The 56688-nt window shown below is 62.1% G+C and carries 56 protein-coding genes, 2 tRNA genes and 1 other RNA gene (2 of these 59 running past the window's edge); 23 read left to right on the forward strand and 36 right to left on the reverse strand.

The annotated features are described in order from the left end of the window. From QKW60_RS01700 to QKW60_RS01720, 5 genes are all read right to left on the reverse strand, one after another. Window positions 1-881, reverse strand: the 5' portion of a protein-coding gene (locus tag QKW60_RS01700; RefSeq protein WP_282365948.1) for an amino acid ABC transporter permease. It extends 775 nt beyond the left edge of the window; the window shows 881 of its 1656 coding nt (coding positions 1-881); the start codon lies at window positions 879-881; its stop codon lies off the left edge, out of view. Window positions 882-966: 85 nt separating this feature from the next. Then, on the reverse strand, window positions 967-1707 hold the full coding sequence (locus QKW60_RS01705) for a transporter substrate-binding domain-containing protein (protein ID WP_282365949.1): 741 nt from the start codon (window positions 1705-1707) through the stop codon (window positions 967-969). Next, window positions 1704-2798 carry a LacI family DNA-binding transcriptional regulator gene (locus tag QKW60_RS01710; RefSeq protein WP_282365950.1) on the reverse strand — a complete coding sequence of 365 codons (1095 nt, stop codon included), beginning with the start codon at window positions 2796-2798 and terminating at the stop codon, window positions 1704-1706. Before QKW60_RS01710 ends, QKW60_RS01705 begins: the two co-directional genes overlap by 4 nt. Window positions 2799-2877: 79 nt before the next feature. Then, window positions 2878-5913, reverse strand: a complete 3036-nt coding sequence (locus QKW60_RS01715; RefSeq protein ID WP_282365951.1) for an aminotransferase class III-fold pyridoxal phosphate-dependent enzyme — start codon at window positions 5911-5913, stop codon at window positions 2878-2880. A 197-nt stretch (window positions 5914-6110) separates the two neighbouring features. Then, window positions 6111-7484 (reverse strand): arylsulfotransferase family protein, encoded by a 1374-nt coding sequence (locus QKW60_RS01720; RefSeq protein ID WP_282365952.1) that lies wholly within the window; start codon window positions 7482-7484, stop codon window positions 6111-6113. Between the two features lie 239 nt (window positions 7485-7723). Between QKW60_RS01720 and ssrA the strand changes: the two genes are divergently transcribed. The 9 genes from ssrA (at window position 7724) to QKW60_RS01765 (ending at window position 13891) form a co-directional block, all read left to right on the forward strand. Then, window positions 7724-8078, forward strand: a transfer-messenger RNA (tmRNA) gene (gene ssrA, locus QKW60_RS01725). A 78-nt stretch (window positions 8079-8156) separates the two neighbouring features. Next, window positions 8157-8582, forward strand: coding sequence for an ester cyclase (locus QKW60_RS01730; RefSeq protein WP_282365953.1), 426 nt, complete (start codon window positions 8157-8159; stop codon window positions 8580-8582). Window positions 8583-8627: 45 nt separating this feature from the next. Beyond that, window positions 8628-9281: a DUF1194 domain-containing protein gene (locus QKW60_RS01735; protein ID WP_282365955.1), complete on the forward strand. Its 654-nt coding sequence runs from the start codon at window positions 8628-8630 to the stop codon at window positions 9279-9281. A 117-nt stretch (window positions 9282-9398) separates the two neighbouring features. After that, window positions 9399-10199 (forward strand): chromate resistance protein ChrB domain-containing protein, encoded by an 801-nt coding sequence (locus tag QKW60_RS01740; protein WP_282365957.1) that lies wholly within the window; start codon window positions 9399-9401, stop codon window positions 10197-10199. Then, window positions 10196-11434: a chromate efflux transporter gene (chrA, locus tag QKW60_RS01745; RefSeq protein ID WP_282365959.1), complete on the forward strand. Its 1239-nt coding sequence runs from the start codon at window positions 10196-10198 to the stop codon at window positions 11432-11434. Before QKW60_RS01740 ends, chrA begins: the two co-directional genes overlap by 4 nt. A gap of 91 nt (window positions 11435-11525) precedes the next feature. Continuing rightward, window positions 11526-11981 (forward strand): SspB family protein, encoded by a 456-nt coding sequence (locus QKW60_RS01750; RefSeq protein WP_282365961.1) that lies wholly within the window; start codon window positions 11526-11528, stop codon window positions 11979-11981. Window positions 11982-12083: 102 nt separating this feature from the next. Then, window positions 12084-13478, forward strand: a complete 1395-nt coding sequence (fumC, locus tag QKW60_RS01755) for a class II fumarate hydratase (RefSeq protein WP_282365963.1) — start codon at window positions 12084-12086, stop codon at window positions 13476-13478. A 12-nt stretch (window positions 13479-13490) separates the two neighbouring features. Beyond that, the gene (locus QKW60_RS01760; protein WP_282366847.1) at window positions 13491-13667 is read left to right on the forward strand and encodes a DUF4169 family protein; all 177 of its coding nucleotides are present in this window, start codon (window positions 13491-13493) and stop codon (window positions 13665-13667) included. Then, window positions 13664-13891 (forward strand): ribbon-helix-helix domain-containing protein, encoded by a 228-nt coding sequence (locus tag QKW60_RS01765; protein ID WP_282365965.1) that lies wholly within the window; start codon window positions 13664-13666, stop codon window positions 13889-13891. The genes QKW60_RS01760 and QKW60_RS01765 overlap by 4 nt, the downstream gene beginning before the upstream one ends. Before the next feature lie 3 nt (window positions 13892-13894). Here the strand turns inward: QKW60_RS01765 and QKW60_RS01770 are convergent, their stop codons facing one another. The 5 genes from QKW60_RS01770 to QKW60_RS01790 form a co-directional block, all read right to left on the reverse strand. Beyond that, the gene (locus QKW60_RS01770) at window positions 13895-14167 is read right to left on the reverse strand and encodes a hypothetical protein (protein ID WP_282365967.1); all 273 of its coding nucleotides are present in this window, start codon (window positions 14165-14167) and stop codon (window positions 13895-13897) included. Between the two features lie 287 nt (window positions 14168-14454). Next, window positions 14455-14640 (reverse strand): hypothetical protein, encoded by a 186-nt coding sequence (locus tag QKW60_RS01775; RefSeq protein WP_282365969.1) that lies wholly within the window; start codon window positions 14638-14640, stop codon window positions 14455-14457. A 363-nt stretch (window positions 14641-15003) separates the two neighbouring features. Next, window positions 15004-16362: a cytochrome P450 gene (locus tag QKW60_RS01780; protein ID WP_282365972.1), complete on the reverse strand. Its 1359-nt coding sequence runs from the start codon at window positions 16360-16362 to the stop codon at window positions 15004-15006. After that, the gene (locus QKW60_RS01785) at window positions 16359-17585 is read right to left on the reverse strand and encodes a hypothetical protein (RefSeq protein WP_282365974.1); all 1227 of its coding nucleotides are present in this window, start codon (window positions 17583-17585) and stop codon (window positions 16359-16361) included. The genes QKW60_RS01780 and QKW60_RS01785 overlap by 4 nt, the downstream gene beginning before the upstream one ends. Window positions 17586-17673: 88 nt before the next feature. Further along, window positions 17674-18507 carry a DUF2059 domain-containing protein gene (locus QKW60_RS01790; RefSeq protein WP_282365976.1) on the reverse strand — a complete coding sequence of 278 codons (834 nt, stop codon included), beginning with the start codon at window positions 18505-18507 and terminating at the stop codon, window positions 17674-17676. A gap of 162 nt (window positions 18508-18669) precedes the next feature. On the opposite strand from QKW60_RS01790, the gene QKW60_RS01795 reads away from it, so the two are divergent. Continuing rightward, window positions 18670-18759: transfer RNA gene (locus QKW60_RS01795), tRNA-Ser, on the forward strand. 47 nt (window positions 18760-18806) lie between these two features. Here the strand turns inward: QKW60_RS01795 and QKW60_RS01800 are convergent. The 8 genes from QKW60_RS01800 to QKW60_RS01835 form a co-directional block, all read right to left on the reverse strand. Then, a complete protein-coding gene (locus tag QKW60_RS01800; RefSeq protein WP_282365978.1) occupies window positions 18807-19949 on the reverse strand; it encodes a M56 family metallopeptidase in 1143 nt (380 codons plus the stop codon). Beyond that, entirely contained in the window at window positions 19936-20328 is a 393-nt protein-coding gene (locus tag QKW60_RS01805) for a BlaI/MecI/CopY family transcriptional regulator (RefSeq protein ID WP_282365979.1), read from the reverse strand. The genes QKW60_RS01800 and QKW60_RS01805 overlap by 14 nt, the downstream gene beginning before the upstream one ends. Before the next feature lie 78 nt (window positions 20329-20406). Next, the gene (locus QKW60_RS01810; RefSeq protein WP_318527851.1) at window positions 20407-20673 is read right to left on the reverse strand and encodes a DUF2160 domain-containing protein; all 267 of its coding nucleotides are present in this window, start codon (window positions 20671-20673) and stop codon (window positions 20407-20409) included. A gap of 131 nt (window positions 20674-20804) precedes the next feature. Further along, window positions 20805-21602, reverse strand: a complete 798-nt coding sequence (locus QKW60_RS01815) for a carbohydrate ABC transporter permease (RefSeq protein WP_263740484.1) — start codon at window positions 21600-21602, stop codon at window positions 20805-20807. Between the two features lie 9 nt (window positions 21603-21611). Beyond that, complete coding sequence (locus QKW60_RS01820; protein ID WP_282365981.1) at window positions 21612-22475, reverse strand: carbohydrate ABC transporter permease; 864 nt, start codon at window positions 22473-22475, stop codon at window positions 21612-21614. Then, window positions 22475-23554: an ABC transporter ATP-binding protein gene (locus QKW60_RS01825; protein ID WP_282365982.1), complete on the reverse strand. Its 1080-nt coding sequence runs from the start codon at window positions 23552-23554 to the stop codon at window positions 22475-22477. Before QKW60_RS01825 ends, QKW60_RS01820 begins: the two co-directional genes overlap by 1 nt. Before the next feature lie 10 nt (window positions 23555-23564). Then, complete coding sequence (locus QKW60_RS01830; protein ID WP_282365983.1) at window positions 23565-24629, reverse strand: ABC transporter ATP-binding protein; 1065 nt, start codon at window positions 24627-24629, stop codon at window positions 23565-23567. A 106-nt stretch (window positions 24630-24735) separates the two neighbouring features. Continuing rightward, complete coding sequence (locus QKW60_RS01835; RefSeq protein ID WP_282365984.1) at window positions 24736-26475, reverse strand: ABC transporter substrate-binding protein; 1740 nt, start codon at window positions 26473-26475, stop codon at window positions 24736-24738. A 358-nt stretch (window positions 26476-26833) separates the two neighbouring features. Here QKW60_RS01835 and QKW60_RS01840 point away from each other — a divergent pair, with 358 nt between their 5' ends. Beyond that, window positions 26834-27481: a transglutaminase-like cysteine peptidase gene (locus tag QKW60_RS01840; protein WP_282365985.1), complete on the forward strand. Its 648-nt coding sequence runs from the start codon at window positions 26834-26836 to the stop codon at window positions 27479-27481. 102 nt (window positions 27482-27583) lie between these two features. Here the strand turns inward: QKW60_RS01840 and QKW60_RS01845 are convergent, their stop codons facing one another. The 3 genes from QKW60_RS01845 to QKW60_RS01855 form a co-directional block, all read right to left on the reverse strand. Beyond that, window positions 27584-28630, reverse strand: coding sequence for a hypothetical protein (locus tag QKW60_RS01845; protein ID WP_282365986.1), 1047 nt, complete (start codon window positions 28628-28630; stop codon window positions 27584-27586). 596 nt (window positions 28631-29226) lie between these two features. Beyond that, on the reverse strand, window positions 29227-30147 hold the full coding sequence (locus tag QKW60_RS01850) for a glycosyltransferase (RefSeq protein ID WP_282365987.1): 921 nt from the start codon (window positions 30145-30147) through the stop codon (window positions 29227-29229). Between the two features lie 25 nt (window positions 30148-30172). Next, a complete protein-coding gene (locus QKW60_RS01855; RefSeq protein WP_282365989.1) occupies window positions 30173-31222 on the reverse strand; it encodes a Gfo/Idh/MocA family protein in 1050 nt (349 codons plus the stop codon). Between the two features lie 164 nt (window positions 31223-31386). Between QKW60_RS01855 and QKW60_RS01860 the strand changes: the two genes are divergently transcribed. Next, the gene (locus tag QKW60_RS01860; protein WP_282365991.1) at window positions 31387-32454 is read left to right on the forward strand and encodes an NAD-dependent epimerase/dehydratase family protein; all 1068 of its coding nucleotides are present in this window, start codon (window positions 31387-31389) and stop codon (window positions 32452-32454) included. Here the strand turns inward: QKW60_RS01860 and QKW60_RS01865 are convergent. After that, window positions 32451-33596, reverse strand: coding sequence for a glycosyltransferase family 4 protein (locus tag QKW60_RS01865; protein ID WP_282365992.1), 1146 nt, complete (start codon window positions 33594-33596; stop codon window positions 32451-32453). The two genes, QKW60_RS01860 and QKW60_RS01865, sit on opposite strands and share 4 nt — an antisense overlap. A gap of 239 nt (window positions 33597-33835) precedes the next feature. Here QKW60_RS01865 and QKW60_RS01870 point away from each other — a divergent pair, with 239 nt between their 5' ends. Next, on the forward strand, window positions 33836-35008 hold the full coding sequence (locus tag QKW60_RS01870; protein WP_282365993.1) for a glycosyltransferase family 4 protein: 1173 nt from the start codon (window positions 33836-33838) through the stop codon (window positions 35006-35008). A 64-nt stretch (window positions 35009-35072) separates the two neighbouring features. On the opposite strand, the gene QKW60_RS01875 is transcribed toward QKW60_RS01870, so the two are convergent. Next, complete coding sequence (locus QKW60_RS01875) at window positions 35073-35498, reverse strand: SufE family protein (RefSeq protein ID WP_282365994.1); 426 nt, start codon at window positions 35496-35498, stop codon at window positions 35073-35075. A 127-nt stretch (window positions 35499-35625) separates the two neighbouring features. Between QKW60_RS01875 and QKW60_RS01880 the strand changes: the two genes are divergently transcribed. Continuing rightward, entirely contained in the window at window positions 35626-36096 is a 471-nt protein-coding gene (locus QKW60_RS01880; protein ID WP_282365995.1) for a hypothetical protein, read from the forward strand. Window positions 36097-36118: 22 nt separating this feature from the next. Here the strand turns inward: QKW60_RS01880 and rnd are convergent, their stop codons facing one another. Further along, complete coding sequence (gene rnd, locus QKW60_RS01885) at window positions 36119-37273, reverse strand: ribonuclease D (protein ID WP_282365996.1); 1155 nt, start codon at window positions 37271-37273, stop codon at window positions 36119-36121. 215 nt (window positions 37274-37488) lie between these two features. Here rnd and QKW60_RS01890 point away from each other — a divergent pair, with 215 nt between their 5' ends. Further along, entirely contained in the window at window positions 37489-37983 is a 495-nt protein-coding gene (locus QKW60_RS01890; protein ID WP_282365997.1) for a hypothetical protein, read from the forward strand. Here the strand turns inward: QKW60_RS01890 and purN are convergent. The 3 genes from purN to QKW60_RS01905 all read right to left on the reverse strand — a co-directional run bounded on the left by purN (window position 37980) and on the right by QKW60_RS01905 (window position 40096). Beyond that, window positions 37980-38570, reverse strand: coding sequence for a phosphoribosylglycinamide formyltransferase (gene purN / locus QKW60_RS01895; protein WP_282365998.1), 591 nt, complete (start codon window positions 38568-38570; stop codon window positions 37980-37982). The genes QKW60_RS01890 and purN overlap by 4 nt on opposite strands. Next, window positions 38567-39610 (reverse strand): phosphoribosylformylglycinamidine cyclo-ligase, encoded by a 1044-nt coding sequence (gene purM / locus QKW60_RS01900; protein WP_282365999.1) that lies wholly within the window; start codon window positions 39608-39610, stop codon window positions 38567-38569. The genes purN and purM overlap by 4 nt, the downstream gene beginning before the upstream one ends. Before the next feature lie 63 nt (window positions 39611-39673). After that, window positions 39674-40096 (reverse strand): ABZJ_00895 family protein, encoded by a 423-nt coding sequence (locus QKW60_RS01905; RefSeq protein ID WP_282366001.1) that lies wholly within the window; start codon window positions 40094-40096, stop codon window positions 39674-39676. 96 nt (window positions 40097-40192) lie between these two features. On the opposite strand from QKW60_RS01905, the gene QKW60_RS01910 reads away from it, so the two are divergent. Beyond that, window positions 40193-40269 (forward strand) — tRNA-Ile (locus tag QKW60_RS01910). A gap of 209 nt (window positions 40270-40478) precedes the next feature. Here QKW60_RS01910 and QKW60_RS01915 read toward each other — a convergent pair. After that, a complete protein-coding gene (locus tag QKW60_RS01915) occupies window positions 40479-40760 on the reverse strand; it encodes an usg protein (protein WP_282366003.1) in 282 nt (93 codons plus the stop codon). 201 nt (window positions 40761-40961) lie between these two features. Here QKW60_RS01915 and gyrA point away from each other — a divergent pair, with 201 nt between their 5' ends. The 4 genes from gyrA (at window position 40962) to gluQRS (ending at window position 46313) form a co-directional block, all read left to right on the forward strand. Continuing rightward, complete coding sequence (gyrA, locus tag QKW60_RS01920; protein ID WP_282366004.1) at window positions 40962-43685, forward strand: DNA gyrase subunit A; 2724 nt, start codon at window positions 40962-40964, stop codon at window positions 43683-43685. Window positions 43686-43856: 171 nt separating this feature from the next. Continuing rightward, window positions 43857-44045 carry a hypothetical protein gene (locus QKW60_RS01925; RefSeq protein ID WP_282366005.1) on the forward strand — a complete coding sequence of 63 codons (189 nt, stop codon included), beginning with the start codon at window positions 43857-43859 and terminating at the stop codon, window positions 44043-44045. Window positions 44046-44115: 70 nt separating this feature from the next. Further along, window positions 44116-45456 (forward strand): methylenetetrahydrofolate--tRNA-(uracil(54)-C(5))-methyltransferase (FADH(2)-oxidizing) TrmFO, encoded by a 1341-nt coding sequence (gene trmFO / locus QKW60_RS01930; protein ID WP_282366006.1) that lies wholly within the window; start codon window positions 44116-44118, stop codon window positions 45454-45456. Next, window positions 45456-46313, forward strand: coding sequence for a tRNA glutamyl-Q(34) synthetase GluQRS (gluQRS, locus tag QKW60_RS01935; protein ID WP_282366007.1), 858 nt, complete (start codon window positions 45456-45458; stop codon window positions 46311-46313). Before trmFO ends, gluQRS begins: the two co-directional genes overlap by 1 nt. A 53-nt stretch (window positions 46314-46366) precedes the next feature. On the opposite strand, the gene hisI is transcribed toward gluQRS, so the two are convergent. Next, window positions 46367-46726: a phosphoribosyl-AMP cyclohydrolase gene (hisI, locus tag QKW60_RS01940; protein ID WP_282366008.1), complete on the reverse strand. Its 360-nt coding sequence runs from the start codon at window positions 46724-46726 to the stop codon at window positions 46367-46369. A gap of 65 nt (window positions 46727-46791) precedes the next feature. Here hisI and QKW60_RS01945 point away from each other — a divergent pair, with 65 nt between their 5' ends. Beyond that, window positions 46792-47235 (forward strand): iron-sulfur cluster assembly scaffold protein, encoded by a 444-nt coding sequence (locus tag QKW60_RS01945; protein WP_282366009.1) that lies wholly within the window; start codon window positions 46792-46794, stop codon window positions 47233-47235. A 230-nt stretch (window positions 47236-47465) separates the two neighbouring features. Here the strand turns inward: QKW60_RS01945 and QKW60_RS01950 are convergent, their stop codons facing one another. The 5 genes from QKW60_RS01950 to sciP form a co-directional block, all read right to left on the reverse strand. After that, window positions 47466-47588 carry a hypothetical protein gene (locus tag QKW60_RS01950; protein WP_282366011.1) on the reverse strand — a complete coding sequence of 41 codons (123 nt, stop codon included), beginning with the start codon at window positions 47586-47588 and terminating at the stop codon, window positions 47466-47468. A gap of 103 nt (window positions 47589-47691) precedes the next feature. Then, window positions 47692-49779 (reverse strand): ATP-dependent DNA helicase RecG, encoded by a 2088-nt coding sequence (gene recG, locus QKW60_RS01955; protein WP_282366013.1) that lies wholly within the window; start codon window positions 49777-49779, stop codon window positions 47692-47694. Continuing rightward, window positions 49776-51935, reverse strand: coding sequence for an NAD-dependent DNA ligase LigA (gene ligA, locus QKW60_RS01960; RefSeq protein ID WP_282366015.1), 2160 nt, complete (start codon window positions 51933-51935; stop codon window positions 49776-49778). Before ligA ends, recG begins: the two co-directional genes overlap by 4 nt. Window positions 51936-52030: 95 nt before the next feature. Then, complete coding sequence (gene ctrA / locus QKW60_RS01965; RefSeq protein WP_282366017.1) at window positions 52031-52744, reverse strand: response regulator transcription factor CtrA; 714 nt, start codon at window positions 52742-52744, stop codon at window positions 52031-52033. Window positions 52745-52838: 94 nt separating this feature from the next. Further along, entirely contained in the window at window positions 52839-53117 is a 279-nt protein-coding gene (gene sciP / locus QKW60_RS01970) for a CtrA inhibitor SciP (RefSeq protein ID WP_282366019.1), read from the reverse strand. Window positions 53118-53238: 121 nt separating this feature from the next. On the opposite strand from sciP, the gene mnmA reads away from it, so the two are divergent. Both mnmA and QKW60_RS01980 read left to right on the forward strand, forming a co-directional pair. Beyond that, a complete protein-coding gene (gene mnmA, locus QKW60_RS01975) occupies window positions 53239-54387 on the forward strand; it encodes a tRNA 2-thiouridine(34) synthase MnmA (RefSeq protein WP_282366020.1) in 1149 nt (382 codons plus the stop codon). Between the two features lie 138 nt (window positions 54388-54525). Beyond that, window positions 54526-55053, forward strand: a complete 528-nt coding sequence (locus tag QKW60_RS01980) for a peptide-methionine (R)-S-oxide reductase (protein ID WP_282366022.1) — start codon at window positions 54526-54528, stop codon at window positions 55051-55053. A 6-nt stretch (window positions 55054-55059) separates the two neighbouring features. Here the strand turns inward: QKW60_RS01980 and lpxB are convergent, their stop codons facing one another. Both lpxB and QKW60_RS01990 read right to left on the reverse strand, forming a co-directional pair. After that, complete coding sequence (gene lpxB, locus QKW60_RS01985) at window positions 55060-56211, reverse strand: lipid-A-disaccharide synthase (RefSeq protein ID WP_282366024.1); 1152 nt, start codon at window positions 56209-56211, stop codon at window positions 55060-55062. Then, window positions 56208-56688: the 3' portion of an LpxI family protein gene (locus QKW60_RS01990; protein WP_282366026.1), read on the reverse strand. It continues 344 nt past the right edge of the window; only the last 481 of its 825 coding nucleotides appear in the window; its start codon lies off the right edge, out of view; its stop codon occupies window positions 56208-56210. Before QKW60_RS01990 ends, lpxB begins: the two co-directional genes overlap by 4 nt.

Here is a 56688-nt window from a genome sequence, read left to right on the forward strand (position 1 = left end):
GCGCCTTCAAACTCACCGAACCGCACCGCATCGACGAGCGACTTCGGCGTGCCCTTGACGATGGCCACCCGCTTGTCGAGCGAGCCGGTCAGAACAAAACTTTCATGCGGCTGCATCCAGAGCACGCCCGCCAGCACCAGGGCGACGGCACAGACCGTGCCCCAGACCTTTGTCGTGCTGCGCGAAGGCGTCAGGAACAAAAGCCCGGCCCATGTCAGCCCGAGGCAACCGGCAAGCAGATAGGCGAAGATGCCGGCGCGCAGCGTGGTGAAAAGGCCCGAGGCGAAGCCGATATGGGCGGCAAGCATCATGTAGACGAGCCCAGTGCCGTTCAGAACCAGAAGTCCCAGCGGCACCCATCGGCCCAGCTTTCTGCCGGTGCCGAGTTCAACCAGCGCCGCAACAGCCAGCGCCCCGGTAAGTGCAGCATATATCCATAGCGCCGTATCGAGTTGCCCGGCAACGTAGGCCGTCCCTTCGGGTGTCAACTGGCGTGGCGTCACGGCTCTTACCACCATCTCGGACGTCACCGGATCAAGCGCGTTGGCCACGATAGACGAGGCGAGCGCCGAAAGATCCCCGAAGGCGGCCAATGCCACGGCAAGCGCGGCATTGCCGATCAGTGCGGCCAATGCCACGATCCGACCACGCCCGCCATCGGCCTTGCCCCGCCGCTGCAAGAGCGGCCAGACGATGCCCGCCACCAGCACCGCCATAACCAACAACCAGTCGCGCAAGAGCACCCCCGCCCCAGGTTCGATCCCGACGATGGCGGTGATCGAGCGGCGGTAGTTTGGCACCGTCGTGAAGAGGTAGAGGATAAAGGGCAGTACCGTCAGGATGACAAGGTTGCTGGGTCGGATACGGGCAAGCCGGTGCATCGCGGAGCCTATCGGTCAGGGAAAGAGAGGGCCGTGCGCAATCCTGCGCACGGCCAGACAGGGCTTTTCCGGCCCGGTCATGAGGTCAGTTGGACCAGTACTTCGCGACCAGCGCGTCAAGCGTACCGTCTGCCTGGATCGCGGCCAGGCCTTCGTTGAAGGCCGCCACATTCTCATCGCCCTTGCGGAAGACAAGGCCCAGCGGATCGGCCTGCAGCCCGGTGATACCGATGATCAGATCGCCCGCGAATTCCTTCTCATAGGCCGCGGCAGAGGTGCCGTCGATGATCACACCTGCGACATCCCCGTTTTGCAGCGCGACGACGGCGCCGACGAAGGTGTCGTAGAGCGCCACATTGTCCCGCCCGACGAGTTCCTCAGCGAGGTCCGCATTGGTCGTCGCCGTTTGCGCAGCCAGCTTGCGGCCCGAGGCTTTGATATCGTCGATGGTCATGCCCTCATCCTCGACCTGCATCAGCACGGCCTGGCTGACGACGAGGTACGGCTCGGTGAAGTCCATTGTCTGCTTGCGCTCGTCGGTAATCGAAACGCCCGAGGCAACGAGGTCGAATTCGCCCTGCTGAAGCGCGCCGAAGATACCATCCCAGGCGGTGGTGACAAACTCGGCGGTACAGTTGATGCGCTCGCAGATCGCGTTGACGATATCGACGTCAAAGCCGACGATCTGGCCGGTCGCGGGATCCACCGTTTCCATCGGCGGATAGGTCGTGTCGGACCCGACCATCAGATGGGCGCCGCCGAGATCGGCGGCATGGGCGGCAAGGCCCAGGGCCGCAAACGCTGTGGCAAGGAATGTGGTCTTCATGCTTTTCTCCTCTGTTGATGGGTTTGCCCCGCTGCCGCCAGCCGGTCGGGCTGGCGCGGGATCAGTCTTGGCCGGAAGACCCTGACAAGGTCGCCCGGCGCCTCCCCCGCCATGCGGCGGAGAAGGAAGTCGCCCAGGCACCGGCCGAGTTCCTCGACCGGCTGGAAATAGGTCGTGAGTGGCGGGGCGAAGTATTCGGACACGTTGAGGTCATCATAAGAAATGACCGAGACATCCTCTTCGGCACTGAGGCTGAGATCGCGCAGGCCAGCCAGAAGGCCAAGCGTCGTCGCCTCGTTCACACAGACAAAACCGGTTGGCGGATCCGTCATTGCACGCAAGCGGTGCAGGCTTTCACGCCCGAAGCGCGCGGTCAGATCGCCCTCGGCAATCAGGTCGTCGCAGGGCGCGAGCCCGGCTTGGGCAAATGCCGCGCGAAAGCCTGCGATACGGTCCTGCGCATAGGCAAAATCGGGATCGGGATTGATCAGCGCGATCCGTCGGTGCCCACCCGCGATCAAGCGGCGCGTCGCGTCCCCAGCGACCCAGCCACTGTCGATATCGACATAAGCGTGACCGCTGGTTGTGTCGCAGTGCCCCATGGCGACAAACGGAAAGTCCATGCTGCTGAGATAGACAACCCGCGGGTCGTTTCGCCGGATTCCGGAAAAGACAATCCCGTCGGCCAGCCCGCGCCGGACAATTTTTTCGGCGACATTGCGGCCGTCCTCGGCGTCGCGGATAAGATGGACCGAAAGCTGGTAAGACGAGCCTTCGAGCGCGCGGCTGATCCCGCTCAGGATCTCGGCATATTCCACGCCGTGCCATTCATGGCCTTCCGCGACCGAAATCGGCATGAGGACGGCGGCCTGAAAGCTTTTGCCGGTACGCAGGGAGGCCGCACGCGGGTTGGCCGCATAGCCAACGCTTTCTGCCGCCGCGCGGATCCGGGCCTTGGTCTCGTCCGTGACAACGGGCGAGTCGTTCAATGCCTTTGATACGGTAGCGATGGAATAGCCGGTCATCTCGGCAAGCGTCTTCACCGTCGGGCGCCGCGCGGGCGCTGAGCGATGGGCCGTTCTTGCCGTCATGATCCCCCCGTGACGGATGCCGTCGACGTGACGTCTTATAAAAACGTTTTTATAGCCTTTTCGATAGCTGTCAACGGACTCACGCACGGATCTCCGCAAACGCGGCCTCCAGCGCCGCGATCAGGATATCCGCCTCAGCCCTTCCAAAGACCATCGGCGGCTTGAACTTGAGAACATTGTCCAGGGGACCGTCGGTCGATGCCAGTACGCCCTGCTGTCGGATATGGTTGACGATCCGGCCCGCCTCTTCGGTCGCTGGTTCCAGCGTATCGCGGTCGCGCACCAGCTCGATGCCGGAAAACAGCCCCCACCCCCGGACATCGCCAACAAGCGGGTGACGACCGGCCATTTCTTCGAACTGGGCAAGCATATAGTCACCCGTTTCCAGCGCCTTCGCCTGCAATCCCTCGTTTTCGATGATGTCGAGCACGGCAAGGCCGACCGCCATCGACACCGGATTACCGCCGAAGGAATTGAAATACTCCATCCCGTTAGCGAAGCGGGCGGCCAGTTCCGGCGTCGTCACCACGGCGGCCAGAGGGTGGCCGTTGCCAATGGGCTTACCCATGACAACGATGTCCGGCACCACACCCTGCAATTCAAAGCCCCAGAAGGCGGAGCCCACGCGGCCGAAGCCGCATTGCACCTCATCGGCAATACAGACGCCACCGTGTGCGCGGACAAGTTCGTAGGCGGCCCTGAGATAGCCGTCAGGATAGACGACCTGCCCGCCGACGCCCGAAATTGACTCGGCGATGAAAGCAGACGCCCCGCTACCGGTTTTGGCCTCAATGGCATCGAGACAGCGGGCCACGTCTGCGGCATAGGCCCGTCCCGAAGCATCTGACATCCCCTTGTGCGGGCCACGATAGGGATCGGGAAAGGCTGCGATCTCCACAAAATCGGGCTGCGGATAGCCACCTTTGCGCTTGAATTTATAAGGGCTGATATCGACCATCCCGCCGGAATTGCCATGGTATGCCCAGTCGAGCACCACGGTCGACTTCTTCCCGATGGCCGTCCGCGCGATGCGGAGCGCAAGTTCGTTGGCCTCGGTCCCGGAATTGACGAAATAGGCGACCTTCAGATCACCGGGCAATTTCGCCGTCAGCCGGTCGGAGAAATCGAGCATAAGGTCGTTCAGATAGCGTGTGTTCGTGTTGAGGATGGCCGCCTGCCGCGCGACGGCCTCGACGACCTTGGGGTGACAATGGCCGACATGGGTGATGTTGTTCACCGCGTCGAGATACTTGCGCCCTGTATGGTCGATGAGCCACGGCCCCTGCCCCCGGACGATCTTCAGCTTCTCGGCGTAAGATATTGACAGTGAAGGGCCAATCGACATCGCCCGCCGTTCCAGAAGCTTAGCCGGTGGATTCGGATCGATGGTGAAACTTTCCGGCGCGAGCCGCAGGATGAGGTTCGGATCAGGGCAGATGCCCGACCACACATCCCAAAGGCTGTCATGCCCGACGCCGTAGAAATTGCCATTCTGCGACAGCATATCTGTCATCACCTGAAAATGCAGATGCGGTGCCCAGCCACCGTTTTCCGGCCAATCACCGAGATGCGCGATACACTGACCCGCCGCCACCTCCTGCCCTTCCGCCAAAAGCCCCGGCAGCGACCCGCCAAGATGGCCGTAGAGAGTATAGAAAGGCACACCCTCAGCCGTTTGATGTTCCAGGATCAGGGTGTGCCCGTAGTCAAGAGGTTCGGCATTGTAGGCCACCGTATGGACCCGCCCCGGAAAGGGGGCGTGAACTGGCGCGCCTGCGGGGGCGAAGACATCAATCCCCAGATGCCTTGTGCGACGTTCCGGACTGGCCGCGTCGGCGAATTGTGCAGCGGTATAGACAGAGCGATTTTCCCCATAGGACCCAAGCCCATAGAATCCCACATTGAGAGGAAGGTTGGTTGGCCTATGAGCGGAAAACCAATCGTCCCAGGCGCGATCCCTGATGTCCGGCATGTCCGCAGGCGGTGCGTCGGTCAGGAGCGCGAACCGGGCCGAGCGGGCAATATCAGGACAAAAAAGCGGTTCCGCCTCCGATCCGACGAGGTGGGTCCGAACCGCTTGCTCGGACCGCGTGGCGTCAAAGCCAGCGGCGCGGCGGCAAAGCGCCACCATGAATTCGGGATCGAGCCTGTCCAGCTTTTCGAGAAGCGTGAAGGCGGGTTCTTGCGAGACTGTCAGATAAGCGTTGTCGGGATGCTCCTTCGCACGCCGGGACGAAATGCATACGGACGCGACCAGCCGCATCCGCATGAGGTCGTAGAGAAGTTCAGCCTCGTCCTCGGTGATTGGAAATTCGGACACGAAGCCACCGGTAATGGCCCGTATTGCCGCATAGAGGTCGTCGACATCCAGCAGTGCGTACGCCAATGTGATCGCGAGTTCGTTGATCGTTCGACCGAAGGACATATCGCCGAAATCAATCACACCGACAATGCGATCAGGGTCACCGGCATCGACGATCACGTTGTTGTCGTTGGCATCCTGATGCAGAACCGAAGCGCGAAGCCCCGGCAAACGCGGCGCGACCCTGTCGCGATATCTGGCGAACAGACCCTCGACCATCCCGCGGCGCGCATCGGCTGCAATGTCGCCGCTCCAGGATGACAGATTGCCTACATGGTCGAGGGACCAAAGAAAATCCGGCCGGAACGCGGCCGGATGCCCGAAACCCTGAAGACCCCGGGTAAGCCTGCCCATGAATGCACCGAGGTCCCGAAGCTGGCCGAGACTGCGCGGGCTACCGCTGAGCAGTACACCATCCACCCATGTCACCAGCCTCACAATGGATTTGGCGCCGTTCACCTCGATCAACGAAATGTCATCGCCTGCGAGTGTCGGAACGATTTGGGGCAGGCCCTGGACCCCGGCGCGTGCAAGGTGCGACATCGCGGCGTTCTGCAGTGCGATCTGGTCCGGGTCCTCACCGGCATTGGCGATCTTCAGAACGAAGGTGCGCGCGCCCCCATCGATCCGGGCATTCTGATCGCGCTCTGAAATCAACGGCAAGACCTCACTCGTGAAGCCCCAGACGCGCCGCACCAAAGACTGCATCTCGGCCAATGACAGATCGGGAGGGGGCGTGGTGAAAGCAGACATTCCTTCTCCGTTCAAAGGGCGCGTTGGCGACACGAGGGTCAGTTCGGCGGCCGGATCAGGGCTCCAGGCTTCAGAAACCTAATGCCTTCAACAGCCCTGCCCCGGCAAACACCACGTATTTTGCGGAAAAGAATATAAACGTTTTTATTGAATGCAACCCGGGAGTTCACGCATCCGGACCGCGACCCGAAAACCCGTCACTGGCCCCCGCTCCCGCAATCGGGAAGACCGCCGGCAAAGAAGGTCTCCGGCACCCATTTCAGTTCGGAGATAACATAGTTGAACTTGTCATCGCCCGGTTTCGGATTGACCAACTCGAACGCGACCTGCCCGTCACGGGACACCTCAAAAGCCCTTCCCTGCTGCGGGCTGGTCACCGCAAGCGAACCGTCCGGCAGGGGTTGCACCTTTCCCCGGATCCGCGAAAAGAAATCGTTCTTGCGGCCGTCAAAAATCACACGACGATCGTTCCGCGATGCATCCAGCGTGACAATCTCGGAGAAGTCGCGCCCCATGCGATTGTTATAAACCATGATTTCGCCCGACGGCAGCCAGTCCGGATCATGCTGACGTTCGGTCAGACCGATGCGCCACCATTTAATCTTCAGGGACGAAGGGTCGAGTACAAAGACCAGATTGAGTGACCGTGCACTGATGAGCAGGTCGCCGACGGAAAAGTCCGGGAAAGCCGCAGCCAGATTCGCTGGAAGGGGTTCCACCTCGTTCATGTGAAGCGGATCCTCCATCCATTTCCCGGCCGTATTGCGGTCATTCCGCTCGGTTCCGTTGGCAAGCTTGCGGCGCATCTGGAGGATATCGACCTCGGGATTGGCCGCAACAACGTCCTCCATCGAGATCTGCCGCAAGACGGTTCCGTCGGCAACCGACACTTCCGCCAGAGCCTTGTCGTTTATAAGCGACCAAACCGTATTCGCGTCGCTGGAGAGCGACACGGTGTGATGGAACTCGCCCGCCGTCGACCAGAGCCGCTGGCCGCAGGCATCGAACCGCTGCAGAGACATGCCGTCGTCAAAAGCCACGATGAAGGACCCGTCCGGCAACAGCGCAAAGCCATGAACGAATTTCCGGCTGTTCGGAGCCGGCTCCACCCCGCCGACGGAGATTTCGTCCAGCTTCAGAGCTCTGACGATTTTCAGATCCGGCGACAAAAGCAGCAATCCATTCTCGGGTGTGCCCGACATGGAATAACCACCAAGCACGTAACGCCAGCCACGGGCCATGCGGGTCGATTCAGCGCGATACAGCAACCCCTCGACCGTGCTGTCATCGTCCCGGTCAAGCGGCACGAAACCACTGTAGTCGGCCCCCACTTCGCGTTCCACGGTCACCGAGATCTCGGCGGCCCTGCCCGTCGCGATCTGGTTCAACTCCTTGAAGACGTCTTTAACAAGTGTTGGAAACGACGCGACTTGTACCGCCGCGCGACCGACCGCCCCCGTGCGGTCGCTGCCACTGAGCTGGGATTTGACCATCCAGCCGAAGACCATCGTCAGAACCAACCAGAGTATGAGGCAGAGCAAGAAGAACCAAAGCGCTACTGAACGTGCCACGTGAACTCCGTCTTAATGGCAGAAAATCGGCGTCAGGATAGACAGTTCACCCCGCAGAGACAACATTGGCAGAGCCAGTCAACTCGTTACGGGACGTTGGCTGCACAATTGCGCCCACCCCACAGGACTTGCTGCGCCCCGGTTCACAATAGGTCAAAACCGGATCAACTTTTACTGGCAATATCATTGACTTATTGCTGCTCGGCCAGACGCTTTCCGCGACTGCCAAAAATTGATCGCCTCTTGCTGCGCCCAAGCCTCGGTCCTATATTGGCGCTGTTCGGGCTCGCCCGGACTATGGACATAAACGCGCTCGTAATAACCGGATCGGACCCGGGGGCGGTACCCGGCGGCTCCACCAATCACCCGTTATTGGCGGGACATGGGGCCGAAACAGGATCGACGAACGTCTAAAGGGGTTTGCTTTGTCCCGGTGAGGTACCACCGTTATCGGTCCGCAAAGTACAGTTGCCAATAACAACCGTGCTCCGATGGCTCTGGCTGCGTAAGCAGTTCGATCTATCGAAACTTAAGCCCTTGCGCCTAGCAGCGTAAGGCGGGGTTCGCAGGCACCTGGCAACAGAAGCCTGCACTTCCCTCTTCATGCTTCGTCAACGACGTCCGTTTAGGGTTGCGGCAATACGCGCGACGTCCCGGACCGACGGAGACATGATGACAAATCTCGAATTACTTCAGGACTGGTACAATCGTGTCTGGGTCGAAGCGGACCTCGACGCGATCGACACCTATTTCGCGCCGCGCGCCGGGGCCGATGGGATCATGCCGGATGGCCAGGTCGGGGTGGAAGATTTCAAGGCACTTGTCCCTGCATTGCTGGCCCTCGTCCGGGATCTTTCCATCGACATCGAACGCAGCCACGAAATTGGCGATTGGCTCTGGACCCAGATCGTCGTGAAGGCCTCGACCGCGCATGGCATCGATCCGATCCACGCGCGGGGACAGGTTATGGTTCGGATCGAGGATGGCAAGATCGCCGAGGCCTATAACTGCTTCGACTTCATCACCTTCTTCGAACAGGCGGGACTACTGCCGCAGGACGCTTTTATGCTTCTGCTATCGGGAGAGAAGCTCAGCTAAACCGCGGGTCTTGCCGGCCATGAGGTTCGGTCGCATGATCGGTCCATGAAACGTGCCCTTCTTCCTGCCCTTCTTCTGCTGTCGCGGCCGGTATTAGCCTGTGACGTGGCGCTTGTTCTGACGATTGACGTGTCGGGGTCGATCGACCGTGGCGAATACCGGTTGCAGGTTCAGGGATTGGCAGATGCGCTTGCCGACCCGGAAATCGCGGATGCGATGGTTTTGGGGCAGGTTGCTCTGGCGGTTGTCGAGTGGTCCGGCACCGGACAACAGGCATTGTCAATGCCCTGGCGGCGAATGCTCAGCTATGACGAAGTCGCGGACTTCTCGGCCCGCGCCCGTGACCTCAAACGCGCCTATTCGGGGTCGGATACGGCGGTGGGTGAGGCCATTGCGTTTTCGGTCCAGCAATTCGCGGCCGTCTCGGATTGCCGCCGCAAGGTCATCGACGTGTCCGGAGACGGGCCTCAGAACGCGGGCTTTCCGCTTGCGCCCGAACGCACCGGGGCGGAGGCTGCCGGGATTGAGATCAATGCCGTCGCCATCGAGGATATCGGACAGGCGACGCCGATCACCGAGTTCTACCGGCGTTTTGTCATCACCCGGAATGGTTTCGTGATGACCGCACGCGGACTGGAGGATTACCCCCGCACGATCCGCGCGAAAATTCTGCGCGAAGTGGCAAAGCCGCTCGGCTGAACCTTGACGCGCCGCGCCGTTGCGTGTCACGCTTCCCGTCATGGGGCCCGCGACCGCGCCCCGTGAGGCCACGGCCAGACGCGTCGCATCCTTCATGATCAACCGAAAGGATGCCCCATGCCCGGCTTTGCCTCCATCTCTGCAATTCAGCTTGCCCGCCTGATCGGCACGCCCGACTGCCCGGCCCTGATCGACATCCAAACGGAGGAGGATTTCGCCGCCGATCCAAGGCTGATCCCGGGGTCGTTCCGTCACCCGTTCGATCGGGTTGAGGACCTCGTCTCCGACCTGACGGCGCGGCGCGTGGTGGTCATCTGCCAGAAGGGCAGAAAACTATCCGAAGGGGCCGCGGCGGTTTTGCGCTGCCGCGGTGTGCAGGCGGAAACCCTTGACGGCGGCGCGCTTGGCTGGGCCGCCGAGGGTCTGCCGATGATCCCCGCCGCCGCCCTGCCCGTTACGCGCCTCTGGGTCACGCGGCACCGGCCCAAGATCGACCGTATTGCCTGCCCATGGCTGATCCGTCGGTTCATCGACCCCGGCGCGCGGTTCCTGTTCGTCGCCCCGGTCGAGGTTCCTGCTGTAGCCGAGAAGTTCAACGCCACCCCATTCGACATCGAAGGCGTCACCTTCTCGCATCGCGGCGAGAAATGCTCTTTCGACGCGCTTCTTGACGATTTTCAACTTCACACAGAGCCGCTCGACCGGCTGGCTTTGGTGGTGCGCGGGGCCGATACCGACCGCCATGACCTTGCCCCGCAGGCGGCCGGGCTTTTGGCGCTGTCAGTTGGCCTGTCACGGCAATACAAGGACGATCTGGAGCAGGTTGAAGCCGGAATGCTGATGTATGACGCGCTTTATCGCTGGGCCCGCGATGGGTTCGATGAAGGCCATGGCTGGCCGGCGGGGCGCAAGGCATGAGCGACCCCAACCTCTGGCAGGTCTTCGGCCGCATCGGCATCCTGTCTTTCGGCGGTCCAGCGGCACAGATTGCGCTGATGCACCGTGAACTGGTCGAGGAGCGCGACTGGCTGAGCGAGGAGGAATATCTGCGCGCCCTGTCGTTCTGCATGCTGCTGCCCGGACCCGAGGCGATGCAGCTTGCCTCCTATGCGGGCTGGAAGCTGGGCGGCATCCGGGGCGGGCTGATCGCGGGCGGGCTCTTCGTGCTGCCGGGGGCGGCGGTGATCCTTTTGCTGGCGGCACTTTATTCCGCCTTCGGGCAGGTGCCGCTGGTCTCGGCGCTCTTTCTCGGCGTCAAGGCTGCCGTCGTGGTGATCGTGATCGAGGCCCTGATCAGGGTGGCCCGGCGGGCGATGAAAGGACAAGCGGCCTACGCGATTGCGGTCCTCGCCTTCATCGCGATCTTCGCTTTCAATCTGCCCTTCCCGGTCATTGTCGTTGCGGCTGCCATCGCAGGGGCAATTCTTCTCCCGCGTCCGCCCGCCAAGGAAATACCCCTTCCCAGGCATCCCCGCCTTGCCGGAACAGTGGCCGCCGGACTTGGGTTCTGGTGGGCACCGGTCGCTGCCCTTGCACTTTGGGGACAGGACTTTCTGGTGGAAATCGGGCTCTTCTTCTCAAAGCTCGCCGTGGTCACCTTCGGCGGCGCCTATGCCGTTCTCGCTTACATGACCCAGACGGTCGTGCAGGACTATGGCTGGCTGACAACGCCGCAAATGATGGACGCGCTGGGGCTGGCGGAAACGACGCCGGGGCCGCTGATCCTTGTTACCGAGTTCGTCGGCTACCTTGCGGGCGCGCAGGAGGGCGGCGCGGGGCTCGCCGTTGCTGCGGCGGCGCTGACGCTTTGGGTCACCTTCGTGCCCTGCTTTCTCTGGGTCTTCGCCTTCGCGCCCTATATCGAATGGATCGCCGCCCGCCCACGTCTGGCCGCCGCGCTTTCCGGCGTCAGCGCCGCCGTCGTGGGCGTCATCGCCAATCTGGCCATCTGGTTCGCGCTGCACCTGTTCTTTACCCGCACGGGCAGTCTCGGCGGGTTGTCCCTGCCCGTTCCGGACCTGACATCCTTTCACTGGCAACCGGCCCTGATTGCTTTGCTGTGCGGCTGGCTTCTGTTGCGACGACACTGGAACATAATCGCTGTTCTCGGCCTCGCCGCCTCTGTCGGAGCGGCCCTGTCAGCGGGCCAATGACAATGCACCGCGCATGCGCGGCAAGAGCCCTTTCATTCCGGTTCGAATCCCTTATGCTGGCGATCACGCAGCCACGGGAAGACCGCAAAATATGAGTAAAACCATCGACTACGGCAACCTCATGCACCGCGCGATGCGCGGTCTGATTCTGGAGGTTCTGCGCGGGGTCGAACGGCATGGTCTGCCCGGCGAACACCATTTCTTCATCACCTTCGACACACGCCACCCCTCGGCCCAACTCGCCGATTGGTTGCGTGAACGGTATCCCGAGGAGATGACCGTGGTGATGCAGCATTGGTACGATGCGCTGAGCGTGAATGACGACGGCTTTGCCATCACGCTGAATTTTGGCGACAGCCCGGAACCGCTCTACATACCGTTCGACGCGATCCGCACCTTCGTTGATCCCTCCGTCGAATTCGGCCTGCGATTCGAAACGCAGGACAGCGACGACGACGACGAGGATGAAGACGAAGACGACACCGAAGAGGCCACTGCGCCGCGCAAAGAGGCCGAGGTTGTCAGCCTCGACAAATGGCGGAAGTGACGCTCTAGCGACGTTAGCGCCACCGTTAACGACATCGTCCTTGGCCCCCCGGCCGGAATCGCTTAGGCAGGGTCCGACATCTTTCAAGGACGGACCTTTGCCATGACCAAGACCCGCACCGAGACCGACAGCTTCGGCCCGCTTGAGGTTCCAACCGACAAGTATTGGGGGGCGCAGACCCAGCGCTCGATCATCAACTTCCCCATCGGCTGGGAAAAGCAGCCGGTCGCGATCATCCGCGCGCTTGGCGTGATCAAACAGGCGGCGGCTGAGGTCAATATGGCGACCGGCAAGCTCGACCCCGCCATCGGCAAGGCGATGGTGCAGGCGGCGTCCGAGGTCGTGGCGGGCAGGTTCGACGACAACTTTCCGCTGGTCGTGTGGCAGACCGGATCGGGCACCCAGTCCAACATGAACGCCAATGAGGTCGTGTCGAACCGCGCCATCGAGATCCTTGGCGGTGAGATGGGATCGAAAAAGCCGGTTCACCCGAACGATCACTGCAATATGGGCCAGTCGTCGAACGACACCTTCCCGACCGCGATGCATGTCGCCATCGGCATGATGGCGCGCGATGTGCTGTTGCCGGGCCTGCGCAAACTGCATGGGGCGCTTGCCGCCAAGTCCGAGGAATTCAAGGACATCATCAAGATCGGCCGGACGCACACGCAAGACGCCACCCCTCTGACCTTGGGCCAGGAATTCGGCGGCTATGCGCATCAGGTCAAGAAGGGGATCGAGCGGGTCGAAGGCTGCCTGCCCGACATCTATGAACTGGCGCAGGGCGGCACTGCCGTCGGGACCGGGCTCAACACGAAAAAGGGCTGGGATACCGCGATTGCCGCCAAGATCGCCGAGATCACCGACCTGCCCTTCGTCACCGCACCGAACAAGTTCGAGGCGCTGGCGGCGCATGATGCGATGGTCATGTTCTCGGGCGCGCTGAAGACGGTTGCCGCGAGCCTTTTCAAGATCGCCAACGACATGCGGCTTCTGGGCTCCGGCCCCCGTTCGGGTCTGGGCGAACTGATCCTGCCCGAGAATGAGCCCGGATCGTCGATCATGCCGGGCAAGGTCAACCCGACACAGGCCGAGGCGCTGACCATGGTCTGCGCCCATGTCATGGGCAATGACGCCGCCGTCGGTTTCGCCGGGTCGCAGGGGCATTTTGAACTGAACGTCTACAACCCGATGATGAGCTACAATGTGCTCCAGTCGATGCAGCTTCTGGGCGACGCTGCAGGCAGCTTCACCGATAACATGGTCGTCGGGACCGAAGCCAATATCGCGCGCATCGACAAGCTGATGAAGGAAAGCCTGATGCTGGTGACGGCGCTTGCCCCCACCATCGGCTATGACAATGCCACCAAGGTCGCCAAGACCGCGCACAAGAACGGCACGACGCTGCGCGAAGAGGCCATTGCACTCGGCTTCGTCGATGGCGAGACCTTTGATCGGATCGTGCGCCCCGAACTGATGGTCGGCCCGGAGGACTGAGACCTGCCCCAGATCGTCAACCTCAGGACCGAGCGCAAGCGGCGCGACAAGGCCAAAGACCGGGCGAAGGCGGCGGAAAACGCCGCCCGTTTTGGCCGGAGTAAGATTACAAAGGCCGAGGAAGAGGATGCAACCGCCCGCGCGGCCCGGCATCTCGACCAGCACCGGCGCGAGGACCCGGAGACGTGAGCCGCCCGCTCAAAAGGTCGCTGACCCTGAACGGGCACCGGACGAGCGTGTCACTGGAAGACCCATTCTGGCGCGCCTTCAGGCAAATTGCCGAAGCTAGGGATGTGCCGATCAATGCCCTTGCGGCTGAAATCGATGCCGCGCGCGATGCCGAAACCGGCCTTGCAACAGCGATACGGCTGTTCGTTCTGAACGATTTGCAGGTCCGGCTTGCGGGGCGCTGACGCCTAGCCTGCGACGGGTTGCGGATAAAGTGCGCGCCGGAGCTTACGGCTAAGCGACTTTTGATACTCTTCGTCCTCGGTCAGACCTCTGCGGCGGGATCGGGACGTCAGTTCGCCAGAAAAGAGCGCCTGGATTTCCTCACGCGATACGGTTTCGAACTCGGGTTCCGGTTCAATGTGAATTCCGACGAAGCGCCAGGACGGAATGGCGATGCGCAGCAGGCTGCTGGCGGCGTCGCGCCCCGTTTGACCGCTGTGATATTCGTGTAACGCCATGTTCCCTCCCCAGGGTCACGACACTTCCCCACGCGATCACGTCGGTCCATTATGGCCGAAGAATCGCACGCCAAACTCGAAGCTGCGATAGTTTCTCATCCCAGATCAATTCCCGGTTGCGGACATCATTGATTTCCCGCCAACAAGGTTAACGAATGTTGTCTCAACGCAACAGAATGCCAACGGGCCCAAGGCATCTACCGACAAAAAGCCACAAGTCGCAGCATTGCGTCTTCAGCCACTCTCTGACCGTTCCGGCATAGCGACCGTTGCCTTGCGTCCAAAGATTAATTCAGTTCGCGCTTCAGCAAAGCCGCAATTTCCTCACGCGAAACCGAGAGATCGACACCCCCGGTTTTGAAAGCCTGAGACGCGCGGATACCAAAGGATGGAAAGGCGATGCGGATATGCCCCTGCAGGAGTCCGGAGACAACAGGGCTCTCGCCGTGAGTGCCGCGAAACCAGTTCAACATCGTTACCCGCCCCCCGACGGATGTGTGATCCGGGCCCACTTCTGAGTGTGTCTGCGGTCCCGGCGGACGTTTCCGCCCGATGTGGTGACAAAGTCAGTTCCGGCGAGATTCTTAACAAATCCCTTATTGGTTGTATTTATTTTCGCCTGAGTAACGTTGCGTCATCCTGCCGAGTTTGCGGGAAGATTCATCTCAATCATGGCAAAACCATGGTGAATTCGCTAAAATTGCCGCTTTTTGGCCATTTTTGAGCAATTCACCGATACCAAGGTGTTCCGATCTGGAATCTGATTCGTTTTCCCAACGCGGCAAAATTCATAACACGACTTCCACCAGTGGTTGCCGTCACCTCGGATGGCACGGTTATTGCCTTACTGAAACCCGAAGTGGAATGCCCGCCTGCGAACGGACTGTGAGATGGGCCACAGGAACCGGCGGTGGCGTACCTTCTGTCGAGAATTCCAGATCGCGGACCAGAAGCGCGAGTAGTAGCGGCCCCTCGATCATTGCGAACCCCGCCCCGGGGCAAACCCGGGGTCCCGCCGAAAACGGCAGGAAGGCACGCCGCGCGCTGTCGCGCCCCTCAGGGCTTTGCCACCGGCCGGGATCGAAGTCATCGGGCCGGTCCCAGAGTCTTTCGTGCCGGTGGACATGCCAGGGGCTGATGACAATCTGCGCCCCTCGCGGCACGGCCCGGTCGCGGAACCGGGCCGGGCAGCGCGCTTCACGCACCATCATCGGCACCGGCGGATAGAGCCGCAGCACCTCGCGGAAGGTATCGCGGGCCAGCTTAAGCCGGGCGACATCGGCAAAAACAGGCGTTTCGCCCAGAACTTCCCGTGCCTCCGCGGCGACCCGTGCCTGATGGTCGGGATCGGCGGCCAGAAGATAGAGCGCCCAGGCCAGAGCCGAGGCTGAGGTTTCATGCCCGGCAAGGAAGAAAATCGCGACCTGATCAACCATTTCATCTGCATCAAAGCGGGCGCCGGTTTCGGGATCGGCGGTCGTCATGATCTTGGTGGCCAGATCGTCGGGCGCCGTACCTGCGGCAATTTCGGTCGCGCGCTCGGTCGTCAGTCGGGCGATGAGGCCCCTTATCTCGCGCGCGGCGCGGCCGATGCCGGGGCGATGAAACCGCGGCACCCAGCGCGGCAAGGGCAGGAAGGCCGCAAGGTTCAATAGTGGCTGCGCCCGCTGATAGCGGCGGAAGGCGTGGAACACGCCGGAGGCGGCTTGATGTTCTATCGGTATTGAAAAGAGCGTGCGAAAGATCACGTCCGCTGCGGCATGGCTCGCCTCTTCTTCGACCTCCACCACTGTTCCCACCCGCGCCGCCATCCGGTCGCGGGCCGAATCGGCGGCGCCAAGCATGGCAGGAAAGGTCTGATGCAGACGCCCACCGGCAAAGGCCGGGTCGATGATCCGCCTTTGCCGCGACCATTCGGCGCCATTGGTGACAAAGACCGACCGACCGAGCAAAGGTCGCAACCCCTCGCGCACACGGTCGGATTTCGGGAAGTCCGCCGGGCATTCCTTCAAGACCCGGTCGATCAGGTCGGGGTCGTTGCAAAGGTACGAACGAAAGAACGGGGTACGAAACTCGGCCATCCAGGCGCGGTAGAGCCGCGCCGGTTGAGCGGAAAGGATATCAGCCCGGAAAAGCCGCAGATATCGCAGCAGGGACACCTTGTCAGGGCGGGAGGCGGGTTTCGGCGCGATCATTCGATATCCCGGTAACGGTTTGCCACACGCTCGATCCGGCTTTGCGACGGCTTGCGGTCGCGGAACCGGGCGGCAAGCGTCTTCGGTCCGGCAGTTATGCGAAAGTAATCATAGTCGCCTGGTCGGTCGAACGCGCAAAGATACTGGAAATGCAGCCGGAAATACCGCCGCTTCAATGCCTGCCAACGTTCGGGGCTGAGGGTCTGGGTGAAGGCAGCCGAGATTACGAGGGGCCATCGTTTGTTGGGTGGCGCGACACCGGTCACGCTGACCGGATCACACAGCGCGAAAGAACAGCCGTCACCGGGGGCCGTGACATCGACCCATGCCAATTCATCACGCGCCGAAAGGAAGGCGAGATCGGCCCTCAGCCGTCGCGCGCACGGCAGGAAGGCAGCCATCGGCACCACATGGCCGAGCGACAGAAACCCCAGGGCTGGCCCCGATGCGGGCACCCTGCCCGACCGGATCAGATCGGCCAGAACCGACACGGCCAGATGCGCGCCGGAGGAATGCCCGACAACCAGCACCTCGTCCCAGTCCTCCTGCAGTGCGGCCACGACGCGGTCCGTAAACTGTGCCAGCCGCGCCTCAAGCACGGCCGGATAGGCGCCACCCTCCTGTGCCGTGAACGCGTAATCATGCATCAGGTAATAGGCATAGATCCTGCCATCGAGCGCCCGGAACCGCCAAAGGATCGCCCAGACGAGCAGCGCGGCCCCGATCCAGCCAAACCCGCCCGGCAATCCAGCCGCCGCAAGACCACGGCCCAGCAGCAGGGCGGCGCCCCAGCCCGCCGCAGCCGCGATGAGCAATTGAAGCAAAAGTACCACCACAGGATAGAGCGCCGCTATGGTGGGACCCTTTCTCAGCTGCATGACACGGAAAATCACACCCGAAGCGACATAGATCCATGCGGTTTTCAGAAGCTGCCCGTAGGTCGCAGCAATCCCTTCAGCCATCGAAGACCGGACGATGTCGGACCAGACCAGAACCTCGATCTCCGCCTGAGTTTCGCCGTCCTCCATGCGGCCGGTGACCTGCCATCCGTGAGCATGGCCGGGACGCTTGGGGCCAAGCACAACTTCATATCCGGAAATCTCGGACTGGGCCTTGGCTTCGCTGCGGTAAAGCTCGCGGTAGCGACGCGGATGAAAGGGGTCGTAACCGGGGATGTAAAACACCCGCCGGCGCGCAACCTTGTCCCGGTCTCCGCGCTGCATTCCTTTGCCGCCTGCCGACTGCCTCTGTTGCAGGTGATGCTAACGAAGAATAACCGGCATTACCAATCAGGAACCGCGCGCTTCAGGATCAGAGATCCTGGCCCGCAAGCACGGCCCCGGCGGCCCGGCCCAACTGCCGTGACACATCCTCAAAAACGGTATCGTATCCAGAAAACAGCGCCCGGTTCAGGTCACGCCCGGCCTCGGTTTCGGAAAAGTCGATGTACTCGCCAACTTCGGCATCGGTCAGCGGCGCATAGGCCATGGCGAGATAGGACAGGATCCATATCTCGGTTTCCTCGCGAATATCGCGCTCCTGCCCCCAGATTTCGCCGATGATCTCATCCTCAACCATCGCCGACGGCAACGCGCCCGCATCAGCCAGCCCGAGGTAAAAGGCATAGTTGGCATTCAGCCCGCCGGTTACGTTCGCCTCGACAAGATCGTTGGTCGAGACGAACTCTTCGATCAGCTCAAGCCGGGGATCGGCGGTCTCGCGCATCTCCTCCAGTTTCGCCCGGCTCGCCTCATCGACAGCTTCGTCCAGAAGGGCGCGGCGAGCCGAGATCTCCAGCGCGACGATCCGCTGCCCCAGATCGGACGAAAAGAAGTCCAGCATCGCAGGAACATCGCCATCTGACGCATCCAGCGCAGCCGCGAACGCTTCGGAGAATCCATCGACCATGCGCCCGGTCTCATAAATACCAGCGACGGCGTCATTCCAGCGGGCGCCGCCGCTGCCCGGAAACATGTCGGCTTCCAGATCGCGCCCATAACCAAGCCCCTCCTCGGTCATCACGGCGAAGACCTCAGGCAGTTTCAAAGCCGCATTCAATGCCGCGACATCAGCGTCTGCGGCGCGGCAGAGCCCGGGCAGAGAAAGCAAGAGTGCGACAAGTGGCGCTGCGGCAGGTCGGAACATGGATGATCCCCGAAAGAGTGAAGCCTACACCTAGTCATATAGGACGTCTCTGCCAAGAACCCGGCGTCGTTGTTGAGATGCGCCGAGGCCCCGTCTTGCAAAAATACGGGTTGCACTGCCGTGCGCGGCCCGCTAAATCCCGCCCAGAACGACCCCTGACGCGGAGAGGTGCCGGAGCGGTCGAACGGGGCGGTCTCGAAAACCGTTGTGGGTGTGAGCCCACCCAGGGTTCGAATCCCTGTCTCTCCGCCATATCCCTCAGAATAGTCCGAACCCTTGGCGACCTGTGTGCCACGCGATCAGTAGCCGGGCGACCCAAAGCTCGGCACCGGGCCATTCACCGCCTGCAAACGCTCCAGATTTATGATCGTCGACAGCATGATGCGGTCCTGACTCCAGTCGCCGGGTTTCTGTATGGCGATCGCGGCGGTCAAGGTAATCGCGACAAAGGGTGCGGCCAGCACGGCGAACACCAACGTTGGATTACGTTCCGCCCTCCCCTCGATCACCCTGATCATCCGGCGTTTTAGAAGCGCCGCCGCGCGTCCGCCGAACAGCCCACCTTCGGTTCGTACCAAAGCCACGGCAGGCAGTTCCACAGCGATCAACCGGCGCGGACGCAGCCCGTCATGGCAGACACGCAGCAGACAGTCGCAATACTCAGCCACGCTGTAGCCCCGCCGCATCAGAATCTGGCGGTCACACGAGAGTTCGCGCAACTCCTCTACCTGCCGTTTCCAAAGATGGAAGGCCGGGTTCCAAAACAGGAACGGCTGGATGAGACCAAGGGCGATTTCCCATTCGACATCGCCCTGCCGCAAGTGCTGCAGCTCGTGCCCGAGCGCGATCTTCAGATCCGCCTCGCGGGCGAGCATGGCTGAGGGCAGGACCACGATCCGGGACCGGAACCCGCGAGTCGAGAAAGGCACGCTGACCGCGTCCGACAACCTGAGTTCCACCTGTCCGATCCGACGCCAGACATAACTCTCGGTGATGATGCGGCGGAGCCGGGCGAAAGACAGGACAAGGCGCGCCGCGAAGAGGGTGAAGCCAAGTGCGAGGAAGACGGCGACGCCCTGCCCGACCGGCCCGGCCATGACTTGCGCCAGGTCGCCCCGGAAGCCCAGAAGCCGTTCGAGGTCGGCCGGATTCATCTCAAACCGGCCCTGAAGGTATTGCGACAGAACGAAATCGGTCAGATTCACCGAGTTTTCAGGAGCGACATAACCCGCCTGCATCGCCATCGAGAATAGAGCGACGAAAAGCGGGCTGACGATGACGGCAAGAAAGATGGTCCTGAGCAGCCTCAGCCGCGCGGTGACCGCGTGACCAAGGCCGGCGATGTTGAGAATTCGGGCGAAGACCGCCCAGACGAGGCAGGTGAAAACCAGAAGTGCGTTGACCTCGATATAGGCGCCGAAAAGGGTGCTAGCGTTTGTCATCCCTGAGCCTCTTGTCAATCAGCGCCCGAATCTCGTCGAGCGCCTCTTCCGACAGGTCGTAATCGTCGACCAGCCGCGCAACGAGTGTCGCGGGCGCATTGTCGAAGAGTTTTTCGGAAAGGTTCTTCAGCGAACGCGACTGATAGGTGTCCTTGCTCAGCGTTGCTGTATAGAGAAAGGTCTTGCCCTGTTTCGTACTGCTGACGAAACCCTTTTGTTCAAGGATGCGCAGGATCGTTGCGGCCGAGGTATAGGCAAGCTTGCGCGCGGGCGCGAGTGCCTCTTGCACCTCCCGCACGGTCGCCTCGCCAAGGTCCCAGAGCCGGGACATGAATTCCAGCTCCACCTCGGTCAGGAATTTGGTTTTCTTGTCGCTCATTTTTTGGTCTTCCCGATCCAGCTCGATCCTCGGGACCTTTCTACTAAGCTTTCCACATTTCTCAAAACGGAATGCGTTTCAGACCTTCCAGAAGCAGAACACGCCCCAGCCGATGGAAATGGCCAGCGGCCACCAGAGTGGCATGCCGATCAGTCCAAGCCAGGCCATGAAGATGTAGGAAGTGCCGAGAAGCGTGATGAACAGCCGGTCGCCACGCGTCGTCGTCAGGCCCAGCACGCCCTGCCGTTCATCCCCGCCCGGGCGGCGGATTTCCAGCACTGTAAGAATGCCCATGGCGGTGAAGATGCCGATGAAGACCAGAAGCGTCGCCGGTGTCCAGGCCATCCAGAACGAGGGCCAGAGCGGTGCCGTCCAGGAAAATCCCTTGTCCTCGGTCTGGCCGAGATTACCCCACCCCGCCGTCTGGGCCGTGGCGGCCAGAGGCATCAAGGTCAGAAGGAATGTCAGGAGCCGCATCAAACCCTCCCCAGGGCAAAGCCCTTGGCGATGTAGTTGCGCACGAACCAGATGACGATGGCGCCGGGAATGATGGTGAGCGTTCCGGCGGCCGCCAGCAGTCCCAGTTCGTACCCCGCCGAAGACGCCGTGCGGGTCATCGTCGCGGCGATGGGCTTGGCGTAGACCGCCGTCAGGGTCTTCGCGAGCAGGAGTTCCACCCAAGAGAACATGAAGCAGAAGAAGGCCGCGACGCCGACACCGGCCTTGATCGTCGGCAGGAAGATCTGCGTGAAGAAACGCGGGAAAGAATAACCGTCGACGAAGGCGGTCTCGTCGAGTTCCTTCGGCACACCGCCCATGAAGCCTTCAAGGATCCAGACCGCGAGCGGGATGTTGAACAGGCAATGCGCCAGCGCCACCGCAATATGGGTATCGAATAGCTCCATCGCCGAATAAAGCTGGAAGAAGGGCAGCGCGAAGACCGCCGCCGGGGCCATGCGGTTTGTCAGGAGCCAGAAGAACAGCTGCTTGTCGCCGAGGAACCGGTAGCGTGAGAAGGCGTAAGCCGCGGGCAAGGCGACGGTGACGGAGATCACCGTGTTGATCGTCACGTAGATGATCGAGTTGATATAGCCCCAATACCACGTCGGATCGGTGAAGATTGTCCGGTAGCTCGCCAGCGTCCATTTCTGCGGGAAGAGCGAGAAGCCGCCGAGGATCTCTTGCGTGGTCTTGAAGCTCATCGCCACCAGCCAGTAGATCGGCAGCATCAGAAAGATGATGTAGAGGATCGGAATGATTGATCTTTTCTGCATGATGATCCCCTATTTCACATCGTGCCGCGTCATCAGCGTGTAGAAAAGCCACGAGACGAAGAGCGTGATGGCAAAGTAGATGAGCGACATCGCCGCCGCGGGCCCGAGGTCAAACTGCCCAAGCGCGATCTTGACGAGGTCGATGGAGAGAAGCGTGGTCGAATTGCCCGGACCCCCGCCTGTCAGCACGAAGGGCTCGGTATAGATGTTGAAGCTGTCCATGAAGCGCAGCAGGACCGCGATCGTCAGCACCTGCTTCATCTTTGGCAACTGGATGTAGCGGAAGACCGCCCAGTTCGACGCACCGTCGATCTTCGCCGCCTGATAATAGGCGTCGGGGATGGAGACGAGGCCGGCATAACAGAGAAGCACGACGAGCGAGGTCCAGTGCCAGACATCCATGGTGATGATCGTGACCCAGGCGGCAAGTGGGCTGCGGGTCATGTTGTAGTCGATCCCAAGGACGTGGTTCATGAAATAGCCCAGAAGGCCGATATCGGGCAGGGTGAAGATGTTCCACATCGCGCCCACGACGTTCCACGGGATCAGCATCGGCAGCGCCATGGTGACAAGGCAGACCGGCACCCAGAAGCCCTTGCGCGGCATGGAAAGCGCGATGATCACGCCCAAGGGCACCTCAATGATCAGGATGAGGAAAGTGAAGAGGAACTGGCGACCAAGGGCGGCGTGGAAGCGTTCTGAGCGCAGAATATCCTGAAACCAGCCGAGCCCGTGCCAGAAGAACTGGTTGTTGCCGAAGGTTTCCTGCACCGAATAGTTGACCACGGTCATCATCGGCACGAGCGCGTTGAAGGCGACGAGGATTAGAACGGGAAGGACGAAGAACCACGCCTTCTGATTGACCTTGCGCATCAGGCGGCCCTTTCCTGTTTGGTGGCGATCCAGCCATCGCGGTAAAGCCGTGTCTGGTCAGGACGGAAGGTCAGATGAACGCTCTCGCCCTGGCCCGGCGCCGCGCCTTCTACAATGGCGCTGACCTTCGTATCGCCTGCCACGGCCTCGACCACGGAATGGCGGCCAAGATCCATGACCTTACGCACCTTGGCCGCGATGCCACTTGGCCCCAGCGTCACATATTCCGGCCGGACGCCGATCTCATGGCGCCCCGCGCCGGGCGCCACCGCGCCTTCAAGCGCGATCTGCTGGCCCGCGAAGAAGGCCGCCCCATCGCGCAGTTCGGCAGGCAGGACGTTCATGCCTGGTGAGCCGATGAAATGGCCGACAAAGGTATGCGCGGGCCGCTCGAAAAGGTCGACGGGCGTGCCGATCTGCACCACCTCGCCCTCCTGCATCACCACGACCTGATCGGCGAAGGTCAGTGCCTCGGTCTGGTCATGGGTGACATAGATCATCGTCACCTTCACCTTCTGATGCAACTCTTTGAGTTTGGAACGTAATTTCCATTTCAGATGCGGGTCGATGACGGTCAGCGGCTCATCGAACATGATGACATTCACGTCGTCGCGGACAAGGCCGCGCCCCATGGAAATCTTCTGCTTGTTGTCGGGCGAAAGATGCGCGGCGCGGGTCCCTAGCATCTCGGTCACATCGAGCATTGCGGCGATCTCCTCGACGCGGGCCTTCACGCGGCCTTCGTCGACGCCACGGTTGCGCAGCGGAAAGGCGAGATTGTCGTAGACCGACATCGTGTCGTAGATCACCGGGAACTGGAACACCTGCGCAATATTGCGCTGGTCGGGCGGCAGGCCGGTCACATCCTTGCCATCGAACAGGATGCGCCCCTCGGACGGATGCAAAAGACCCGAGATGATGTTCAAAAGCGTGGACTTGCCGCAGCCCGAAGGCCCGAGCAGCGCATAGGCGCCGCCATCCTGCCAGTCGAGATCCAGCTCCTTCAGCGCGTAGTCCTGCGGCCCTTTCGGGTCGCTCATGTAGGAGTGGCGGAGCCGGTCGAGGGTAATCTTGGCCATGCGCGGGTCCTCAGGCGGCAAGCGCGCCATCGGGCGCGAAATAGAAGCAATGGGCGGGGTCCATGAAAAATTCATGATCTTCGCCGACACGGTAGGGATGGACGCCCGAGGCAAGCGAAACCCAGGTATCCTCCCCCATGCGGAAATGGGCGGTCGATTCCGACCCTGAAAGCTCGGTGATCTGGATGGTGCCCGTCATCGCCACATGCGCCTCGTGCAAGCGGATGGGGCTGACATAGTTCGGGCGGATCGCGACGGTATAGGCGCCGTCCTTCAGGCCCGCCGCGGCACCCGAGAGAGTCCAGCCGACACCGTGGCCCAGCTCCATCCGGTCACCTTTCTTGATGACCGGGGCAGAATTGATCGGCGGGTCGGAAAAGACCCGGGCCGAGGTCAGCGTATTGGGTTTGCGGTAGATCTCAGCCGTCGGCCCGAACTGGGTGACGTGACCGTCCTGCATCAGCGCGGTCCTGCCGCCCAGCATCAACGCCTCGGCCGGTTCCGATGTGGCATAGACGACGACCGCGCCGCGCCCTGCGAACAGCTCCGGCAACTGATCGCGCAATTCCTCCCGCAACTTGTAGTCAAGGTTGGCGAGCGGCTCATCAAGGAAGACGGCGGTCGACTCCTTGGCGATGGCGCGGGCCAAAGCGGTGCGTTGTTGCTGCCCGCCCGACAGTTCATGCGGGCGGCGGTTCAGCATGGGGCGCAGTTGCAGCACATCCGCCGCTGCCTCCACCCGCCCCTGAATCTCCGACTTGGCAATGCCTGCGACCCGCAAGGGGGAGGCAATATTGTCGAAGACCGTCATATGCGGATAGTTCACGAAGAATTGGTGGACGAGGCTGATATTACGCTTCTGGGGCGACATCCCCGTCACGTCCTGCCCGTCCATCAGGATCTGCCCCGACGCGGCCCGGTCGAGCCCGGCCATCAGCTTGATCAGCGAGGTTTTGCCCGATCCCGTCTCGCCCAGAAGGACGTTGAAACGTCCCGGCTCCAGCACGAGAGAGGTTTCCTTGATATGCGTCACCTGCCCCACGCGCTTGGTGATCGCCTTCAGTTCCAGCGCCATGTCCCCTCCCCGAGGTGTCGCTTGTTTTCATTGGTGGGAATGGCCGGGGCACCCTGGCCCCGGCCCGGTCCCGCCCGGTTAGACCGGACGGGATTGTATCAGGACCTCAGTTTTCAGCCCACTGCTGGATCAGCTCATCGTAGTTGATGGTCTCACCCTGCGGTTTCTCGTTGTCGAGCTTCGCATGCGGGCCGCCTTCCTTGCCGAGCCATTCCGAAGGATCGACCTCGGGGTTCAGACGCGGACCACAACCGCCGTAGACACCAGCCGCCTCGTCTGCCTGCTGCATGCGGGCCATGGTGATATCCATTTCCTCGGCCAGACGGTCCATCGCTTCCTGCGGCGTGAAGGCGCCGGAGTTCACATCACCGATCTGCTGCCACCAGATCTGGGCCAGCTTCGGATAGTCGGGCACGTTGATGCCCGTGGGCGACCACCGCACACGGTCGGGCGAGCGGTAGAACTCCACCAGACCACCAAGTTTCGGCGCGCGTTCGGTGAAGCTTTCATGACGGACAGTAGAGTCGCGGATGAAGGTGAGACCGACATGCGACTTCTTCACGTCGACCGTCTTCGACACGACGAACTGGGCATAAAGCCAGGCCGCCTGCGCCCGGTCTTCCGGGGTCGACTTGAGGAACGTCCACGAGCCCACGTCCTGATAGCCGACCTTCTGGCCTTCTTTCCAGTACGGCCCATGCGGGCTGGGTGCCATGCGCCAGAGCGGCATACCCTCGTCATCGACGGTATTGTTGCCTTCCGACTTCGGCTTCACCATGTCGGCGGTGAAGGCGGTGTACCAGAAGATCTGCTGGGCCACGTTGCCTTGCGAAAGCGCAGGCAGCGACTGATAGAAGTCATAGGACGCAGCCCCCGGAGGTGCGTATTTCCGCAGCCACTCATCCCATTTGGCGATGGCATAGACCGCTGCCGGACCGTTCGCCTCACCGCCGCGCGACACGCTCGCACCGGCCGGGTTGCACGATCCCGCTTCCATACGGATGCCCCATTCGTCGATCGGTACGCCGTTCGGCTCACCGGGCGATCCCGCGCCCGCCATCGACAGCCAGGCATCGGTCATGCGCCAGCCAAGATCCGGCGCACGCTTGCCGTAATCCATGTGGCCGTAGATCGCGGTTCCGTCGATTTCCTTCACGTCATTGGTGAAGAACTCGGCGATATCCTCATAGGCCGACCAGTTGACCGGCACGCCGAGGTCATAGCCATACTTGGCCTTGAACGCCTCTTGCAGATCGGCGCGGTCGAACCAGTCCTTGCGGAACCAATAGAGGTTCGCGAACTGCTGGTCGGGAAGCTGGTAAAGCTTGCCATCGGGGCCTGTGGTGAACTGGGTGCCCATGAAGTCATCCAGATCGAGACCCGGATTGGTCGTCGCAGCCCAAGACCCGGCCATCTGATCGGTCAGGTTATAGGCCAGTTGCAGACGAGCATGGGTGCCGATGAGGTCCGAGTCATTGACATAGCCGTCATAGAGATTGCGCTGCGTCTGCATCTGCGTCTGCACCGCCTGCACCACTTCGCCCTCGCCGAGGATCTGGTGATTGACCGTGATCCCGGTGATTTCCTCGAAGGCCTTGGTCAGAACTTCCGATTCATAGGAATGGGTCGGAATGCCTTCCGACAGTACATTGATTTCCATCCCCGCATAGGGTTCGGCAGCCTTGATGAACCATTCCATTTCGGCCATCTGCTCTTCTTTCGAAAGCGCAGAGGGCTGGAATTCGCTGTCGATCCACTTCTGTGCGGCCGCGGCATCGGCAAATGCCTGCCCGGCCCCCGCAATGACCGCAGATACGGCCACCGCGGAGAGAAGATACTTCCGCATCCTGTCTCCTCCCTGAGATTTGTTGGGCCAGCGGAAACTGGCCGATAGATATTCAGGCGAGATGTTAGCGTTTGTCAAACTAAAACTTTAGTAGAAATTAATTCAAATATAAATGCTTGTATTTGCTCGATTTATTATCAAACTTGACATGCCGCCCCTCAGATGAACGGACAGACGCGAAACCCTTTTTGGGCAGCGGTCCGCCCGGAAAAAGGGCCTGAATGGAGCAGCCAGCCACATTTGCCTGCAGTAAACAAACATATCGCTTTCGCCCCAAACACGCCCCGTTTCTGGCTCAGAATGGTCATGGCGGCATGTCCCAATGTCTGCAGGGGAAATTCACTTGCAGGGGCTGCCCATGACCCACTCCGAGAACAACCACAAGCGCCGGGCTTCCGCGTTTCTGACGGGAACAGCATCCCGTATCGGTAGAATGATGATGGTCGCGGCACTTGCCGGGCTGGTACCGGTCACCTCGGATGCCACACAGCCGCGCCCGATGAATCACATGGTCGCACGCAAGGCGATTGCAGCACCGTCCGGTGCCAAGGCGCTTTGTACACAGTACAGCTGGGCCTGCGCGCGCAACGGTGGCACCCAACTGGCGGATCGCGCCGTGATGAAGATTGCGCACAAAGTGAACCTGAGCGTCAACAAGAAGGTCCGCCCGATTTCCGATCGTGCGCAATACGGTGTTGACGAACGCTGGGACCTGCCGACGCGGCGCGGCGGCGATTGCGAGGATTTTGCGCTCCTGAAGAAGAAGCAACTCGTCGAGGCCGGTCTGCGTCCCGAAACACTGCTGATCGCGACTGTGCTCGACCGCAATCGCGGCGCCCATGCGGTGCTGGTCCTCAGGACATCGGCCGGGGATTACGTTCTCGACAATCTTGGAAACCGGATCAAACCCTGGCGCGACACTGGCTACAGCTTCATCCGGATGCAGGATCCGAACCGACCGGATCGCTGGGTCGCAGTTCTGGCGGGTGGTGTGTTTAACGCCTGAAGTTCCGATCAGCAGCGACAAAGAACGCAAAACCCGCATGCCGAAACATGCGGGTTATTCCTTTTTAACAAGTCGCTATGACATCGCAGTCAGGTCAAGCGCCTAAACATCCGGACCGTACGGCCTTGCATTAAGGTCAGCGAATGCGTCGGCCATGACCATTGCCGGAATTGCCCTCGCCACTGTTTTCCGAATTCTCAGCGTTGTTGTTGTCTCCAGAATTGCCGGGGGCATCCTGATCGCCATTCCCGTGGCCATTGTTGTCGTGACCTTCGCCACCGCCGGAGCCTTCGCCACCACCGGAGCCTTCGCCACCGCCGGAGCCTTCGCCACCGCCGGAGCCTTCGCCACCACCGGAACCTTCGCCACCGCCGGAGCCTTCACCACCACCGGAACCTTCGCCACCACCGGAGCCTTCGCCACCGCCGGAACCTTCGCCACCACCGGAGCCTTCACCGCCGCCGGAGCCTTCACCGCCGCCGGAGCCTTCACCGCCGCCGGAGCCTTCACCGCCGCCGGAGCCTTCGCCACCGCCGGGACCTTCGCCACCGGAGCCTTCGCCACCGCCGGAACCTTCGCCACCGCCAGAGCCTTCGCCTCCACCGCCGCCAGTGCCACCGCCGCCGCCAGTACCACCACCGCCGCCAGTGCCTCCACCGCCGCCAGTGCCGCCGCCGCCGCCAGTGCCTCCACCGCCGCCAGTACCACCACCGCCGCCAGTGCCTCCACCGCCGCCAGTACCACCACCGCCGCCAGTGCCGCCGCCGCCGCCAGTGCCTCCACCGCCGCCAGTGCCGCCGCCGCCGCCAGTACCACCACCGCCGCCAGTGCCTCCACCGCCGCCAGTACCACCGCCGCCGCCAGTACCACCGCCGCCGCCAGTACCACCGCCGCCGCCAGTGCCTCCACCGCCGCCAGTGCCTCCACCGCCGCCAGTACCACCGCCGCCGCCAGTGCCTCCACCGCCGCCAGTACCACCGCCGCCGCCAGTGCCGCCGCCAGTGCCGCCGCCGCCGCCGGTACCACCACCGCCGCCAGTGCCTCCACCGCCGCCAGTACCACCGCCGCCAGTACCACCGCCGCCGCCAGTGCCTCCACCGCCGCCAGTGCCTCCACCGCCGCCAGTGCCTCCACCGCCGCCAGTACCACCACCGCCGCCAGTGCCGCCGCCTACATCGTCACCGCTCAGGCCTGGAATCGTGGCCGTTGCCGCGTCTGCGAGGAGCGCCGCGATTTCGGGACAATTCTCCAGTGCATATTCGAGAATTTCGGCATAGTTCGCGCTGTCGCGAATGCGTTTCGCCTCCTCGGGCGACAGGGTCGCCTGGGCGCAGAGATCGGCCAGATAATCATTCATGGACACCTGAACGACCGGCGCGGCCATGCCGCCGCCAAAGGCCATTCCGGATGCTGAAATCACAACAAGGGCTGCAGAACCCGCAGCCAGAACCAACGACCGGCGAACGCCGTCGAACTCAAACATAGCCCACTCCATTTGCTGCTCACCACCGCGGCAGGAGTTTCCCTGCCATTATTTTGCCACGACTCCACCACATTCGTGCCAAAAGTCAAGAAAGTCCGGGTTGGATCGCCCATTGTTCCCGCATGGCTGATAATCCCGCAACTGTGTCGCGGTTTGTGGTGAAAAAACGGTAAACAGTTAAGATATTGCGAGGCCGCAATAAAACGCTCCCGACACAGGAAACGTGCAGGAAATCAGATATTGGACGACATACTCGCGAGGATCAGGCGCGGCGCGTGATATAGCCCCAGACCTCGCCCGCCACCCAGAATGTGCTGAGGATCATCACGAAGGGAAGCGCCCTCAGATACCTCATTCCGCGACCCTTCTTGCGCTGCAACAGCCCGTGCCGCAGCCACAAGAGCGGGGCAATCGCGGGACTCGCCAGAATGTATTTCAAGCGTTGACCCGGCGTGAACTGCATTGCGCGAATCTTGCCGAAGAGACGCCCCCAGTGGAACCTCTCGATCAGAAGCGAGCCAAGCCGCGCGGGAGCCCGTCCGTGAAACACGACGAGATCCGACGACAGGTAAAGCACCTCACCACGATCCAAGAAATAGGAATGGACGAGCGGTTCATGGAACCGCTTACTCCAGATCGGGCGGGTATCCTCCACCGCCTTGCGCGAATAACTGACATTGACGTCTGACACCCAACCAACCGGCCCGCTGTCAAACGGCCGTCCGTAGCGGCCGAAATCGGTGACATAGAAGGCCCAGTTCAGAAGACCGGCCGGTTCGCGGCATTCGATGGCGCCGCCGATGACGTTGTGACCCAGTTCCGCATGAAGCCGCATCAACTGGCGCGCCCAGTCCCTCTGCGGCCAGCCGCGATCCTCCAGCATGCCGATGACGTCGCCCGTGGCCGCCGCCAGGCCCGCAGCACGGCGGCGGTCATAGAGTTCATGCTGTCCCGCCTCGGTCGTAATCGGGCGCTCGGGTTCGATGGCGCCGATATCGAGGAACTGAACGCTTGGAAACTCAGCCGCCATCGAAGCGGTTTCGGCGATGCTCTGGTCGTAAGGCACAATCACCTCGATCGGCCCGTCATAGTCAAACTGCATCACCTCGCCCAGAAACCCGCGCAACTGTTCGCCGGCATCGACGATGGTGACGATGAGGGAGAGTTTTCTTGCGTCGGACACGGGCGCTTCCTTTCAAATCACTCGATCAATCCCGGCCCGCCAGCGACGGCAGACTGACCGGCACCCCGGTCCGGGAGCTTTCCGGCACAGCGACTGCGATTTCCACCGCACGAAGCGCGGCATCGGCATCGGCGATACGCAGCCCCGTCCGCCCCTCGGTCAGGCCGATGAAATCCGCAAGTTCCTCCTGGAAGGACTGCACAGCCGTCGTCTTCCAGGATTTCAACTTTTCCCGGATCTTGATGTCGAAATAGCGCTTTCGGATGGTCCTAGCCGGACCTCCGGTCTTGTCCATGGTGATCAAAAGGTTCTCCATCGGCGCGTAGGCCCCGCGCACCATGCCCTTCGTGCCATAGACCTCGACCGCGCTCTGATAGCCTTTCCAGTCGTTCCAAGTCGCCTGATAGATCGCGGCGAGACCCGAGGACGACTTGAAGATCGCCATCGCATTGTCCTCCGACCCCGGCACATGCCAGACCTTTTCACCGGCCACGCCGTAGACCTCGGTAATATCACCCATCAGGTAATGGGCGATGTCAGTCATATGGATGCCGACATCCCAAAGCGCGCCACCGCCGGATATCGGCGCCTTGTATTCCCACTCATTGGCGAAGTTGGCGAGGCCACCGTGACCACCATAAATCCGGATATGGTCGACCTCGCCGATCAGCCCCTGATCCAGTACGTCCTTCACATAGGCAAAGGCCGGGTAGTAGCGCATGTTGAATCCGGCGCCGAGCGCGCGGCCTGCTTTCCCAGCCGCCGCATGGATGCGCCGCGCGCCCTCGACCGTGTTCGAGAGCGGCTTTTCGGTCAGGACATGCAGCCCGGCCTTGAAGGCCGCAAGGCAGAGCGGTTCGCGCACATGGGCGGGGGTGGAGATCACCACCGCATCCATCGGCACCGCAAGGAAGGTGTCGAGATCGGTAAAAACCTGCGCGCCATGGGCATGGGCACGGGCCTTTTCCTCGGTGACATCCATCACCGCGACCAGTTCGGTACGCTTCTCGGCCAGGATCGTCGCAACCCGCATCTGGCCGATCTTGCCGGCCGCCCCGATCACCCCAATCCGCATGTCCGATCCTTCCCGCGCCGCCCGCGGCGCCGAATGTATTCCGTAGTTCAATGCGTTGCGGCTAGCATAGCGTCCGGATTCGGACCAGCCCGCGCGGGTTCGGCCGGTTCCAATGGGGCCGGGCTGTGGCTATTCTGCGCCCCAGGGGCCAAAGGGGTGACGGGATGGAAACAGACTTGAGGCGAAGCAGGGTCTTCGTGACCGGAGCCTCGGGCTTCATCGGGCGGCGATTGGTGTCTGCCCTCGTTGCCGCGGGGGCCGAGGTTTCCGTCCTGAGCCGGTCCCGCGCCTCGCTGCGTGGACTGCCGCAAGGGGTCAGGGTGCGGATCGGGTCGATGTCGGACCGGGCGCTGGTGGAAACCGCCTTGCACGGGCAGGATGTGCTCTTCAACCTTGCCTACGACGTCCGCGCCCCGGCGGGAGAAAATCTCGCCGCCTTCGACCGGCTGATGGCGGCGGCTCAGGCCGCCGGAGTCGGGCGGATCGTCCATACGTCTTCCATCGTCGTCTATGATGCCTGGCCCACTCGGGATTGCACCGAGGACGGAGAGATGGATCGACCCGGTGGCGGTCCGTACCGCCAGGCGAAGATCGAGATGGAACGGCGGCTCATGATCGGGCCCCTGCCCGTCGCGATCCTGCAACCGACCATCGTCTGGGGGCCGGGATCATCGCTTTGGACCGACGGGTTCGCCCGCGCGCTTGTGGCGGGCGGCGTCGTCATCCCGGAGCCGGAAGGTCTCTGTAACGGGGTCTTCGTGGATGACGTTGTGCAGGCCTGCATCAAGGCGGCGGCTCTGCCGGATCTCGGTCACGAACGCTTTGTCATTTCCGGGCCGGAGCCCTTCCCGTGGTCGGCGCTCATCGACGGCTATGCCGGAATTCTCGGCACAACGGGCGCGACCCGCGTTCCGGTTGAAGAGATCGCCCGCAATCTCGGACCACGACCGAGTGAAGATACCGGCAACGGGACTTCGCTTGCCGCGCGGATCAGCTCTGCCGGACGGCGCGCACTTGGGCATCGCCGGTTCGAGGCGCTGGTGGCTTTCGTCAGGGCGAGGCTGAAGAAGGACGGCGTGCTCTATCCCGACCACCATCTTCTGGAGGAATATACCGGAAAAGGTATCTGCCCCATCGACCACGCACGGAACCGGCTGGGCTATGCACCGGACTACGATCTCGAACGCGGGTTGAAGGCGACCGAAGACTATCTGCGGTCGTTCAAAGCCTAGCTTCGCCCGGCGAGCGTGAAATAGGTCTCCTCGAACTGATGGTGCACCCAGTCGGGATCGAACCGGTCGAGCCGGGATTTCGTCAGCGCCGCCTGACCCATGGAATTCAGAAGTTCGCCATCTGTCACGATGCGTTTTACCGCCTCGGCTGTGGCATCCACATCGCCAATGGGCACAACCGCACCCACCTGATCGTCGATCAGTTCCACCACGCCCGAACAGGCGGCTGCGACAGCGGGAACACCGGCCTGAAAGGCCTCGACAATGGTGAAGGGCAAAGCCTCCCACCGCGAGGTCAGAAGGAAGAGGTCAGAGGCGCGCAGGTAAAGATGCGGCCGGTTCACCCGACCAAGAAAGCGCAGGTGCCCGTTAACGCCACGCGTCCGCGCTAAGTCCTTAAGCCGACCCTCGTCCGGCCCGTCTCCTGCTACGACAAAGCGAAGACCCGGGTGATCCCTGATCAGTCGCGCCACCACGTCGATCAGGATATCCACGCCCTTTTGGTGCACGAGTCGTGCCACGGTGATGACCAGCACCTCGCCATCTCCGAGCAATTCCTTCCTTAGCGCCGCGATCTCGTCCGCGCTGTCATCCGGCGCAGGCGATACGCCAAGGCCGATCACCTTCAGCTTGTCCTCCGGTACACCACCGATCCGCGCGAGGTCTGACGCCGAGGCATGGGACGGTGTGATCACCAGATCGGCCTTTGACGCGATCCCGCCAAAGGCGGCGATCCGCTCTGGCTCCGACCCATGATAGGTCACGGCAAGCGGGATGCCCGTGCCCATCCGCGCGAGATTGGCGACAAGGGCGGGGGCCGATTCATGGGCGTGGATCAGATCGACCCGGTTGGCCTTCAGCCAGCGGCGTAGCACCCAAGCCCCGCGTGCAACCTGAAAAAGCCGCATCGGCAGGCTGCCGCCGCCGTCGGCCGAGACGAATTTGGTTGGCAGATCAAGGAAATCATGCTCGGTTTCCGGCCCTGCCCATGCGGCAGGTGTACCGCCGAGCGTCACCGTATGGCCGCGCCCCCGCATCCAGTCGCGCAGCGACAGAACGTGACGCGTAATGCCGCCGACACCGAACTGGGTCTGAAGTTCCAGAATGTGAAGCCTGCCACCGGCCGGTGCGTCCTGCGTCATGTTCCCGAATGCAACTTGCGACTATTGACCACGTCCATAGCGCAAGTGCTTCCGCACCGCATCCCCAAGATGTGTCCAACCCCTGACCCCGGCCCTTTCGGTGCCAGACAGGAAACGAAGTGACCGATTTGCCATCTTTGCCGTCCGCTATGCGGTGCGTCCGACAGAAGACCGGGAAGCGGTTGGGCAAAGAGGCGATTTCGCTTATGGAAGGGGCCAGAGGGCACGGAGGATCGGGCATGCATGTCGGCATCGACGCCACATCATGGGACAATGAACGCGGGTTCGGCCGCTTCACCCGCAGCCTTGTTTCTGCCCTTGCCGCCCGCGATACCGGGTTCCGGTACACCCTCTTGTTCGACCGCGCGCCGGAACGCCCAGTTCCCGATAGCGTCGAAATCAACATCGCTGGGGCACGGCAATCCATGTCCGAGGCGTCTTCGGGTGCAAAGGCCCGGGGCGGCGCGGACATGCTTACCCTGTCACGCGCGGCGAAGGGGCTGGGCGCCGACCTTTTCTTCTTCCCGGCGCATTATTCGTTCTATCCGATCTTCAGCCGTGTGCCGAAACTCGTCTGCATCCACGATACGATTCCGGAACGCTTCCCCGACCTGATCTTTCCGACAAAGCGCAATTTCCTGTTGTGGCAGGCAAAAACCCGGCTCGCGCTCTTTCAGGCGCGGCGGGTTTTGACCGTGTCAGACGCCTCGGCGAAGGATATCTCCGAAATCCTAGGTGTGCGTCGCGATCGCATTGATGTCACGACCGAGGGTCCGTTCGAGGCGTTCCGCCCGATTGATGATCAGGCCCGGCTCGCCGCCGTGCGCGCGCGGCATGACATCGCAGATGGCGACAGGCTGCTGGTCTATGTCGGCGGCTTCAACCGCCACAAGAATGTTCTGCGCCTGATCGAGGCAATGCCAGAGATTCTCGACGCCTGCCCTGACGCCCGGCTTGCCATCGTCGGGCGCATCACAGGCGACCGGTTCTGGGACAATGTCGAGGAACTGACGGCAGGCGCCGCGCGCGACGCGCGCGCCTCGGGACGGATCAGCTTCACCGGTGAAATCGACGACGCCGAGTTGGCGGAGCTTCTGGCGGGTGCAGAGGCGCTGGTGCTGCCGTCGCTTTGGGAAGGGTTCGGCCTGCCGGCGGTCGAGGCGATGGCCTGCGGGACACCGGTTCTGGCGTCCGACCGGGGCAGCCTGCCCGAGGTCGTGGGAGATGCCGGTCTCTTGTTCGACCCGGAACGAACCGAAGACATCGCGAAAGCCGCGACTCGGCTTCTTTCCGAGGCGCCTTTCAGGGTAGATCTGCGCCGCAATGCTCTTGCGCGTGCGAAGACCTTCACATGGAACCGTTCCGCCGAATTGGTTGAAGGCGCATTTCGTCGCACGGCCGCGACCAGCTGACCATTCGGGGAGGCAATAACCCGCTCGGTTCTTTGGCAATAAACTAGATTTCCCAGCCCCGCGATCAGGCGGCCGCCTCGGTCGCCAGCTTGCGAATGCGGCCGATCATTGCTTTCAGCCCGTTCGACCGCTGCGACGACAGATGGTCATCAAGTCCGAGCCGCCCGAGTTCGGCCCCGGCATCGACGTTCAGAACTTCCGCCACGGTCAATCCGGAATAAAGCGCATGGAGTATGGCGATAAGGCCGCGAACGATCATCGCATCGCTGTCGCCCTGAAAGTCGAACCGCGCCCCGGCGCCTGTGCCGTCAATCCGGGGCAAAAACCAGACCTGGCTGGCGCAGCCTTCCACTTTCGTTGCGGGCACCTGAAAGGCCGGATCGAGCGGAGCCATGGCTTTCCCCATCTCGATCACGTGACGATAGCGTTCCTCCCAGTCGTCGAGGAACTCAAAGGTCTCGGCAATATCCTCGAAGGCTTCGGTCGCCATGATGCTCTCCGTTGCGGTACCCATTGACCTAGTTGCAAAGCCCTGCGGCGTCCAGTCATCGGGGACCCTTTTCACAACCGTCCGAATGGGCTAGGCAGAACGCGGAGCTGGAAGGGAGCCGCCACGCATGAGATTGCCTGTCACCGGTCTGCTGGTCCTTGCGATGACGCTCGGCGCCTGCGGCAAGGTCCGCGAAAGCCGCCTTAACCCATTCAACTGGTTCGGCCGGTCCGAGACTGTCGTGGTCGCGACCGAGGGCGTTGTGCCCGGCCGTCCCGACGACCCGCGCGTGCTTGTGGCTGACGTGACGGATATGGAGGTTGCGCGCCAACCCGGCGGGGCGATCATCCGCGCCTCCGGCCTGCCGCCGACTCAAGGCTGGTGGGATACCGCACTCGTTGCCGAGAATGACGGTGTGCCGGTTGATGGCGTCCTGACCTACCGCTTTGTTCTCGCCGAGCCTCTGGGCACCAAACCCGTCTCAACCCGGCAATCTCGGGAACTGACCGCCGCGACCTATATCTCGGATATCAAGCTCGCCGGGGTCACCCAGATCGTGGTGGTCGGCGCACAGAACAGCCGCGCAAGCCGACGCTGAGGCGTCACCCGCGGGTTACGCCTTAGACCGGAACCACCCGTACCGCGCCACCCTTGGCCGACAGCGCAATTTCGCCCTTGCAGAGCCGTATCGCGTCGTTGCCAAAGACCTCGCCGCGCCAGCCCTTGAGGGCTGCAACCGAATTCTCCCCCGCCGCCAATGCGTCCAGATCGCCTGACGATGCTATCAGCTTCGGTGCGACCCCGGCAGATTCGGATTTGGCCTTCAGAAGCACGCGCAGCAGGTCGGCAAGCGCCGTGTTGACCTGCAACTGATCGCGGCTGGTATCGGGCTTGGGATAATTCTCGGGCTTGACCGCGAGACCCGCTTTCACGGCCGCAATGATCCCCTCGGCGATATCGGGCCGCCGACCCTCGCGCAACAGCAGCCGTGACCGGCCGAGCTCTTCGACCGTGGTGGGTTTGGTCGAGGCAAGTTCCAGAAGCGCATCATCCTTGAAAACCCGGCTGCGCGGCACGTTCCGCGTCTGCGCATAGCTTTCGCGGAACTGCGCGAGTTCGCGGACGATGGCGAGGAACTTGCCCGAATTGGTCCGCGTCTTGACCCGCATCCAGGCCTCTTCTGGCCGGTTTGTATAGGTTTCGGGATCGAGAAGCACGGCTTCTTCCTCTTCAACCCAGAGCTGGCGACCAGTGCGCTTAAGCTCTTTGTCGAGGAACTCATAGATCACCCTGAGATGGGTGACATCGGCGATTGCATAGGTCTTCTGCGCCTCGGACAAAGGACGGCGCGACCAATCGGTAAAACGCGAGGTCTTGTCGAGCGATTGTTTGGCGATCTTTCGGACCAGCGTCTCGTAACCCACCTGATCGCCAAAACCGCAGACCATGGCGGCAATCTGGGTGTCAAAAAGCGGTTCGGGAAAGACATTTCCCTCGACGAAGAAGATTTCCAGATCCTGCCGGGCGGCGTGAAAGACCTTAACCGTGCCCTTGTGACGGAAGAGGTCATAGAGCGGCTCCAGCGACAGCCCGTTCGCCAGCGGATCGACAAGTACCGCCTCGCCGTTCTCGCCGGGAAGCGCAAGCTGCACGAGGCACAGCTTTGAGTAGTATGTCCGTTCGCGGAGGAACTCGGTATCGACGGTGACATATGCCTCCGCCTTGGCTTTTTCACAGAACCGGGCGAGGTCTTCCGTCGTTGTTATCGTATACATCAACTGTCCGTTCAGGCGCGGGGTCATCCCGCAGGTTCAGCCGTCTTATGTCAAGCGGACGCGATTGGAAAGCCCGGGGAAATTTCGTGCCGGAGTGGTGCATTTCGGCCATGAACAGGGCCTTAAGATTCCGCCTCCAATGCTACACAACTTCTGGTAGATCGAATCCGGAAATCCGGTCTATCCCGGTGGCACCACAACAAAGGAGGTCACCTGTGGAACAATCGAAAATCCTGTCCGCCAATTCGACCATCGCCGCCTATGGCTTCGCTTCGACGGCCTTTGCGAATGCCTATATCCGCATGGATGGGCAGGGTGTGACCAAGAACACGTCGCCCGGAGGCGGTGTCGTCAATGCCCAGATCGGCATGGGCCCGTGGGAGCAGTATTCGCTGGTGCCGCAGGCGAACGGCACATTCGGTCTCGTCTCGCGCCAATGGACAAATGTGGCGGTGCGGATGGGCGACGAGATGATCGCCCAAGGCCAGCGTCAGGTGAACTGCCAGTTCGGCGTCGGGCCCTATGAGACCTACAGGCTGCTGGTGACAGGACCGAACCTTTTCACCTTCGAATCGACTGCCCATGCAGGCTGGTACCTTGCACTGGATACTCTCGGGCAGACCAAGCCGAACGGCGCGGGGGTCGGCAAGGTCTTTGGCACGCAGACGCTCGACGCCAAGGCGCAGTTCCAGTTCACTCCGGGAACCTAATCGAGGCGGATCGGCGTCCGGTCTCCGGCCGCAAAACGACGCAGGACTGCCGGGTAAAGCCGATGCTCTTGCTTCAAGACCCGGGCAGCCAGCGTTTCGACCGTGTCGTCCGGCATGACCGGCACCCGGGCCTGCCCGAGGATGGGCCCGTCATCCAGAACCGGCGTCACCTCATGCACGGTGCAACCCGCCTCGGCATCGCCCGTATCGAGCGCGCGCTGATGGGTATGAAGGCCGGGATATTTCGGCAAGAGAGAGGGGTGGATGTTCAGCATCCGCCCCTCGAATTTCTGGACGAAAGCCGGCGTCAGAACCCGCATGAATCCGGCAAGGCAGAGGATGTCGGGTTTGGCGGCAAGGATCGGTTTCAGAAGTTCCGCCTCGAAAGCCGCCCGGTCCGATCCGAAAGGCCGGTGATCGACTGCGGCGGTCGGGATGCCCATCGCAGCGGCCTTCTGCAGACCACCCGCATCGGGGTCATTCGAAGCAACCAGCACCGGCCGCGCCGGATGATCACCCACCATGCTTTCGACCAGCGCCACCATGTTGGAGCCGCCGCCCGAAATCAGGATCCCGACACGTTTCAAAGCAGGCGGCCCTTATAGGCGACCCCCTGCCCCTTCGTCACATGGCCAAGCAGATGCACCGTCTCGCCCTCTGCCTCCAACAGCAGCCGGAGGTCATCCGCACGGTCAGCGGCGACGACAACAATCATGCCAATGCCGGAATTGAAGGTCTTCAAAAGCTCCGCCTCGGCCATACCAGCGGTTTCGGCCAGCCAGCGGAAGACCGGCGGCAGATCCCAGGACCCAAGGTCGATCTCGGCACCCAGCCCCTCGGGCAGGACACGCGGCAGGTTTTCGGTCAGACCGCCACCGGTGATATGGGCGAGCGCGTGGACGCCCCCTGCCCTGACCGCCGCCAGCGCCTGTTTCACATAAAGCCGGGTGGGGGCCAGCAGCTCCTCGCCCAGAGTGGCGGACCCGAAGGGCGCTTTCGCATCCCAGCCGAGGCCCGACATCTCGACCACCTTACGGACAAAGGAATATCCGTTGGAATGCACCCCATTCGATGCGAGGCCAAGCAGGACGTCGCCCTCTTCGACACCGGTCGGCAGGTCCTGCCCGCGCTCCATCGCACCGACGGCAAAGCCTGCAAGGTCGAAATCACCGGAATGGTACATGCCGGGCATCTCGGCCGTCTCGCCACCGATGAGCGCGCAGCCGGACTGGGCGCAGCCTTCGGCGATGCCTTCGATGATCCGTGCCGCCTGATCGACGTCGAGTTTGCCGGTCGCGAAATAGTCGAGGAAGAAGAGCGGTTCCGCCCCCTGGCAGACCAGATCGTTGACGCACATGGCCACAAGGTCGATTCCGATCGTATCGACATTGCCGGTGTCGATGGCGATACGCAGCTTTGTGCCCACCCCGTCGGTCGCGGCCACCAGAACCGGATCGCTGTACCCTGCCCCCTTCAGATCAAAGAGGGCACCAAACCCGCCAAGACCAGACATCGTGCCGGGGCGCTGGGTGCGTTTCGCCGCAGGTTTGATCCGCTCGACCAGCGCGTTTCCGGCGTCAATATCGACGCCTGCATCGGCATAGGTGAGCCCGTTCTTGATGGTCATGGCGATCCCCCGGAATCCGTCGCCGCCGCGATACCCGAAACCGGCAGCGGGGGCAACGCGCGATCAGTGGGTAGCGCGTGTCCGGACAGCTTGTCGGGCCCCGTGACTGAAGAAATAGCGTGATATCAGAAGCGCGAAACCGGTATAAACAAAAAGGACGACACCCAGAATGACGATCCCATCGGATTCTTCGGCCAGAAGGTCCTGCATCGCAAGCCACAAAAGCAGAGCCATCAACCCACCTTGGATCGTCGCAAACCAAGCTGCGAAGCGCCATGATACTGACGGAGCAGCGGCTCGACCGGTAAAACGCCCGAAACTTATCCCCGCCACGAGGGCAGGAACCAGAAGTGAGGCAAAGAGGCATGCCGAATAGATCGCCCCCGCGCTGGATCGGAACGTGATATCGCTCGCGATCAGCAACAAGGCGTCGATCAGGATCAATGCCAACCCGTAGATCGCCGTCACCCGCCAAAACCCCGGCATCGAATACCCTCCCGCGTATCACGACTTAGTCACGCCATGCCTTCATCGTAAAGGCGTTGACGCTGCCCGCGACCCGGCTTAGTGAAACGTCAGGCCGGGCCTGTAGCTCAATTGGTTAGAGCAGGGCGCTCATAACGCCTTGGTTGGGGGTTCGAGTCCCTCCGGGCCTACCAAATTCCTTCTATGCCTGGATCTCATTGGGGTTTCTAGCGCCATGGGACGCAAAAGACCCTCAAATCGCATCAGCACGTCGCACGGCCGAACGTCCCGCGTTTCGCACAGGATTGAGACGAGTCGGCTGAGCAACCGGGGGTACAAGAAATTGACGCACTTTGGCTAAGAAATTTCGAATTTTCCTGGCAAAGGATCCGGCCCACCCGCTTCAGTGCAAGCTAAACTCCCCAACGACGTTCCGCCATTCCCCGGGGGCAATCAGCTTGCGGTGGCAGAAGCGGACCGAATGCAGTGGCCCCTCGATCTTGTCCTGCCAGAACTCGATGAACCCGAAAAGCTCCGGGTAATCCGGTGCAAGGTCGTATTCCTGCCAGATGAAGCTGTTGAGAACGTGCCGGTAGTCCGGCATCCGGTAGTAAAGTTCGGCCGTCGTGAGCCCGTAGCCCTTCAGCATAAGCTCCGTCTCGGCCCCGGGGTGATCTGCCCGCATGATGGCCTCCGTCAGTGCCTGATGCATCCATGCTACATGAGTCGCGGTTAACGACAATGAAAACAATGTGTTATGTTTGTGTTACCACGGGCTTGCGAAACCCGCCGCGCTGCCATTGCACCCAACGGATGGCATGGGGTATAGTCACGCGCAACAATATCTAGCCCCCGCGCGGGCGCAAATAACAAAGGGCGAGCATCCGTGACCGATACCCCGGAAACCCCTGAAAACGCTGAGGAAAAACCGAAGCGTCCCGTCTATGCCGGCCCTTCGGTCGACATCGCGGAGGAAATGAAGACCGCCTATCTCGATTACGCCATGAGCGTGATCGTCAGCCGGGCGATTCCGGACCTGCGTGACGGGTTGAAACCGGTGCACCGGCGCATCCTTTATGCGATGCACGAAACCGGCAATACGCATGACAAGTCCTACCGTAAATCGGCCCGCCCGGTCGGCGATGTGATGGGTAAGTACCATCCCCATGGCGACGCCGCGATCTATGACGCGCTGGTCAGGATGGCGCAGGATTTTTCCATGTCACTGCCGCTTCTCGACGGTCAGGGCAATTTCGGCTCGATGGACGGCGATAACGCCGCTGCCATGCGCTATACCGAAGTGCGCATGGACAAGGCCGCCGCCGCCCTTCTCGCCGATATCGAGAAGGAAACCGTTGATTTTCAGGACAACTACGACGGCAAGGACAAGGAACCGACCGTCCTTCCTGCCCGTTTTCCCAATATGCTGGTCAACGGTGCGGGCGGCATTGCCGTCGGTATGGCGACCAACATTCCGCCGCACAATCTGGGCGAGGTCATCGACGGCACGCTGGCGCTGATCGAGGATCCCGACCTGTCGATGGAAGCGCTGATGGAGATCATCCCGGCGCCGGATTTCCCGACGGGCGGCATCATCCTCGGCCGGTCCGGCGCGCGGAAGGCCTATCTGGAGGGCCGTGGCAGCGTCATCATGCGCGCCAAGACCCGTGTGGAAGAGATCAGGAAAGACCGCTACGCCATTGTTCTCGATGAGATTCCCTATCAAGTGAACAAGGCCTCGATGATCGAGAAAATCGCCGAGATGGTGCGCGACAAGAAGATCGAGGGCATCGCCCATGTGCAGGACGAAAGCGACCGCGTCGGCGTGCGCGTCGTCATTGAGCTGAAGCGCGATTCCACGCCCGAGGTTGTGCTGAACCAGCTCTTCCGCTTCACGCCGATGCAGACCTCCTTCGGCTGCAACATGCTGGCGCTGAATGGTGGGCGACCCGAGACACTGACACTTCGCGATTTTCTCACGCATTTCATCAGCTTCCGCGAAGAAGTTGTAGCGCGGCGCACGGCTTTTGAACTCAGGAAAGCGCGCGAGCGCAGCCATATCCTCTGCGGTCTGGCGGTCGCGGTGTCGAACGTCGATGAGGTTGTCGCCACCATCCGCGCCTCGGCCACGCCCGCCGATGCCCGCGAAAAGCTGATGACACGGCGCTGGCCCGCCCATGAGATCGTCGAATACATACGGCTGATCGACGATCCGACCCATCCGGTCAACGAGGACGGCACCTACAACCTGTCGGAACGGCAGGCCCGCGCGATCCTGGACCTTCAGTTGCAGCGCCTGACCCAGCTTGGCGTCAAGACGATCACCGACGAACTGGAAGATCTGGCCGCCAAAATCAAGGAGTACCTGGATATTCTTGGGTCGCGCGAGCGGATCATGGCGATCATCTCGGATGAACTCAAAGAGGTGAAAGACGCCTTCGCCGTTCCCCGCCGGACCGAGATCGTCGATTGGGCCGGCGACATGGATGACGAGGACCTGATCGAGCGTGAGGATATGGTCGTCACCATCACGAGTGGAGGCTATATCAAGCGCACACCGCTCGCCGATTTCCGGGCGCAGCGCCGGGGTGGCAAGGGGCTGTCTTCCATGGCGACGAAAGAGGATGACGTCGTCACGACGCTTTTCGTCGCCAATACCCATACCCAGCTTCTGTTCTTCACCACCGACGGCATGGTCTACAAGCTGAAGACCTGGCGCTTGCCGCTTGGCGGGCGGACGGCGAAGGGCAAGGCCATCGTCAATATCCTGCCGATCCCGACCGGTACCTCCATCGCTGCAATCATGCCGGTCGATGTACCCGAGGAGGAATGGGAAGATCTGCAAATCTTCTTCGCGACCTCCGAAGGCGATGTGCGCCGCAACGCGCTGTCCGATTTCACCAATGTGAAGTCGAACGGCAAGATCGCGATGAAGCTGCCCGACGGCGTTTCCCTCGTGAATGCCCGGATCTGCGATGAAAATGACGACGTGATGCTGGTGACTGCCCTTGGCCGCGCGATCCGCTTCCCGACGACCGAGGTTCGCATCTTCAAGGGCCGCGATTCGACCGGGGTGCGGGGTATTCGTCTGGCGGCGAAGGATACGGTGGTTTCCATGTCCGTGATCCGCCATTTCGAGGCCGATCCGGCCGAACGCGCCGCCTATCTCAAGCAGCGCCGCCTGATGGCGGGGGTGACCGAGGAGGAAGCGGCGGACGAGGATGACGAGGCCGTGGCCGAAGGCCAGCTTTCGCAGGAACGCTACGCCGAGATGTCGGCGGCGGAAGATCTGATCCTGACCATCACCGCCAAGGGCGCGGGCAAGATTTCGTCCAGCCACGATTACCCGGTGCGCGGACGCGGCGGTCAGGGTGTGATGGCGATGGACAAGGCGATGCGCGGCGGGTCACTCGTCGCCTCCTTCCCGGTCGAAGGCGATGACCAGATCATGCTTGCGACCTCGACGGGTCAGTCGATCCGCTGCCCGGTCGATGGGATCAGCTTCCGTTCCCGTTCAGCCGGTGGCGTAAGGGTCTTCGATACCGCGAAGGGCGAAGAAGTGGTTTCGGTCGCCCGCATCGCCGATCAGGGCGAAGAAGAAGCAGAATAACGTTGCCGCAAATCAACGGTCGGGGGCGGAAATCTGCTGGTTTCCGCCCTTTTCGCATTAATGAATTGTTAGTGAAATTGGATCAGGCTCAAACTACGACCGGGGACCATCTGGGGAAAAGTGGTGTGCTGACCGTCACGGCCGTTCTGCGGCCGAGTGGAGGACACGGATATGAGCTTGTCGGATTTTGCCGCACCACCACGGCATTCATCCCTTGATGAACCGGGACTTGTTGCAACTCTTCTGCACTGGTTGACCCGCGCCGATGCGGGGGCGGACGCATCCGCACCCAATGTCGATGAACGCAGAGAAATCTACGCCACCCGCGAAAAGGGTTACCTGCACGACATCGGCATCTGACATCGGAACCGAAGCCACCCTGCGACGGCGGGGCTTTTCAAACACCGCGCCATGACCTAAGTCGCCAGTCATGCGCGAGACACTTCACATCGTCGGCGGCGGCATGGCCGGGTCCGAAGCCGCCTGGCAGGTCGCCCGGGCCGGGATACCGGTCGTCATCCATGAGATGCGGCCCAAGGTGGGCACGTTCGCCCACCGCACCGGCAATCTGGCCGAGATGGTGTGCTCAAACTCCTTCCGCTCGGATGATGACGAACGCAATGCCGTGGGCCTTCTGCATTGGGAAATGCGCGCCGCAGGCGGCCTGATCATGGAAATGGCCGACCAACACCGCCTGCCCGCGGGTGGCGCATTGGCCGTTGACCGCGACCCGTTTTCCGAATCCGTCACGGAACGGCTGCGCGCGCACCCTCTGATTACAGTCTCTGACGAAGAGATCACTGAACTGCCTGCCGAGGGCCGCTGGATCATTGCCACAGGCCCCCTCACCTCCGGCGCACTTGCCGAGGCGATCCGGGCCGAGACCGGTGCCGAGGCGCTGGCTTTCTTCGACGCCATTGCCCCCATCGTTTATGCCGAAAGCATCGACATGTCAGTCGCATGGGCCCAATCGCGCTATGACAAGGGCGAGACGGAGGCGGAGCAAAAGGCCTATCTCAACTGCCCGATGACCAAAGCCGATTACGAAGGCTTCATCGACGCGCTGCTCGCGGCCGACAAGACCGAGTTTCATGAGGGCGAGACGGCGGAGTATTTCGACGGCTGTCTGCCGATCGAGGTCATGGCCGAACGCGGACGTGAGACTTTGCGCTTCGGGCCGATGAAACCCGTCGGCCTCACGAATGCGCACCGGCCGGACGTGAAACCCTATGCCGTCGTCCAGCTTCGCCGCGACAACGCGCTGGGAACACTTTACAATATCGTCGGCTTTCAGACAAAGATGAAGTACGGCGCACAGACGGATGTTTTCAAACGCATTCCCGGCCTTCAGGACGCCAGCTTCGCCCGCCTCGGCGGTATTCACCGCAACACCTTCATCAATTCACCAACGCTTCTCGATGCGCAGATGCGGCTGAAGTCCCGCCCCCATATCCGCTTCGCCGGTCAGATCACCGGGGTTGAGGGCTATGTCGAAAGCGCCGCCATGGGGCTTCTGGCGGGACGCATTGCAGCGGCGGAAATCCTTGGCCGCGACCTGCCGCCACCGGGGCCGGATACCGCGATGGGGGCGCTGATCACCCATATAACCGGCGGGGCCGAGGCGAAGACCTTCCAACCGATGAATGTTAATTTCGGGCTTTTTCCGCCGATTGACGCCAAGGGTGGACGGCGCGGGCGCAAGGACCGCTACAAGGCTTATACTGATCGCGCAAAAACCTCGTTCAGAGAATGGCTTGACGGCCAGAGCTGATGCGCACCCGCTTCGCGCCCTCTCCCACCGGCCCCCTGCATCTTGGGCACGCCTATTCTGCCATCCTTGCCCATGACATGGCGCTCCGCGCAGGTGGAGAGTTCCTTCTCAGGATAGAGGATATCGACCAGAGCCGGGCGCGTCCGGAATGGGAAGACCTGATCTATGAAGATCTCAGCTGGCTCGGCCTTTCATGGGAAACACCGGTCATGCGTCAGTCCGAACGCCAGCCGGTCTACCGCGACATCCTGACGAAACTCTGGAACAGCGACATCCTATTTGCCTGCACCTGCAACCGCCGCGACATCCTCGCTGCCGCCAGCGCGCCGAACGAGGGCGAACCGGTCACCGGCCCCGACGGTATTGTCTATCCCGGCACATGCCGGACGCACCGGTCGGATCGCGGTCGTCGCCCCATTCCCCAGGAAGCATCGCTCCGGCTCGACATGGAGCGCGCGGCCAGTGAAGTGGTGGCCTTCGAGGAAACCGGCCACGGCCCGCAGGGCGAAACCGGTTCGATCACGTCCACGCCGTGCGAGCTTGTTTCGGAGATAGGCGATGTCGTCCTCGCCCGGCGCGACATGGGTACATCCTATCACCTCTCGGTCGTCATCGACGATGCCGAGCAGTGTATCACCCATGTCACGCGGGGGCAGGATCTCTTTGAGGCAACCAAGATCCATGTCGTCCTGCAACACCTGCTCGGCCTGCCGACGCCCGTCTACCACCACCACCGCCTGATCCGCGACGATCAGGGTAAACGGCTCGCAAAACGCGACGATGCCCGCGCGATCCGCACCTACCGCGACGACGGGGCCAGCCCCGAAGACATCCGCCGCCTCATCGGGCTCGCCTGATACTCTTCCTGGAGAAATACTCCCGCCGGAGGCGCCCGCGTTTTCGGCCGGGCTCAGACCTCGGGGGCCATCAACTCCAACTCGGCACCATCCTTGATTCCGGTATAGAAACAGCTACGCCGATTGGTGTGGCAGGCGGGTCCCGTCTGCTCGACCAGAACGAGAAGGCAATCCCGGTCACAATCCACCCGCATCTCGACCAGTTCCTGCACATGGCCCGAGGTTTCGCCCTTGACCCAGAAGGCCTGCCGCGAGCGCGACCAGTAGGTCACCCGCCCCGTCTCAAGCGTCCGTGCCACAGCATCCCCATTCATCCAGGCCAGCATCAGCACCTCGCCCGACACATGGTCCTGCGCAATCGCCGGAATCAGGCCGCGGTCGTCATAGACCAAAGTCGCGGGATCAAAACGCATCGCACTGCCTTTGCAAAAGCTACCGGTTCCGCCTATCTAGGGTGGATCACGGCCCGAGGAAAGTCATGAGCGATACCGATCTCATCAAGCTCTACTCACAGCGCATCCTCGCGCTGGCGGCCGACATTCCGCATATGAAGCGCCTTGAGAGCCCGACAGCAACGGTCCGCAAACGCTCGCCACTCTGCGGGTCGACCGTTACGGTGGATATCGTCGTCCGCGACGGCAAGATCTCGGAATACGGGCAGGACGTGAAGGCCTGCGCACTCGGTCAGGCGTCTGCCGCCCTCTCGGGCGCGGTCATGATCGGACGCACGAAGGCCGAGGTCGAACGCGCCCGCGACGAATTGCGCGCGATGCTGAAGGAGAACGGCCCCGTCCCGTCTGCGCCCTTCGAGGGTTATGAGGCCCTGACGCCCGCGCGCGACTTCAAGAACCGCCATGCCTCAATTCTCTTGGCGCTGGAAGCGACCGCCGAAGCGATGGCCGAGGCAGAAGCCGCTGCCTGACCGCTCCCGTCTGGTGGAGTTAAACCCAACTTACTTCCTGAGGCTATTGGCACCTAAATCTACACTGAACAAAAAAACCGCCGCACTCCAAACGGAGGCGGCGGCAGGAAGCGATTTCCGGTGTCCGGACGCGGGGCTCGGGGGGAGCCGGGGACTGGGGACAGGCGTATTCCGGGCGGAGAACCGCGAGGCAGGTAACGAGTAGAGCGTTTCGGGGAAACGCTGCAGGGTCAGATCAGGCTCGGCAAGTGCAGCCCGACGATCAGCATCATCACGAGGGAAAGGAGACCGGCGGCATCCTGGGCAATCGTCCCGCGTGCGCGGATCAGAACGGATTTCAGATCGGTTTTCATCTTGCCACCTTTCTCTTCACCTCTGTTGCTGATTTGTTCTCATATCTTGAATGCGATGTAAAGAACTTTTTAAGAACATTTGAGAACGGGGCAGGAACGGAACTTAACCGACCGAGATCAGCCGGATTGCCCGGTCCTGTTCCATCAGCCACAAAAGGACCCGCGCCGCCTGCCCGCGCGGGCCTTGCAGCTTCGGGTCGTCAGACAGGAGCTTTCGCGCGTCCGTTTGCGCCACGGCCATCAGCGCCGATTGCCGTTCCAGATCGGCCACGCGGAATTTCGGCAGGCCCGACTGCGCCGTGCCGATCAGGTCGCCTGCCCCCCGCATGGCCAGATCTTCCTCGGCGATACGAAACCCGTCCTCGGTCTCGCGCAGGATCGAGAGGCGCCGTTCGGCCCCCTCGTTCAGGGGCGGCTGGTACATCAGCAGGCAGGTCGATTCCGCCGCGCCGCGCCCGACCCGGCCGCGCAACTGATGAAGCTGAGCGAGTCCAAAAATCTCCGCCCGTTCGATCACCATGATCGAGGCATTGGGTACGTTCACCCCCACCTCGATCACCGTCGTCGCGACCAGGACCTTGGTTCGGCCCGCGACGAAGTCCGCCATCGCGGCGTCCTTGTCGACAGGCGGCATCTGACCGTGGACGAGGCCGACGACGCCTTCCCCCAGCGAGGCGCGCAGGGCCTTGAACCGCTCCTCGGCCGCAGTCAGGTCGACAAGTTCGCTCTCATCGACCAGGGGGCAAACCCAATAGGCCTGCCGCCCCTCGGCCACCGCCTGCCTGAGATGCCCGACCACCTCATCATAGCGCCCGGCCGAGATCAGCGCAGTCTTGACCGGCTTGCGACCCGCGGGCTTTTCGTCCAGCACAGAGACATCCATGTCGCCATATTGTGCGAGGCTGAGCGAGCGCGGGATTGGCGTCGCCGTCATCACCAGAACATCGGCTGTCGTCCCCTTGGATCCGAGTTCCATGCGCTGTGCGACCCCGAAGCGGTGTTGTTCATCGACGATGGCTAGGCGCAGGTCGTGGAATTCGACGTCCTTCTGAAAGACCGCATGGGTGCCGACGAGGATATGGATGTTCCCCTCGGCCAGTGCCTTCAGCTTCGCCGCCCGCTCTGCCCCCTTGTCGCGCCCTGTCAGTATCTCCAGCACGACACCCGCGTCCTCGGCGAGTGGCCGCAGTCCTTCCAAGTGCTGACGGGCGAGGATTTCGGTCGGGGCCATCATCACACCCTGCCCGCCAGCCTCGACCGCGATCAGAAGCGCCATGAAGGCCACAAGCGTCTTGCCCGCGCCGACATCGCCCTGCAACAGGCGGCTCATCCGCTTGTCAGAGCCCATATCGGCGGCGATCTCAGCGATCGCACGTGTCTGGGCGCCAGTCGGAGCGTAAGGCAGCGCTGCCAGCACTTTACGCTGCAGGGTGCCGGTCCCGATGCTCGCCCGCCCCTTGCCGCGCCGCATCGATATACGGGCGAGCGCCAGGGTCAGTTGATGGGCGAAAAGCTCATCATAGGCCAGACGCTGGCGCGCGGGCGCTTCAGCGGTAACATCGCCGAGGTGTTCCGGTGCATGGGCGGCACGCACCGCATGTGCCCAATCGGGCCATTTCTCACGCGCTTTCAATCCGGGGTCTATCCAGTCCTCAAGCTCCGGCAATCGCGCCAGCGCCGAAAGGGCTGCCTTCTGGATCGCGCGCTGCGTTACACCGGCGGTCAGCGGATAGACCGGTTCGTATGCGGGCAAGTCCCCTGCCTCTTCGGGACGCAGGATATGATCGGGATGGGGCATCTGCGCCAGACCGTCGAAGAGTTCAATCTTGCCCGAAATCAGCCGCCTTTGCCCGGTCGGCAATTGCTTTTGCAGCCAGTCGCCCTTGGCGTGAAAGAAGACGAGCTGAAACTCTGTCTCCGCGTCGCGCACGAAGACCCGGGCTGGGCCGCCCTTGCGGCGGGGGGGCACATGGGCGCCGACCTCCACCTCGACCGTCACGGTCGATGGCAGGGCCGCGCCCTTGATCGTCTTGCGTGGGCGGCGGTCGATCACCGCGTAAGGCAGGGTGAACAGCAGATCACGTGGGCGTTCGACCCCCAATTGCGCGAAATGTTTCGCCGTCTTCGGCCCGACACCATCCAGCGTCTCCAACTCCGCGAATAACGGAAAGAGGACAGCGGGACGGCTCATGCCCCAATCAGCCTCAGCCAGGCATCCTCGTCGATCATCTCGATGCCCAGCGCCTCGGCTTGCTTGGCCTTCGACCCCGCCCCCGGCCCCGCCACGACAAGGTCGGTCTTGGCCGAGACCGAGCCCGACACCTTGGCCCCAAGCGCCTCAGCCCGCGCCTTGGCCTCGGCCCGCGTCATCTTCTCAAGAGTGCCCGTGAAGACTACGGTCTTGCCCGCGACAGGGCTGCCTTCGGTTTTTGGCCGTTCCACGTCCTGAACGTCGAGCTCGGCAACCAACCGGTCTATCGAGGCGCGCTCGGCGTCCTGATGGAAAGCATTCACGAGTGAGGCCGCCATTACACTGCCCACGCCATCGACCGCGAGAAGGTCCTCCCATTCCGGCCCCTCGCCTATGGTCGCCGCTGTCATCGCACTTTCGAAGGCAACCCAGCCGCCATAGTGGCGCGCGATGAGGTTGGCTGAACTGTCGCCGACATGACGGATGCCAAGTGCGAAGATCAATCGATTGAGCGGGATCTTCCGTTTGTCCTCAATGGCCTGAAAGAGGTTACTGACAGATTTCTCGCCAAACCCGTCGCGGTTCTTCAGCTTGGTCAGGTTCGCGGCATCACGTCTGGCCAGTGTGAAGATATCCGCCGGTTCTTTGATCGGCAGGGCATCGTCGGCGTAGAACATCTCGATCTGCTTCGCGCCCAATCCGTCGATGTCGAATGCCCCGCGCGAGACGAAATGCTTCAGCTTTTCAACAGCCTGCGCCGGGCAGATGAGGCCACCGGTGCAACGACGGACGGCATCGCCCTCTTCGCGCACGGCATCCGATTCGCATTCGGGGCAGGTGGTCGGAAAGACGTAGGGCTGCGCATTGACGGGCCGCTTAGTAAGGTCGACATCCGCGACTTTCGGGATCACATCGCCGGCGCGGTAGACCTGCACCCAGTCACCTTCTCTGATGTCCTTGCCATCCCGGATCGTGTTGCCCTTGGAGTCGCGCCCCGCGATGTAATCCTCATTGTGCAGTGTGGCGTTCGAGACGACGACACCCCCGACCGTCACCGGTGTCAGTCGGGCGACGGGGGACAATGCACCCGTGCGACCCACCTGAATCTCGATCTTCTCCAGCCGGGTCCAGGCAAGCTCGGCCGGAAACTTGTGGGCAATCGCCCAGCGCGGGGTTGTCGACCGGAAGCCGAGCCGCGCCTGCAACGCAAGATCGTTGACCTTGTAGACCACGCCGTCGATGTCATAACCCAATGTCGCGCGTTTCTGTTCGATCGCGGTATAGACCTTCATCAGGGCTTTTGGCCCGTCACATTCCTGCGTGAGTGGATTGGTCTTAAACCCCAGCGCCTTCAGGCGCGCGACCGCCCCCATCTGGGTTCCGGCCAGCGGCTCCGAAAGCTCCCCCCAGCTGTAGGCGAAAAAGCGCAGGGGCCGTGAAGCGGTGATCTTCGCATCGAGTTGACGCAGGGAGCCTGCGGCGGCGTTGCGGGGATTGGCAAAGGTCTTGCCACCGGTCTCGGCCTGCCGTGCATTGAGCGACGCGAAGTCTTCGTGGCTCATATAGACCTCGCCCCGTACTTCCAGCACATTCGGCGCACCGTTGAGGCCTTCGGGAATGTCGGCAACCGTGCGGGCGTTTTCGGTGACATTCTCGCCCGTCTCACCATCGCCGCGCGTTGCGGCCTGCCTGAGAACACCATTTTCATAGCGCAGCGAGAGTGACAAACCGTCAATCTTTGGTTCCGCCGTATAGCTGAGCGCCGTGTCGGGACCGAGATTGAGATAGCGCCGAATTCTGTCGTCGAAGTCGTCGATCTCGTCAGGCGCGAAGGCATTCTCGAGGCTGAGCATCCTGACGGCATGGCGCACCTTCGCGAAGGTCTCGGAGGGCGCAGCGCCGACCTGCCGGGTCGGGCTGTCTTCGGCTGCAAGCTCAGGAAACTGCGCTTCGATCTCCACGAGGCGTCGCTTCAACGCATCATAGTCAGCGTCGGATATCTCCGGTGCATCCTCGGTGTGATACGCCCGGTTCGCCTGCTCGACCCGATCAGCGATGCGCTTCCATTCAGCCGCCGCTGCAGCCGAAGACAATGTCGCGACCGGTTCCAGGTCATCATGCCCCGCCGGTCCCGACACCTGCCCTGCGCCTGACATACAAACCTCCCCGAAACAGTCCCCGTCAGTGTTAGGGGGAGCGTCCGGAGAGGTCCAGTCTTCGTGTCATCTTGCCTGCGAACCCGTGAGTGATGTCAGGCGCCGACCGCCAGTTTGCGGCTGGCCTCCTTCGGATTGGGTTCGCGCAACACATAGCCCCGCCCCCAGACCGTTTCGATATAGTTCTCGCCCCCGGTAGCCTCGGCGAGCTTCTTCCTGAGCTTACAGATGAAGACGTCGATGATCTTCAGTTCCGGTTCATCCATGCCGCCATAGAGGTGGTTGAGGAACATCTCCTTCGTCAGCGTCGTACCCTTGCGGAGCGAAAGAAGCTCCAGCATCTGGTATTCCTTCCCCGTCAGATGTACGGGCGCCCCCTCGGCCTCCACCGTCTTGTCATCAAGGTTCACGTTGATCTTGCCTGTCTTGATGATCGACTGGGCATGCCCCTTGGATCGGCGGATGATCGCATGGATGCGCGCCACCAGTTCTTCGCGATGGAAGGGTTTGGTCAGATAATCGTCTGCACCAAAGCCGAAACTGCGGATCTTGTTTTCCGTATCATCCGCGCCGGTCAGAATCAGAATCGGCGTGTCAATCTTCGACATGCGCAGCTGGCGCAGCACTTCGTGCCCGTTCATATCGGGAAGGTTGAGGTCAAGAAGGATCAGGTCATAGTCATAGAGCTTCGCCAGATCGATGCCTTCTTCGCCAAGATCGGTGCAATAGACGTTCAGATTGGCGTGGGTCAGCATCAACTCTATACTGCGGGACGTCGTGGGGTCGTCCTCGACCAACAGAATTCTCATCAAGCGTACTCCGCGTTAATCCCTAGATTAACCCGACCTTGGCGCAGAATGGTTAACCGCAAGTTACCGGTGCGTTCAAAGTCCAGAAATCAACCTATGGTTGACGGTATTTCTGGATTGCCGTGACTTTCAAGCCTTTTTCGCCATGGCGTTCCACCGCTGACCGCCAGATCTCGAACTCTTCCTCGGATAACGCGTACCGGTCGAGCGCCTCTTTCAACGGCAACAGCCCGAAGGCCACGGCCTTCACCACTTTTGCCTTGCGGCTCGCGACCCAGCGCCGCGTCTCGGCTGGCGGCAGGTCGGCCCGAGTCATGATCGTCCCATCCGGCAATGTGATGGCGCGTGGCCCGTCGATCTTTTTCAGGAACATGATCTACCCCTTCATCTTCACCCGGTGAGAACCCTGCGGCGACAGGCTTAAGGAGGGGTGAAACCGTGGCTTGTGAGTGATTAGGATTTTCCTATATTCCTCTGCATCTCCCGGAGGTCCCATGGCGCTCGATGACACACTGCCCCTGAACTCGCTTGGCTTCGCCAAATCCCCCGCCGACACGCGGGTCGTGGTGGCGATGTCGGGCGGCGTGGATTCGTCGGTCGTGGCCGCGATGCTGGCCGAGGAAGGCTACGATGTCGTAGGCGTCACCTTGCAGCTTTATGACCACGGCGCGGCTTTGGCCAAGAAAGGCGCGTGCTGCGCGGGTCAGGACATCCATGACGCCCGCCGCGTGGCCGAGGCGATGGGCTTCCCGCACTACGTTCTCGACTACGAGAACATGTTCCGCGAGGCGGTGATCGACGAGTTTGCCGACGCCTATCTGGCAGGAGCGACCCCGGTACCCTGCATCCGCTGCAACGAGCGTGTGAAGTTCAAGGACCTTTTGGCCACGGCCAAGGACCTTGATGCCGATTGCATGGCGACGGGCCATTACATCCAAAGAAAGATGGGGGCGAACGGGCCGGAACTGCATTCTGCTGCCGATCCGAACCGAGATCAGAGCTATTTCCTGTTCTCGACGACGCCGGAACAGCTCGAATACCTGCGCTTTCCGCTCGGCCATCTCGCATCTAAGGCAGAGACACGAGCGCTCGCTGCGAAATACGGGCTGTCGGTGGCCGACAAGCCCGACAGTCAGGACATCTGTTTTGTCCCGAACGGCAACTATGCCTCGGTCATCGAGAAGCTGCGGCCGGGTGCGGCCGATCCGGGTCAGATCGTGGACATGGACGGCAACGTTCTGGGCGAACACAGGGGCGTCATCCATTACACGATCGGCCAGCGGCGCGGGCTCGGCATCGGCGGTCTCGCCGACCCTTTGTATGTCGTGAAGCTCGACCCCGAGAGGCGCCATGTTGTTGTCGGCCCGAAAGAGGCGCTGGCGACGCGGAAGGTGCCGGTGCGCGAAATCAACTGGCTTGGCGACGGCGCGTTCGAAAGCCAGGCCGAACGGCAGGTTCTTGTGCGCATCCGCTCCACCCGGCCGCCGCGCCCGGCGGTGATCCGCCCGCTGTCCGCGACCGAAGCAGAAGTGGAGCTGATGGACCCGGAGGAAGGCGTGAGCCCCGGTCAGGCCTGTGTCTTCTATGAAGATGGCACCAGCCGCATTCTCGGCGGCGGCTGGATCTGGCGTGGTGCGGCGTGAAGCCTCTCCCGTAGGGTGGGATTAAACCCACCTTACCCGGTCCCGCCGAAGGCTCACATTCCCGAGAACCACGCCTTCGTGCAGAGAACGTGATCGCGCTTTTCCTTAGGCTGAACTCATCTGCCAAGGAGGATCAATATGACCCGCGACATGAATCGCCGCACGCTTCTTAAAGGCTCCGCACTGACGCTGGTCGCGGCACCCTTTTCCGGGGCCGCCCATGCGGCCGTCGTACCCGGACAGGACGACTTTGAATATGAGGTCACGCGCAGTGATGACGACTGGCGCGCGCGGCTTGATGAGAACGAGTACGAGGTCCTGCGCCTGGGCGGCACTGAAGAACCGAAATCGAACCCGCTCTGGAACGAAATGCGCGCGGGCAGATATGCCTGCAAGGGCTGCGACCTGCCGGTTTACGAATCCATGTGGAAGGTCGAAGTCGACAAGGGCTGGGCCTTCTTCCGACAATCGGTGCCGAACGCACTTTTGATGAATATCGACTGGCCTGCCGATACGGGCGTCGACCCGGCTTTTGCCCGGTTTACGACGATCGAGGCGCATTGCCGCCGCTGCGGCAGCCATATGGGGCATATCTTGCTGGTCGAGGATCAGTGCCTGCACTGCATCAACGGCACGAGCCTGACCTTCACCCCCGAAGCGGTCTGAGCCCTCTCAGCCGTCACCGAGAGCGCGCAGCACGGACCGCGCGGCGCGCAGGCCCGGTGCTTCCGCCCCGCGGCCAAGCCGGTCCATGGTCAGTTCCATCGCGGCCAGTTGTGCCTCGCGGTCGTTTTCGCCGGCCAAAAGCCGGGCAAGGGCGGCGCTGATCGGGCCGGGCCGGCAGGCGGGGCCAAGAAATTCGGGCACGGTCCGCGTCTCGGAGACGATATTGACCAGTGTCACCGTGTCGATCAGCGCGGCGCGTTTCATCATCCACCAGGTCAGCCGGTTGAAATCATGGGCGATGACCATCGGCACCCGGTTCGCGGCAAGTTCCAGACTGACCGTGCCCGAGGCAGCAAGCGCCAGATCGGCAGCTGCGAAGGCCGCACGTTTTTCCGCCGCATCCTCGGTCACCAGAGGCGAGACCTTCCAGCGCGCCGTCATCCCGCGCACAAGGGGCGCCACGCCGCGCACGGTCGGGATGACCACGCGCAGGCCGGGCTCACGGTCGCGGAGCCGCGCGATCGCTTCTTCGAAACGAGGGGCAAGACGCGTAACCTCCCCCTTACGGGATCCCGGCAGGCAGAGGAGAAGCGGTTGGTCGGGCCCGATCGCCTGTGCCTCGCGGAAAGCGGCCGCATCGGCCTCGGTCGCCCGCGCCTCGGCCACGACCGGGTGACCCACGAAGTCGCAGCTCATCCCCGCCGCTTCCATATAGGGCGGCTCGAACGGGAATAGCGCGAGCACATGGTCGATCACCTCGGCCATCTTCGCGGCCCGTCCGGGCCGCCAGGCCCAGACCGTGGGGGCGACATAATGTATGGTCTTCTGATCGGGGTTGGCGGCGCGGACCAGTCGCACGACGCGCAGGCAGAAATCGGGGCTGTCGATTGTGATCAGCGCGTCCGGCGCAAGCTCTGTCACTCGGGCCGCCGTCTCCGCGATCCGACGCTTCAGGTGACGGTATTTCGGCAGGACCTCCATGATGCCCATGACCGATAGCTCTTCCATCGGAAAAAGGCTCGTCAGCCCCTCGGCCTCCATCTTCGACCCGCCGACCCCGTGGAATTGCACCCCGGGCGCCAAGGCCTTAAGCCCCGACATCAGTGCAGCGCCAAGGCTGTCGCCCGAAGCCTCACCCGCAATAAGAAAGAGCTTCATGGCTCACGTGCCCACAGGAAGAGCCCAGCCGTCTCTGCCGCCGCGATCATCGCCTCACGGTCGATGAGGATTACGCCGCCTGCCTCCCAGACAATTCCGGCAAGACCTGCCTTGGCCGCAGCCGCAACTGTGGCGGGGCCAAGCGTGGGCAGATCGACGCGACGATCCTGACCCGACTTCGGCGCTTTGTAAAAGACGCCGCGGGCACCGTTCGGATTTGGTCGCAACCGCCCTGCATGCTCGGCAACGAAGGCCAGCATCGCATCGGTTCCCGGCAATGCCTCCACCGCAAGGCAGAGCCCCTGCGCAACCACGGCCCCCTGTCCGATATCCAGAGGCCCGATGCCCGCTACGATCTCTGCCGCGCGCGCCGCATCACGGCGATCGTCATCGCAGGGCGCACCAGTGATCACTCCGGCACCCGGAACGAGGTCCGGGCTGATGTCGCTCGCCCCGACGACAGCGAAATCCCAATCC

Origin of the sequence: Albidovulum aestuarii (genome assembly GCF_029961185.1) — a bacterium.
GTDB classification, from domain to species: domain Bacteria; phylum Pseudomonadota; class Alphaproteobacteria; order Rhodobacterales; family Rhodobacteraceae; genus Albidovulum; species Albidovulum aestuarii.

Bases quoted from the DNA above. Each gene is read 5' to 3' on its own strand.
- QKW60_RS01705 (WP_282365949.1), bottom strand. From the start codon at position 1,707: ATGAAGACCACATTCCTTGCCACAGCGTTTGCGGCCCTGGGCCTTGCC.
- QKW60_RS01710 (WP_282365950.1), bottom strand. From the start codon at position 2,798: ATGACGGCAAGAACGGCCCATCGCTCAGCGCCCGCGCGGCGCCCGACG.
- QKW60_RS01715 (WP_282365951.1), bottom strand. From the start codon at position 5,913: ATGTCTGCTTTCACCACGCCCCCTCCCGATCTGTCATTGGCCGAGATG.
- QKW60_RS01730 (WP_282365953.1), top strand. From the start codon at position 8,157: ATGACAAATCTCGAATTACTTCAGGACTGGTACAATCGTGTCTGGGTC.
- QKW60_RS01735 (WP_282365955.1), top strand. From the start codon at position 8,628: ATGAAACGTGCCCTTCTTCCTGCCCTTCTTCTGCTGTCGCGGCCGGTA.
- QKW60_RS01740 (WP_282365957.1), top strand. From the start codon at position 9,399: ATGCCCGGCTTTGCCTCCATCTCTGCAATTCAGCTTGCCCGCCTGATC.
- chrA (WP_282365959.1), top strand. From the start codon at position 10,196: ATGAGCGACCCCAACCTCTGGCAGGTCTTCGGCCGCATCGGCATCCTG.
- QKW60_RS01750 (WP_282365961.1), top strand. From the start codon at position 11,526: ATGAGTAAAACCATCGACTACGGCAACCTCATGCACCGCGCGATGCGC.
- fumC (WP_282365963.1), top strand. From the start codon at position 12,084: ATGACCAAGACCCGCACCGAGACCGACAGCTTCGGCCCGCTTGAGGTT.
- QKW60_RS01770 (WP_282365967.1), bottom strand. From the start codon at position 14,167: ATGGCGTTACACGAATATCACAGCGGTCAAACGGGGCGCGACGCCGCC.
- QKW60_RS01775 (WP_282365969.1), bottom strand. From the start codon at position 14,640: ATGTTGAACTGGTTTCGCGGCACTCACGGCGAGAGCCCTGTTGTCTCC.
- QKW60_RS01780 (WP_282365972.1), bottom strand. From the start codon at position 16,362: ATGATCGCGCCGAAACCCGCCTCCCGCCCTGACAAGGTGTCCCTGCTG.
- QKW60_RS01785 (WP_282365974.1), bottom strand. From the start codon at position 17,585: ATGCAGCGCGGAGACCGGGACAAGGTTGCGCGCCGGCGGGTGTTTTAC.
- QKW60_RS01790 (WP_282365976.1), bottom strand. From the start codon at position 18,507: ATGTTCCGACCTGCCGCAGCGCCACTTGTCGCACTCTTGCTTTCTCTG.
- QKW60_RS01800 (WP_282365978.1), bottom strand. From the start codon at position 19,949: ATGACAAACGCTAGCACCCTTTTCGGCGCCTATATCGAGGTCAACGCA.
- QKW60_RS01805 (WP_282365979.1), bottom strand. From the start codon at position 20,328: ATGAGCGACAAGAAAACCAAATTCCTGACCGAGGTGGAGCTGGAATTC.
- QKW60_RS01810 (WP_318527851.1), bottom strand. From the start codon at position 20,673: ATGGCCTGGACACCGGCGACGCTTCTGGTCTTCATCGGCATCTTCACC.
- QKW60_RS01815 (WP_263740484.1), bottom strand. From the start codon at position 21,602: ATGCAGAAAAGATCAATCATTCCGATCCTCTACATCATCTTTCTGATG.
- QKW60_RS01820 (WP_282365981.1), bottom strand. From the start codon at position 22,475: ATGCGCAAGGTCAATCAGAAGGCGTGGTTCTTCGTCCTTCCCGTTCTA.
- QKW60_RS01825 (WP_282365982.1), bottom strand. From the start codon at position 23,554: ATGGCCAAGATTACCCTCGACCGGCTCCGCCACTCCTACATGAGCGAC.
- QKW60_RS01830 (WP_282365983.1), bottom strand. From the start codon at position 24,629: ATGGCGCTGGAACTGAAGGCGATCACCAAGCGCGTGGGGCAGGTGACG.
- QKW60_RS01835 (WP_282365984.1), bottom strand. From the start codon at position 26,475: ATGCGGAAGTATCTTCTCTCCGCGGTGGCCGTATCTGCGGTCATTGCG.
- QKW60_RS01840 (WP_282365985.1), top strand. From the start codon at position 26,834: ATGACCCACTCCGAGAACAACCACAAGCGCCGGGCTTCCGCGTTTCTG.
- QKW60_RS01855 (WP_282365989.1), bottom strand. From the start codon at position 31,222: ATGCGGATTGGGGTGATCGGGGCGGCCGGCAAGATCGGCCAGATGCGG.
- QKW60_RS01860 (WP_282365991.1), top strand. From the start codon at position 31,387: ATGGAAACAGACTTGAGGCGAAGCAGGGTCTTCGTGACCGGAGCCTCG.
- QKW60_RS01865 (WP_282365992.1), bottom strand. From the start codon at position 33,596: ATGACGCAGGACGCACCGGCCGGTGGCAGGCTTCACATTCTGGAACTT.
- QKW60_RS01870 (WP_282365993.1), top strand. From the start codon at position 33,836: ATGCATGTCGGCATCGACGCCACATCATGGGACAATGAACGCGGGTTC.
- QKW60_RS01875 (WP_282365994.1), bottom strand. From the start codon at position 35,498: ATGGCGACCGAAGCCTTCGAGGATATTGCCGAGACCTTTGAGTTCCTC.
- QKW60_RS01880 (WP_282365995.1), top strand. From the start codon at position 35,626: ATGAGATTGCCTGTCACCGGTCTGCTGGTCCTTGCGATGACGCTCGGC.
- rnd (WP_282365996.1), bottom strand. From the start codon at position 37,273: ATGTATACGATAACAACGACGGAAGACCTCGCCCGGTTCTGTGAAAAA.
- purM (WP_282365999.1), bottom strand. From the start codon at position 39,610: ATGACCATCAAGAACGGGCTCACCTATGCCGATGCAGGCGTCGATATT.
- QKW60_RS01905 (WP_282366001.1), bottom strand. From the start codon at position 40,096: ATGCCGGGGTTTTGGCGGGTGACGGCGATCTACGGGTTGGCATTGATC.
- QKW60_RS01915 (WP_282366003.1), bottom strand. From the start codon at position 40,760: ATGCGGGCAGATCACCCCGGGGCCGAGACGGAGCTTATGCTGAAGGGC.
- QKW60_RS01925 (WP_282366005.1), top strand. From the start codon at position 43,857: ATGAGCTTGTCGGATTTTGCCGCACCACCACGGCATTCATCCCTTGAT.
- trmFO (WP_282366006.1), top strand. From the start codon at position 44,116: ATGCGCGAGACACTTCACATCGTCGGCGGCGGCATGGCCGGGTCCGAA.
- gluQRS (WP_282366007.1), top strand. From the start codon at position 45,456: ATGCGCACCCGCTTCGCGCCCTCTCCCACCGGCCCCCTGCATCTTGGG.
- hisI (WP_282366008.1), bottom strand. From the start codon at position 46,726: ATGCGTTTTGATCCCGCGACTTTGGTCTATGACGACCGCGGCCTGATT.
- QKW60_RS01945 (WP_282366009.1), top strand. From the start codon at position 46,792: ATGAGCGATACCGATCTCATCAAGCTCTACTCACAGCGCATCCTCGCG.
- QKW60_RS01950 (WP_282366011.1), bottom strand. From the start codon at position 47,588: ATGAAAACCGATCTGAAATCCGTTCTGATCCGCGCACGCGGGACGATT.
- recG (WP_282366013.1), bottom strand. From the start codon at position 49,779: ATGAGCCGTCCCGCTGTCCTCTTTCCGTTATTCGCGGAGTTGGAGACG.
- ligA (WP_282366015.1), bottom strand. From the start codon at position 51,935: ATGTCAGGCGCAGGGCAGGTGTCGGGACCGGCGGGGCATGATGACCTG.
- ctrA (WP_282366017.1), bottom strand. From the start codon at position 52,744: ATGAGAATTCTGTTGGTCGAGGACGACCCCACGACGTCCCGCAGTATA.
- sciP (WP_282366019.1), bottom strand. From the start codon at position 53,117: ATGTTCCTGAAAAAGATCGACGGGCCACGCGCCATCACATTGCCGGAT.
- mnmA (WP_282366020.1), top strand. From the start codon at position 53,239: ATGGCGCTCGATGACACACTGCCCCTGAACTCGCTTGGCTTCGCCAAA.
- QKW60_RS01980 (WP_282366022.1), top strand. From the start codon at position 54,526: ATGACCCGCGACATGAATCGCCGCACGCTTCTTAAAGGCTCCGCACTG.
- lpxB (WP_282366024.1), bottom strand. From the start codon at position 56,211: ATGAAGCTCTTTCTTATTGCGGGTGAGGCTTCGGGCGACAGCCTTGGC.